The following is a 57,671-nucleotide window of genomic DNA, read 5'->3' on the forward strand; positions in this document are numbered from 1 at the left end:
GAGAGGCAGAGCTCACCCATGGTGTGGAAGAAGTAGGCACCCACCAGCCACCACATGGAGGACTTAGCGGTCGGGTCGCCGCCCATTTCGACTACGGCGCCGATCATGAACAGGAAGCCGACGGCCAGCAGCACCAGACCCAGGGCAAACTTCACCGGAGAGTTGGGCTCACGGTCGCCCATGCGCACCCAGATGGAGGCGATCACCGGGGCGAAGATGACGATGAACATGGCGTTCAGGGATTGGAACCAGGTGGTGGGGATCTCCCAGCCGCCCAGGCTACGGTCGGTGAACTCGTCGGTAAAGAGGTTCATCAGGCCGCCGGCCTGCTCGAAGCCGGCCCAGAAGATGATGGTGAACAGGCCCATCACCATGATCACCTTGATGCGATCGCGCTCTTCCTGGGTCAGGGGTGCTTTCTTGGCACTCTCTTTCTTGGCCATGTCCAGCTTGGCAGCAGGCACGGTACCAATGTCACCCAGCAGTTTCTGAGCCCAGATGGCCTGGATGATGAGGGACAGCACCATACCGATACCGGCGCACATAAAGCCGGCCTGCCAGTTGCCGTCGTAGGCCGCGACTACAGAGCCGACCACGATGCCGGAGAGGAAGGCGCCGACGTTGATGCCCATGTAGAAGATGGTGAAGGCACCGTCGCGACGATGGTCACCCTCCTGGTAAAGGTCGCCCACCATGGTGGAGATGTTGGGCTTAAACAAACCGTTACCCAGGATGAGTACACCCAGGCCGAGGTAGAAGACGGTGGTTTCCATGCCAGGGATCCAGGCGTGGGGGGTGCCCAGCAGGAACTGGCCGATGGCCATCATGGCGCCACCGATGAGGATGGCTTTACGCTGACCCAGTACGGTGTCCGCCAGCCAACCGCCGATGAGCGGTGTCAGGTAGACCAGGCCGGTGAAGGTGCCGTAAAGAGAGAGGGCGTCGGCTTGGGTCCAGCCCAGACCGTGGCCCCCTTCGGAGCTGACTTTGTCTACCAGATAGAGCACCAGGATGGCGCGCATGGCGTAGTAGCTGAAACGTTCCCACAGCTCGGTGGTGAACAGAAGGAACAACCCCTTAGGGTGTCCCAGGAAGGTACCGGCATCCGGTTTGCTTGCGCTCATGAATCTTGTTTACCTTGCGTCATTATTATGGTCCCTGACGCTCCGGATGGTCGGCGGTGCGTGAGCAAGGCAGTTGGGACTGTCGTAGTCCAGGCCAACTGCATTGCCACCGCATCCGGCTTTATGGCACGGCAGGGAAAGTTGAACCCACAACTTCTATCCCGTTGTGGATGCTGCTGTCAATTTTACAGAGCATTTACCAGATGTGAACACGTAAATCGTCCCGCTCTGCATCCTGTGTAAGCCATCTCTCACAAGGTCGTCGCAATCCTGCGCGATAGGCATTCTTTATGGTGAATTAAGGGCATTTTTTCGGACTTGGTTCCAACCTGTACCTTGCCTGATCGAACCAGCTTGGTATCATGCTGCGGTCGGTAAGGAACACTGGCTAAAAAGAGGACAAATCATCAGGTAGAGGTTTGAATGCTGGGTTGGTACTTGTTGTACTGCAGAGGAAGAAAGGAAGCGACCGCCCGAGCCCATTTCGAGCGGCAGAACATAGGCTGTTTCCTCCCTGAAGCGGAGGTCGCGTGCATCAAGCGCGGCAAGCGCACTACGGAGCTTGTCCCCCTCTTTCCCAACTACCTGTTCGTGAGATTTGACCCTCACCTCACCTCCGTGCGGTCAGTGCTGGCCACACCCGGGGTGTCCTCCTTAGTCCGAACCGATGGACAGATGCTCCCCGTTGACACCTCTTTGGTGGTCGCTCTGAGGCAACGTTTGGCCCAGTCGCGTCCCCAACTCGAGCAGCAACCCCAACCCGGCGAGCGCGTGGCCATCACTGACGGCCCCTTTGCTGATCTGGAAGCGGTGTTTGCCGAGCCCGACGGTGAAAAGCGCAGTTTGCTGCTGCTGGAACTGATGGGCCAGGTGCAGCGGATGAGCGTCGATAACCTCTCTTTCAAGCGGCTCTAAGGCCGCTTGAAGTTTGCCTGGCGTGTTGAACGCACAGCGGCAGTAAGCCGAGTCCCGCGACTTAATTTTTGCAGTGACGGGGCTTGGCGATAAGACACCCCTTGCGCTTTGGGAGCCGAACCCAAGGGCGGGAGCGTGCTTTTTCTTTGTCTTTGATATTTAAAAAAGTCAATAAATTGACGCACTTAGATGATAGTGACCGCTTACATCCGCAAGCGGCTGCGTCGTTTGCGTTGCACAACTACTCACCTGGACAGCAATGAAACAACAACTCAAACGCTGGCTCTGGCCCTTGGCCGCTGCCCTGCCCATGCTCCTGGCTGTGCCCTCACAGGCTGTGACGATCTCTCCGCAGATGATCGAGCAGTTCAAGCAATTGCCGCCTGCCGAACAGCAGCGACTGGCTCGCCAATACGGGATTGACCCCGCCATGCTACAGGGAGCGACCCAATCCGGACCGGCTTTCCAGCAGCCGGATGCGCCGGTGGTCACCCCCCGTCAAGTCGCGGTTGAAGAGCCGCAGGAAGAGATGAAGGCGGAAGACGAGGCCACGCAAGCCCGACTGAAGCCCTTCGGCTACGACCTGTTTGCCGGTGAGCCCTCCACCTATGCGCCAGTGACCGATGTCCCAGTGCCAGCCAACTACGTGTTGGGCCCGGGGGATGAGCTTCGTGTGCAGCTGTTCGGTAAGGATGCGGCCACCCATACCCTGACCGTAAACCGTAACGGTGCCATCGCATTTCCAGAACTCGGCCCCATCCAGGTGGCGGGCCTGACTTTTGGTGAAGCCAAGGCGATGCTGGCCAAGCAGGTGCAGGAGCAGATCATTGGTGTCCAGGCCAATGTCACCATGGGTGAGCTGCGTTCTATCCGCATCTTTGTGGCCGGTGACGCCTACCGTCCCGGTAGCTACACCGTCAGTGCCTTGTCTACCGTAACCCACGCCCTCTCTATGGCCGGTGGTTTGAAAGAAATTGGTTCTTTGCGGGACATCCAGGTAAAACGCAATGGTGAGCTGGTGGGCCGTTTTGATGTCTACGACTTGCTGCTGCGTGGTGATGCCTCGGGGGATGTTCGTCTGCAATCCGGTGATGTGGTGTTTGTGCCATCCCTTAAGTCCACCGTCGCGGTAGAGGGCGATGTACGTCGGCCGGCCATCTACGAGTTGACCGGCGGCGAGTCGATGTCAGAAGTTCTGGCGATGGCCGGTGGGGCCCTGCCTGGGGCTTACCCGGCGGCTTCCATTGTCGAGCGTTACAGCAAACGTCATCAGCGTACCATCGTCAATGTGGATCTCACCGCCAGTGTCGGCCAACGGATGGCAGCCAAAAATGGTGATCGCCTGGTTGTGCGCTCCACCACCAATGAACTGGATGGTGCCGTAACCCTGGTCGGGCAGGTGGCTCGTCCGGGCCACTACCAGTGGCAAGATGGCATGCGGGTCTCCAATGTACTGCGCTCCCTCTCCGCTGATTTGACCTGGAACACCGACGTTACCTATGCGCTGGTGGTGCGAGAGACCAACCTGCGTGGCGACATCGAAGTGCATGGCTTCAGCCCGGAACAGGCTATCCGAATGCCGGGTTCCCGTGAAGATCTGTTGTTGATGCCTCGCGATCGCATCGTGGTGTTCGCTGACCGAGATGAAGCGCTCGATCGCCGGGAGCTCGGCAAGGTGTTCCAAGCCCTGGCGAAGGATGAATCTTTGCTGGCCATGTCTCAAGTAAGCGAAAAGGAGCTGGAGACAGGCTTAAGCGCTCTGGCGCTTCAGGAGCAGCAAACGAACCGCTCATCCATCGCCGGTGTGGCCGTTAGCGAGGAGGTACGCAGTGATGATCAGGCTCTGCAGAATGCACGTCTTAAGTCCCGGATCCTTCTTTCTCTTTTTCAGCACGACTCCCTGATTGGGTTGTCGCCGGAGCTGACCCGTAAAGAGTTGCTGTTCCCGATTCTGGCCCAGCTGAACAACCAGGCCCGTTTCGACCAGAACGTGAAGGTGGTGGCTGTGGCCGGTGAAGTGTCTTATCCGGGGATCTACCCCCTGGTGGAGGGGGGCCACATCTCTAACCTGGTGTCCCTGGCCGGTGGCCTTAAAGAGAGCGCCTACATGATGCAGGCGGAACTCTCCCGTACCGATATTAATGATCTGTCCGGTGCCCGCATTCAACATTTGCCCATTCAGCTGAGCCAGGTGATTGGGGGTAGCCCGGATTATGACCTTGCCCTGCAAAGCCGTGACCGTTTGAACGTATTGGCGAAGCCGGATTGGCAGGATGCCCCGACGGTGGAGCTGCGAGGCGAAGTGCGTTTCCCGGGGGTGTACACCATCCAGCGTGGCGAGACCCTGTCGGATGTGATCAAGCGTGCCGGTGGGTACACCGAGTACGCCTATCCCTACGGTGGTGTCTTTACCCGTGAAGCGGTACGAAAGCAGGAGCAGCTGGAGATCCAGCGAGTTGTGACCGGCCTGCGCAAAGAGTTGGCGAACCGAACGCTTTCCGAGCAGGGCAGCTTTGCGTCCGTGGCGGATACCAACGCCATGCTGGCGCAATTGGAGCAGATAGAAGCGACTGGTCGCATGGTGGTGGATTTTGAGAAGATCCTTTCCGAAGACCCCCGCCATAACCTGATTGCCGAGCGGGGCGACCTTATCTACATCCCGCCGATGCGTCAGACCATTGCTGTGATGGGGGAAGTTCAGCACGCCACCTCTCACCGCTTTGATGAGCGTCTCAGCGTCAAGGATTACCTGAAACTGTCCGGCGGCGCCAGCCAGCGGGCGGATGAAGACCGCCTCTATGTAATTCGCGCCGATGGCTCGGTAATGATCCCACGGTCCAGCTTCTGGTTTGGTGGCAAGCAAACCCTGCAGCCTGGCGATACCATCATTATGCCGCTGGACACCAACTACAAAGACAACCTGACTTTGTGGACACAGGTGACCGGCATCATCTACAACACCGCAGTCGCCATTTCGGCTCTGAACATCATCTAAGGAAGCGAATCGGCTCCCCATGTCCTTCTTGGTACGGGGAGCCAAAGTGAGAATAACTATGTCTGAACTTCCGACAAACTATCAGCGCGACGCCAGCTTTGACTCTCGCCTGGCGGATGACGAAATTGATCTGCGCGAACTCTTCTCTGCCATCTGGGCGGGTAAGTGGGTGATTTCAGCCGTTACCGGTGTTTTTGCTATCGTCGCCGTAGCGATAGCGTTGTACCTTCCCAATATCTACAAATCCGAAGTCCTCCTGGCACCGGCAAGTTCAGAGCAATCCAGTGGTCTGGCAGGGCTGGCTGGCCAGTTTGGTGGTTTGGCGTCTCTAGCTGGAATTAACTTGGGGGGAAGCGGTATTGATAAAACCACTTTGGCTATCGAGGTAATGAAGTCACGAGAATTCATCGCCCAATTTATCGATAAACATGATCTACTGGTACCTTTAATGGCTGTCAAAAGTTGGGACAGCGAAGCCAACAAACTTGTTTTGGACTCTGACAAGTATAATTCTGACAGCAATCAGTGGACGAGAGAGCCTGTGCCACCTAGACAAGCCAAACCAAGTCCGCTCGAGGCGTTTGAAGAATTTCGTCAAATTTTAAATGTAAGCCAAGATAAGCAAACCAGCTTAGTCAAAGTATCAATTGAGCATTACTCGCCCATTGTGGCTCAGCAGTGGGTTGAATGGTTGACAATAGCCATTAATGACGAAATGAAAACACGAGACTTACGTGAGGCGCAACGCAGTATTGCTTACCTAGAACGCCAACTAGCACAAACTCGAGTTGCTGAGATGCAAACTGTATTGTATCAGCTGATTGAAGAACAAACTAAAACGATAATGTTTGCAGAAGTCCGCGATGAATATGTTTTTAAAACAGTTGACCCAGCCGTAATACCAGAATTGAGAGCGAGACCTGCAAGAGCATTAATATGTGTTCTTGGCACGGTATTAGGAGCACTGTTCGGTACGATTATTGTACTAATAAGATACTTTTATAAGAAAGAAAGCTCGGCTCGGTGAACTAAACTATGTTAAATACACTCTTGCCGCTTTTATTTGCTTTTTTTTCCAGCTATGTCTTGATAAGGCTGGGCAAACCAATTGCAATAAAAGTTGGACTAGTAGATTTACCAGGGGGAAGGAAAGAACATAGTGGCGCAATTCCACTAATTGGCGGCGTTGCTATATTTTTATCGGTAATGATCTCTGCCCTAATATTCTTTCCAATCAGTACAACATTAAGAATGTACCTGCTGTCAGCTGTACTGATGCTATTTATTGGGGTTCTAGACGACCGCTATGACTTGAAGGTTTCGTATCGTTTATTTGCACAAGCATTTGCGGCATCACTAATGATATTTGGTGCCGGTGAACACCTCAAGGACATAGGAGACATCTTTGGAGTTGGCGTAATTGAACTTGGATGGTTTGGGCCGATAATCACGCTTTTTGCGGTAATCGGTGCAATTAACGCGTTTAATATGGTCGACGGGATAGACGGGTTAGCGGGAATGTTAAGCATTATTAGCTTTGCTACGTTAGCCATACTCTTTGCTCTTAGCGGTGACACATACTTTATGTTGCCATTAATGTTCATCGCTGCCATCAGTGCCTATTTGATGTTCAATTTGGGTTGGCCTAACGGAAAGCTTAGAAAAATATTTATGGGCGATGCTGGATCAATGGTTATAGGGTTAACCGTTGTATGGTTACTCGTACTGGGCAGTCAAGGACCCAATAAATCGTTTTCTCCTGCAATTGCGTTATGGATTATCGCTATACCACTCATGGATATGGCATCGATAATGTACCGTCGTAAGAAAAAGGGTCAGAGCCCATTCAAGCCAGACCGAGATCACTTGCATCACATTTTCATGCGTATAGGATTATCACCAAGAAAAGCGTTACTCCATATAAGCATAATTTCAGCTGCGTTTGCGGCTTTAGCTATTGCATTTAGTGTAAATGACATTCCAGATATATATGTCTTTTTATCTTTCATATTTGTATTCGCCATATATTGCTTGATAATACAGAGAATTTGGAGAATCGTTACATTTATTCGCTCCAAAAGAAAGCATGGTGTGGGATAAGAGTTAAGTGGTATTGTTGTGAATGTAAAAATAATCGAAGAGCTAAACGAAGATTTTTTTTCGGCATGGCTTGAACTCCATGAAAGAGCAATCAACAAGAATTTCTTTCTAAGTCCAAAATGGATCAAGTCAGTACTAAATGCGACAGAAAATAAAACTAAACTGAAAGTAATATGCGTGCACAACAATGGTGATATAGTGTGTGCGTTGCCCTTAAAAATTGAAACTAAAACTATTCTTGGTTCTAAAGTTAAAGTTCTAGGAAGTTGCAGCGGTAGAGAGTCTGACTATAAAGGCTTACTCATAGCGAAGGGTATCGATGAAATCAAAGCTACAAAGCTTATCGCTTCAGAAATAGTAAAGATAAAAGATTTATGGGATGTTTTTGAAGTACGGGATCTCAATAGTCTAGACTCTAATATAAATAGAGTCATAGAGCTCGTTCTATCTAGTAAGTCTATACGCGGATTTAAGAATCTTGATGAGGTTGTCACCCAAAGCCAATGTGGCGAGATTTCTTTTAATAAGAAGAATCGCTGGGAAATTAGAAAAAATACAAAAAATCTCTCTGATACCGGCCCAGTTGAAATTGAACACTCTGATAAGATTACTAAAACTGAAATAAAAGATCTTCTTCTAACAAGAGCGAGAAATTACCCCGACGGCAATGACTTTGTAACTGAAGAAGCTCAAGAACATCTCTCAAATATCATTCTAGATCAAGCTAAGCAAGGCGGAGTCCTGTACTCAAAGCTAACACTTAACGGTAAGGTATTAGCGTGCCATGTGGGCTTTGTTGACAGAGAATGCTTTTACTATTATATGCCAGTATTTGATAAGTCATATGCTGAGTTTAGCCCGGGTAAAATTTTGCTGAACGACATATTTGAGTACTGCAAAAGACAAAATCTTATTACGTTTGATTTTCTAAGAGGGGGAGAGTCTTATAAATGGGGATGGTCAAAAAAAGTTAGTTACAATTACTCAGTATATCTCGTGAATGAGGATTCCAATCTAACTTCAAAGGTATATGTGGCCTTACATAAATTGAAAGAAGTTAGGAAGATATTCCATTGAGTAAGTTTGTCAAACTATTCCGAATGATTCTTGACTTCGATAGGCTTAATATCTACGAAATATATGAAGGTGAAAGGCTCGTAGATGCTAGAGAGCGCAAATTTGTCGTCAGTGAATCAACCTATAGAGTGAGCACTGACATTGGTTGTGTTCACTATGGAAGACTCAATATTAATGACAAAACATGGGTGCAGGAAATATCGTCATATATACTGGTGAGTGAAGGACTTTACATATATGATTGTCGTACACCCGAAACGCAGCGGAGAAAAGGGCATTATATTTTTGCTCTAGATAATATTGTCAATGAAAGTAAGTTTAAGAGTCTGAGAAAAGTCATTTGCAGTCTCAGCTCAAATGTTGCGTCAAAACGAGTAATTGAAAAGTGCAACTATCGCCTAATCGGACGAGTTTCTTTTATTAAATTATTTGGATTTAGAGTTTGGTTTAAAGTAGAGGACTATCACGGTGGTTTTCGAATTATATAGAGTTAAACTTGGTTACTCCTATAATGCTCTAGTCCGAATTGATAGCGTTTTAGATTTCTATCGCTCCATTCAATATGTGCCATCATCCAGCCTCCTTGGTAGAATATCTTTTGCTTTAAAGTTGTTTTATTCAATAGTCCGAAGAAATACCGAAAAAAGAAGTTTCGGCTCTCTTGTTGAACCGTTTTTGCAGGCCGGGTTTATTGCACTACCCTGGTCACAGCATCCGCAAGAAAAAGTAACATTCATCACGTTTGATAATGTTAGTGGAAAGTTTTTAAAGTATGGTAAGAGTTGTAGGGCAGTGGCTTCGCTTAAAACAGAGGTGAGCGGAGTTCAGGAATTTACTAGGGTGCTATCTGATCAGTCTGGTTGGACGGTCATTACTCCTGAATTTACTGAGGGTGAAAAAACTAGCGAAGTAGTTCTAGTTTATCCTTTAGTTAAGGCAAAGCGAAGTAAAGAATTGCCACCAATAAGTTTTCCTATACGAGATAGTTTGGCGTTCAATGAGTCAGCTTACTTCAAACATACTTACCCAATCATTCGAAAATTCTGTAGTGCAAATTATCTCGCTATAAATGATTTTGTGGAATTGGGAGTTAAGGCCTATGGGGATGAGATCGTCGGCATATGCTCAATGCATGGAGACTTGTCTAACTCTAATGTGTTAGTGAGCCCGAGTGGTTCAATCCTAATTGATTTTGAGGATTTTACCAATGAAGGCATTAACATTGAGAAAGAGTATTTTGACTTTAGATATCGGTTCGATCGCGAGAAGACATTCGAAATAGAAACGGCACTAGATTTCTTCTGTGTTTATCACTACTTGTATTTTCAATCAAAGCACGAAAGCGAGTTTACGCTGGAGAAGATAAAAATTTCTGAAGACAATATCTCTTTGAATATTTGAGTGAAACTAAGTTGGTTAAGTCATTTATAATAAATACAATATCTAGAGGGTTGGGATTTTTCTGCAAGTGGTTTGTCAATATAATTGCAGTTAAGTTGTTACTCCCTGAGGCCTTCGGTGAGTTTATTTTTCTAATGTCTGTTAGCTATGTGTTGTCAGCGTTAGTCTCCTTTGGACTGGAGCTATATTGCTTTAGTAGGAAGAAAGAGGAGGGTGATTCTGATGCTATAGTAACAGGAGCTATACTGTCGACTTTGATAGTTTCGCTTATTGCGACTTTGCCTTTGCTGTTCTTAGAGTGGAAGTTGGCAGTTCTATTTCTGTCGATTTCTGTATGTAATTTATCTGTTATTTACTCTAAGTATTTGGGGCTTTATCATTATGAGAGCTATGGTGCTATATCGGCCGCTATAGTTCTTTTAGCCAGCTATATTATCATTAGTAGCGATTTTCTAGGTGAAGTTAACCTGGGAGATATGGTTTACCTGTCCTCAATAAGCTTCGTGGTAATCTCTATACCATCTCTCTATCTTTATCTTAAGTCGTTAAGTTTAGACTGTCGGACCTCCTTTTATTCGATCGTAGATGTATACAGAGAACGACGTGACTTTGGTTTCCATGAAGTTGTGTCGGTGGCCACACAACACGTATTTGTTATATCGGCGGCGTTACTGCTTGGTGCAGTCGAAGCTGGTACATTCCGATATGGTCAGTTGTATCTAGTACCATTAATGTTGATCCCGGCGTCTCTTTCACAGATTGTTATTAGGCAAATATCAGTTAGTGAAAGTGGAAACTTGAAAAGGCACCACTACACACTGGCCGCTTGTTTCTCGTTGGGTTTGGTTGCTTTGTGCTGGATTATCTACTTAGGTTGCACTAGTTATCTTTGGCATGAATCTAATTACGATATAGAAAGTCTTTCCATCATTTTTTGGATGTACGCTTTAGTACTGTGTGTCCAAGTGGTTAATGTTTTCTGGGGGTCTGCGCTAACGGCGATTGGATTGCAGGGCAAGAGAGCGAAGGCATCTGTCTATGCCTTCATTATGACACTAATGTTGACGCCGCCTCTGCTTTTGAGTTTTGGGGTTGTTGGGGCATCGTTGGCCCTCCTTCTGCACTATGTAGTGCTATTTGCACAGAACTTAATCAACTATGAAAAGTCAAAAAGTTTGTATAGTCGGGCCTGATGGTGCGGGCAAATCTTCTATTTTGTCTGCTCTTCAGAAAAAGTTAAATGACTCTGAATGTGTCTATTTTGGCTATGGCGAGAGCCGGCGATATAATAAAAAAATCTATTCATTAATGAAAAAGGCTCGTTCACTGGGACGTTTTGGTGAAATTTCAGTACGGTTGCTTGTAAGTCTGGATGATGTGATAAAAAGCTACTCACTTAACTCAACCAATAAGGTCGTTCTTATTGATCGATTTCCATTCGACAATGTGGTCAATTGCAAGATTGATGGTCGACGAACCTATGTTTATCACAAAGCTATTTGCAAGGTGCTGTCTAAGCCATCGTTAGTTATTCTATTGTCTGGCAATGCTAAAGTTATTGCGAATAGAAAGAGTGAAATTAGCGAATCAAGAACTCATGACTTTATTTGTGAAATGGAAGAGTATCTTGTTGAGAATCGTATGGATTTCCTGAAGGTAAATACAACTTCGCTTAGCTTAGAGGAGTCTGTTTCTCAAATAATTAGTAGTATTAAATCATAATTTGCTTAAGTTAATGTTTGAGACACGAGCTATTGAGAACTGAACGAAATGATTTGCACCAATCGACTTTTGAATATATTGATAGAAAACAAGATTGAGTTTTTTATACCTCGTCCAATACCTGAAATCGTTAAGGATGGAGACATTGACATCGTTGTTTATGAGTCAAGTCAACGAAGGTTTATCCAGCTTATCGATGCCGAACTCGGTGTCAAGCAGCTGATTCGTCGTCAGCATGCATTTAGAACTTACGAGTTGATAACCAGTGATGGTATTGCTATCGATGTCAAAACCTCCATATGCTATGGACCGCGGAAGGAGATAAAGTCGAGCATTCGTCCAATAACGAAAAGTCTGGTGTCAAGTGATGGCTACATTTATGATGCCACAAATGGTGAGGTGTTTTATCTCGCTTGGTTCTTACATTTGGTTCTAGATAAAGATAACGCAGACCACTCTAGTACGGGCCACCTTCTCAATTTCAAGACTACAAAATTGGAAAGTGCCCTTGTCAAGTTTAATATATTTTCAAATTATCTATTTGATATCGACACATTGTCCTCCTCAGTAGCAAATGAAAATAGAACTAAAATAAAATCTGCTCTCTTCTTCAGAAATAGAATATTTTACAATCGAGTTTGGGTTTTCATAATGAGATCTCTGTTCTTTGTAAGAAGAAAGGTCTTAGCGTGATGATTAGATCTCTAGCGAAACGGTTATTATTCAATGCGAACCTTTTTTTTGCAAAAAAATTGGGTCTCACTGATGAATTACGCTGTAGTCAGGAACTGAGCAAAATCGATGTATCAAAGTACAGTAAAATTGTGGTGCTTGCTCCTCATCCGGATGATGAAACGATAGGGTGCGCGTCTATCCTAGAGGAATCTGTAAAGTCATCTAGAACTGTTGAAGTGGTACTTGTCACTGGCTCCGACAGCCGTCTTGACGAGACAAGGAGTGCGATATCAGAGATTTCCTCAAGAGATATTCGAATTACTTTCCTTGGGTATAAAGATGGCGAAGTCTATCGAAGTCAACACGATCTTGAAAAGTCGTTGATTGAGCTCTTTGGCAATGATATTGAGGATACATGCTTCTTTGTTCCATATATATATGACTTCCATAGTGATCACATAGGCAGTACCATAGCGTTTTTAAGAGCGTTCAGTAGTAGAACGTCTTTACTTAATGCGTATATGTACCGTACAAATCATGCAAACATTATGGAAGACTTTGATAGCTATCTAGAAGTGGACTGTGGCTTGAAAACAAAAATGTATAACCACTTTCAGTCCCAGGGTAGTTTGAACTTTGAAGCACTCAGTTCCATAAGAAGAATATACAAATCATATTCAAAAGTAAAAGAAGTTGAATTGTTCAGAAGGATTTGCGCTAAGGACAAATTTGTTGATTTAACCAAGCTTGAGTACTTTGAAGATATTGAAGGAAAAGTTTCTGACATTCATCCGATATATTTCCTGAGAAATAGCCGTAAAGCTTCAAGCGCTGTTTCCGATGCTACCGATAAAGGCTTGGGCATTAGCTATGCTAGTAGCTAAAAAGTATCAGCTCTATTTTTTACTAATCCTATCACTTATATTTTTAGACTTTGCTAATGGTGCCATTATTTATCTCGTTGGCATTGATACTAAAGTTGTCTATGTCAAGGTACTAGTTTTATTGGTTTTCGCTCTCTCAGTGCTTTGGACGCAAAAAACATTACTGTATGCGCTCTCTATTGTTGCCCTATCAGTATTTGCTTTTTTCTTTCATCAAGTCGATGGAGCTACAGTACGAATAGTAGATGATGTGTCACATTTTGTTAAGCTACTTGCACCAATTGTGTCGTTTATATTTTTTAGGCAGCTACTTTCCAATGATAACGTGCAAGCAAGGGATGTGAATAGGTTTGTTGGTTTTTTTCTTGTCGCGATTTTAGTTCTTGTGTTTTTCAACTCTATCGCAATTCTTTCCGGCATAAGTATCTATCAATATAAAGTTGGCGATGATGTTTCTGGAGGGGGTGGACTAATTTCCTCAGGCAATGAGTATGCTGCTCTTTTAGTATTTTTTTCACCTATATTGCTTGGCTGGAGTCTTCGTGCAGGAAAGTTGTACTTTTTGGTCGTGTCTATAATTTTGGCTATTGCTATGTCCGTTGGTGGAATGAAGTTCGCAATAGCTGGTTTTGCAGCAGCTTTAGTCTGGTCCTTGTATCAATATAGGAAGGAGATAGGCTATGTATACTTCAGTCTACTCACTCTAGTCATTGCAACATTTTCTTTAATGCTCTTTTCAACCGTAGAGCAATACTTCTCTTTATTTATTAGTCGATGGGCATATTTTTACGATAAATTTGACATCGTCACCTTTCTATTCAGTGGCCGTAATGTAAGGGCTGAGTATCTTTTTGATGTCATTTACTGGGATACAAGCTTCTTGAGGTTTCTCCTTGGATTTGGGTGGGGAAGCGACAGTAATATAGCTGGATTGGGTTACGGTGTTTATGAAATTGACATTTTAGATACTGCGTATTCCTATGGTTTACTGGGTGTGCTAGTTGCGATGTGGATTTGGGGCTACTTTGTAGCATTGTCTTCAAAGATTATATTGATTTCGAATCGGGGACTTTCGAAGGATATTGCTTTTGGGCTTCTCATGGTTTTTGTTGGTTCTTTTGTCACTGGACATATTTGGTATTCTGGTTTGCTAGGTATCTACCTGGGCCTGTTTATCGCGATCATGCTGGTTATTCAGTCCAAGGTTAAAGTTAAGAGTGTCGGGGTCAAATAAATGAAAATCCTTGTGGTTACAAATATGTACCCAACAAAAGAACATCCTTACTTTGGCGTTTTTGTAAAAGAACAGGTTGAGAATTACAGAAAGCTTTATCCAAATGATAATGTCGACTTGTTGCACGTTTCGACACCAAAATCGGGCGGAAGTTACTTATCCTATTTTAGTTTGCTGATAAAGCTCATTTGGCATAGAGCTGCGGGTGGGTATGATGTCGTTCATTGCCATCATGCGTTCTGTACAATCGCCGCTAAACTATGTGGTTTTAGAAATATTGTATATACCAACCACGAAGGAGAATATTTTAAGAAGGGCGCTGTCGAAAAATTTAAGCTCCTAGCGATCTCCTGGGCGGATAGAATCATATTTGTAAATAAGCTTATGAAAGAGCAAGTTAATCACTTGCATCGTGCGCCATCATATTTTATACCTTGCGGTTTAGATTATTCGAAGTTTTTGGTTACGACTCCCGCAGAGACTAGGCGCGCTTTAGTTGGTTTAAAGAACGATGACTTCATAGTCTTCTTCCCCGCTAACCCTTCTCGTAAGGAAAAAGGGTTCGAAAGATTGAATGCAGCACTAGTAAAGCTTAAGACTGAATTTTCAAACATTACTTGCGTTACTGGGGGAACTATCCCTTATGAGGAGATGGTTAATTGGTATGCTGCATCGGACTTGGTGGTTTCGTGTTCTGATTATGAATCAGATGGTATGATCTATAAAGAAAGCATTCTCACTGGGCGTTACTTCCTAACCCCAGATGTCGGCAATGCTCGATATTATTCTAACAATGGTAAATTTGGACAAATCTATTCATTATCCTCTAGCGATGATTTGTACGAAAAGTTGAGAGCGCTTATTCTTGAACCACATCATCTTGCTATAGCGGACGACATTCCACTAGTTGTTACTAATTTTGAAATCGAAACAGTTAGTCGAAAGATAAAAAGTGTATATAAAGATGCTTTGAAACTAATTAGCTGACCTTTACTTAGTCGAGTTTTACCTAATTTATATGAAAAATAAAGATGTTCATGTTGTCGGCACAGTTGGTGTGCCAGCTTGCTATGGTGGTTTTGAAAGTTTAGTAGAAAACCTGATAGAAGATAGTACTTTTAACTATACAGTATACTGCTCAGCGAAAGCGTACCCTAATAAGGCGGTTGAATACAAATCAGCTAAGCTTGTGTATTATCCCCTATCGGCAAATGGGGGGCAGAGTATTTTGTATGACATCATTTCTCTGATTGGCTCTGCACGGCGTCGTGCTGATGTTGTTCTAGTTCTTGGTGTGTCTGGTTGTTTGTTCCTACCGATCTTAAAAATTTTCTCCAATGCTCGTATTGTCACTAACATTGATGGTTTAGAGTGGAAACGAGACAAATGGAGCCCTTTTGCAAAATGGTTCTTGAAAATATCAGAGAGTTTTGCAGTTAGATTTTCCGACAAAGTGGTTTCAGACAACGTAGCCATTGCTAAATATGTCGAAGATGAATACGGTGTAACTAGTGAAGTCATTGCATATGGGGGCGATCACGCAATTGTTAAGGGAGCCGTCCTCAATGGCTCTGTAGATGGCTATGCTCTGGGTTTGTGTCGGATTGAGCCCGAGAACAATGTGCATCTTATTCTAGAAGCATTCTCCAAATCTGGCGATAAGTTAGTCTTCATAGGTAATTGGAATGCCAGCCAATATGGGCGAGAATTAAAGGGAAAATTTAGCAAATTTGCTAATATTTCCATACTCGATCCCATTTATGACATTAGTAGGCTACATGACATTCGCGCGCAATGTGGTTTGTACGTGCATGGCCACTCTGCGGGTGGCACCAACCCTTCATTAGTTGAGATGATGCACTTTGGTAAACCGATATTGTGCTTTGACTGTGCGTACAATCGAGCGACTACTGAGAATTCAGCAGAATACTTTACGGACGTCGAAACCCTAGTGAAATTAATGGCGTCATCAGATTTTTCAAGTGACTCCAATGGTATTGGTACGAAAATGAAAGATATTGCTGGTCGTCGCTATACTTGGGACGTTGTCCGCAGTCAATATCTTCAACTTTTTAAATAGAGAACATATAATGAGAAAAGGTATCGTACTTGCTGGGGGAAGTGGGACTCGTTTATATCCACTTACAAAGGTTGTTAGTAAACAGTTGATGCCCGTTTATGACAAGCCGATGATCTATTATCCTATTGCTACGCTCATGGTGGCTGGGATTAAAGATATATTGATTATCGCTACTCCAGAAGAGCTACCGCGCTTTGAAACATTACTTGGAGATGGCTCCGAGTGGGGAATGCACTTTGAATACGTTGCTCAAGCCTCTCCTGATGGCCTAGCGCAGGCATTTTTGCTGGGTGAGACCTTTATTGGAGATGACAATGTAGCATTGGTTCTCGGCGATAACCTGTTTTATGGACATGACCTGTCGGTTTCTTTGCGCCGTGCAGCTAGCAAGGAGTCAGGCGCCACCGTATTTGGCTATCATGTAGCAGACCCTAAAGCCTACGGTGTAGTTGAGTTTGACGAGAACCGCAAGGCCATCTCTATCGAAGAAAAGCCATCTGCGCCCAAATCTAATTACGCGGTTCCCGGACTTTACTTCTTTGACTATCGTGTCGTCGAGTTTGCGAAGCAGGTTAAGCCTTCTGCTCGTGGGGAACTGGAAATCACCGATGTCATTGATGCCTATCTATCTTGTAATGAACTTGAAGTCGAAGTGATGGGGCGAGGCACGGCTTGGCTGGATACCGGTACGCACGACAGTTTGCTACAAGCCGCATCCTTTATAGAAACCATTGAAAAGCGTCAGGGTTTAAAAGTGTGTTGTCCTGAAGAAGTAGCATACCGCATGGGCTATATCGATGACGTACAACTACGGAAGTTGGCGCTGCCGCTGAAAAAGAGCGGCTACGGCAAGTATCTTCTCGATGTGCTGGAAAACAAAGTTTTTTAAGATTCGAATTCTGAGAGTCATATGAAGTTTATAAAAACCCATATCGCTGACGTCGTGATCATCGAACCGAGAGTCTTTGGCGACGACCGCGGTTTTTTTATGGAAACCTTCAGAGCTGAAGAGTTTAACCAACAATGCGCTGTCCGAGAGTTTGTTCAGGAAAATCACAGCAAGTCCGCGAAAGGAGTGCTGCGTGGTTTGCACTATCAGACCGAAAACACACAGGGTAAGTTGGTTCGCGTTGTTAGCGGTGCTGTTTTTGACGTAGCTGTCGATATGCGCGAGTCTTCTTCGACATACGGCCAATGGGTTGGTGTTGAACTGTCTGCTGATAACAAACGACAACTGTGGGTGCCTGAAGGTTTTGCTCATGGCTTCTACGTGATGACCGACGAAGCCGAGTTCGTATATAAGTGCACCGATGTTTATAACCCAAATGCAGAAGTCTCCTTACGTTGGGACGATCCATCCTTGAACATCGAGTGGCCCATTCCTGCCGGGGAGGAACCTTCACTGTCAGTAAAAGACGCTGAAGGGCTTCTGTTCCAAGCTGCACCGAAATTATGAACTGGGAGTTCGCATGAAAGTTCTGGTGACAGGTGATGGTGGACAACTCGCTTACGAGCTGTCTCAAACTCAGCCTGAAGGCATTAAGCTGGTTAGCCTCTCAGCGCAGCAGTTGGACATCACTGATCGAGTGGCTGTTTTTGCTTGGTTCGAAGAGGTGCAGCCAAGCGTCGTGATCAATGCGGCTGCTTATACTGCGGTTGATCGAGCGGAAACCGACTCAGCAAAGGCGTACGCCGTGAATGAGTCTGGGGCTGAGAATCTGGCGCTCGCTTGTCGTCAATTGTCTGCCAAATTAGTGCACATCAGCACCGATTTTGTTTTTGATGGCAGCAGTACCACTCCCTATCAGCCTGACGACAAGCCCAATCCGCTGAGTGTATACGGTTCATCTAAGTTGGCGGGTGAGCAGAAGGTGTCCGAAGTTTTAGGTCAGGATGCTGTGATTGTCCGTACTGCCTGGGTGTATTCAAGCTTCGGCAACAACTTTGTTAAGAGTATGATTCGCCTGATGGCGGAGAAGGAACAACTGGGCGTCATTTATGACCAGGTGGGAACGCCAACCTGGGCAAAGGGATTGGCCGAGCTTAGCTGGCGACTGGCTGAGCTGTTGGCTAACGGCAGATTGCCGAGGACAGAGGTTTCTGAACAACAGGCGTTGATGTTGCACTGGACCGATGCTGGCGTGGCGTCCTGGTTTGATTTTGCGGTGGCGATTCAAGAACTCGCGCTTGAGAAAGGCTTACTTGATAAGGCCATTCCAGTGCGGCCAATCCCAACTTCGGAGTATCCAACACCGGCCAAACGTCCGGCTTTTAGTGTAATTGATAAGTCGCTGACCGCAGCCACCACAGGCAAAGACGCCGTCCATTGGCGTGTGCAGCTTTCCCGCATGCTCGATGAGCTGAAAGCTCAAAGTCGGTAAGCTATTCAAAGATTGAATTTATACTCATGAAAAATAAAACTCTTTTGGTCACCGGCGGTGCTGGTTTTATTGGCGCTAACTTTGTTCTTTACTGGCTTGAGCAGAATAGAGCGGACCGGGTCATTGTCTTGGATGCACTGACCTACGCTGGTAACCGCGCAAACCTGGAAGCGGTAGAAAATAACCCCAACTTTCGCTTTGTCCACGGCGATATTTGCGATACGGCATTGGTAGAAAGTTTGCTTCGCGATGAGGGCGTGAATACCTTGGTGCACTTTGCGGCCGAGTCCCACGTGGATAGGTCTATCACCGGGCCTGATGCCTTTATCGAAACCAATATCATTGGTACGTACAGCCTGCTTAAGGCCAGTAAGAAGGTCTGGATCGATGAACCTGAGGCGGTAGGGAAGGCGCCTCTGCAGCATCGATTCCATCACGTCTCTACCGACGAGGTGTACGGCACTCTAGAAAAGGATGAGGCGCCGTTTAAGGAGACGAATCAGTATCAACCAAACTCCCCTTACTCTGCGAGCAAGGCAGCGTCCGATCATCTGGTGCGTGCCTACCACCATACATATGGGTTGGAAGTCACTACCTCCAATTGTTCCAATAACTACGGGCCATTTCACTTCCCTGAGAAACTGATCCCCTTGGTTGTAACAAATATTCTGCATGACAGGTCTTTGCCCATTTACGGGGATGGACAGCAGATTCGGGATTGGCTGTATGTGGAAGACCATGCCCGAGGCATTGAGCTGGTTCTAAATCAAGGGCAGATTGGCGAAAACTACAACATCGGTGGCCACAATGAGTGGGCTAATATCGACATAGTGAAATTGGTCTGTCAGCAAATGAATGATGCCTTTGCTAACGATCCTGCACTGGCTCAAAAGTACCCTAAGGCCACCATGGTCGCTGCTGGCAAGGCAGAGCAGCTGATTACTTACGTGACTGACCGTGCTGGACATGATCGTCGATATGCTATCGATGCCACCAAAACCCAGAATGAGCTTGGCTATCAGCCTAAGGAAAGTTTTGAGACAGGTTTTGCAAAGACGTTAAAATGGTATCTCTATAATAATGAATGGTGGCGCCCTCTACTAAAAATTTAGTGCCCTATCCATTCTGATTTATGATATTTCTAAGTAGTATTGCTAACATTAATAGGTTGCAAAATAGCAATGGGTTAGCTTGCAATATTTGATAGTTAAACTATATTTTTATTGTTGGTTTTTGTATCAACTCTGGGATGAAAATTCGTTCATCCCAGGGTGAGGAGTCTATTTTTTGGATCTTTAAGGTCTACTCGAACGGATAAACGTGACATTTTTCCCTGCCGGTTATGTCAATATGGCCCAAGTCCAAAGGGTACTTTTCCAGTTGCAACGCCTGGTAGGATATGTCTGATATCACTACGTTTCGCAACCCCATTTCAAAAATTTGCTGAGTGTTAATAGTTCCCTGGAAGCATGAGTTTAAAAGAAACCTTCCGTCTTCCCTAAATGAATTATTATCTTGGATAAACTGGTTGTAAATTATCGAGTTCATAAATCGCTCTGGATTCTCACTCTGAAAATCTGTTACATGGTTTCGATAATATACATTGTTGAATGACCCAAATCTCCCACCAGAAACGTTGTTGCCTATTTGATTAAGCGCGAATGTATTGTTACTAATATTGAGGTATTCTTCTATTGAACCATGGTTGAGATCTGGAATTGAATTTTCGAAGTCTTTTGTTGATAGTCCATTGTATCCATTCGAGAGAATCAAATTTCTTCTAACTAGAATTTGTCTATTGGTATTCACTTCGTAATCAATAATCTGGATTCCGTCACCACTATTTTCGTATATTACGTTGTTTCTTATCTCAATTATTAGGTCATCATTTTCTGATGTAGGGTGAAGTCGTATTTCTATTCCATCATCTATTGATCTTGAAATGAAGTTGTGTTCTATAAGTGCACTAGTGCTTTCATCTAGATCAATCGCATCGTCATAATTGTCAAAAAAATGACTTTCAGTTACAGTTAAACTCCCTCCTTCCATATCGATCCCATCTACAGTGTGATATACCAAAACGTTGTTGATGAACAACTCGGCATCTGAAGTTATTCCATCATCTGCGTTGGTGATTGACATACTAGATAGTCTTATTGCTTCGCTATTATAGATAGAAAACGCGTAGTCATCACCCGTGCTAATTATTACACTTTCAGCACTGCTACCAGTGATGGTCAGATCTTCTTTATCACTGATGGTTACTCGGTCGCTATAGATCCCAGGCCCTATATGGATTTCATCACCTGACCGCGCCGCATCAACAGCTTGCTGGATCGTTCTGTAGTCTTCTGGCACAAGAAGCACCTGTGCTTTGTTAGGGGGGGCATCTCTCTGGTCACACCCAGCCAATGCTGCAATACTTACTAGGATTAATGTGCTCTCACGAATGTTCAAGTTGATCTCCCCTTTCAGTTAAAGTGAGGTTTTGAGTCTAACGTTAGGCTTCATCTATGGTCTTGGTCAACCAATCTTTGTTCCAGTATACGTCTTTTCGTGCTGATAGAACGTGATTCTTTATGTGTCTTAGCAGGTTCATGATATTGACATTTTACAGTGCTAAGGTTGCTTCTATCTGAGAGCAGAGGGTTTGGCCATGAGACTTTTTTCTTCAATTAGACGCTTAAACAGATTTTATGAGGCGTGCGACAAGAAGCGTAAAAGGATTCGGCGAAACGATAGGAGAAAAATGATTTCGTATTCGTGAATAGGTTTGGAGTTGGATTCCGGCAGCATGAGTCTATAGTGGTGAAACTATATAAAAATTTCAATTGACCTGCCTTGGTAAACCTGTCTATTATGAAACGTTTGTTGATACCGGATAACCGGTGTTTAATTTCTGATTTTTTAGAAGGCTATCCCTCTGCGATGCCGTGTGGGAACCTACGATTTTCATCAAAGTTCCCTACCCAATCCTCCGTTTTTTCTTAGTCGATATTTTGCACTTTAAACTAGTCAGCTAAGACATAATGAGTACTTTTCATTATGCTTCAATTAGGCTAGTTTTCTACTTTGAACCTTACTTCAGGCCATTTGTTAATAGTATGGTAATTCTAGTCACCGGCGGGGCCGGGTACATTGGCTCACATACTGCGGTAGAGTTACTCTCACAGGGGCATAAAGTCGTAGTTTTGGACGATCTTTCTAATGCGTGTGAAGAGTCTTTAAGTCGGGTAGAACGGATTTGCAATCGCAAAGTCCATTTTGTTCACGGGAATGTATGTGACCCAAATTGCCTAACTTCGCTATTTTCCCGCTTCAAGTTTGACGCTGTCATTCATTTTGCTGGTTGCAAAGCGGTAGGGGAGTCGGTCAGGAAACCCCTCGATTATTATCACAACAATGTCACTGGCTCGCTTTTTTTACTTGAAGCGATGAAAAAGTTCGATGTTAAGAAATTTGTGTTTAGCTCTTCAGCTACGATTTATGGCCAGAAAGCGCCGGTCCCATATGTTGAAACTCTGAAAACCGGGGGGGCGCTGAACCCCTATGGCTCATCAAAGTGGATGGTAGAGCAAATACTGATAGATGCCGCGAAGGCCGATTCAGAACTCTCGGTCGCAATGCTACGTTACTTTAACCCTATAGGTGCTCATCCCTCCGGCCTAATTGGCGAGGATCCACTCGGCGTCCCCAATAACCTGCTGCCTTTTATTGCTCAGGTCGCAGTAGGCAAACGAGAGGTTCTTTCTGTTTTCGGCGATGACTACGAAACACCTGACGGTACATGCATCCGTGATTACTTGCATGTTGTTGATTTAGCGGAAGGGCATGTGAAGGCTCTGAACTGGTTGATGGGTCATAAGGGGGCTGAAGCGTTTAACTTGGGTACCGGAACAGGTTTCTCTGTGTTGGATGTAGTGAAAGCCTTTGAAGCAGCGTCAGGTGTTGTCATTCCCTATCAGGTTGTTTCGCGCAGAAGCGGTGATTTGGCGGTATTTTGGGCTGACGCAACTAAGGCTAAGGCAGTTTTGGGATGGGAAGCGAAGAGAACGCTAAACGATATGATGATCGACACATGGCGTTGGCAGTCACTAAATCCGAACGGTTATGCGGACACCTAAGCGATCAGTCTTCTTTGATGTCATATAGCACAAACTGTGTTTAGGGGGGGCCTCCGATAAGGTGTTCTGCGTAGGGCTGTTGTTTTAATGTTGAGTAGTGCTTCAGCGCAGCAGGTTTAGAGTGCCAGGGACTCCTGAGCAGGAAAGGCAGGACTAGCCTTCGTTAGCGATAGTCAATAAGTAAAGGCTAGATTTTTTTGGCCGATCATAGTCGCGTTAGTGTGGAAATGATTGGAGTGCATAAAAGCCTACAGTCTGGGTAGTAGCACTGATTGACCCCTAGAGCTAATCAACATAAAAATCATTGGTTTAATGGCCAGTGCGATGGCCGACATCGGCTTGTTGCCGAAGAGTGAGATGGTCAACACCGCACTTCAACTTGTTAGGACTGGCCTGGGCATGATCGTCGTTACGTGCTGGATTGCACCAAGGCCCATCAAGAGCTCAGTTGGCAGCCCCAGATAACTTTAGACGAAGGGCTGCGAGAAACTGTGGCCTGGTACGCCAGTCAGTCATAAAACAAAAAACCACCGCATCATTGGGTGGTTTCTGCCCTTAAGGCTTGGGTCGGGTTGCGGCCCTCCTGGCCCTTCGCACCGACGGATGATGCTCTTCCCTGATCTCGGCCTTAATCCCAACTGCTGTGGGTATTGGCCAAACGCACTACTACGGGAACTAAGATCGCCGCCATCACGGCCCCTATACCGATCCACTCGTACATGGTCTGCCCTCCGTTTCTATGCTCAGCCTGTGCTGAGTGGTTTTTCTTGGTTACTGGCAAATACCGATAAAGCGCTATCAATCATCAGGTTTTGTGCGAGCCACTGGGGCCACGTCTCTAACCATAACCAAGCATTATCATCACATCAAGAGATGAGACTTATATACAATAGGCGCACAAGTCGATAGGAAATCTGAAGTTGCTCACACATGAGAGAGTAAGTCGCCAGGACGGCGTTTGGTGGCAAGGCACAGCAGGGAGTGGAGGCCCTGGTCGGGCGCTAAGAGACTCAGCTTTGCGGCCGTAAGCCATTCTTAGTGGGCAGGCCAAATTGTCGCCGGTTGTAACCTTATCGCCCAGTGAGATGAGACAATGTGCACATTCCTTGTCATGCTAGCGACATTGTCGGCATCTTATGCTGGATACTGATGCTGTAACCCATTTCAGAATTTGGTTCTGAAATCGAGAATGATGAGTGCTATGAGCTTAAAGAAAGTCGTGATCCCCGTGGCCGGTCTGGGTACCCGCATGCTGCCCGCCACCAAGGCCATCCCCAAAGAGATGCTCCCTGTCGTCGATAAGCCGCTGATCCAGTACATTGTGGCAGAATGCGTAAACGCGGGATTCAAAGAGATTATTCTGGTCACCCACGCGTCCAAGAACGCCATCGAGAACCACTTCGATACCTCTTTTGAGCTGGAAGCCACCCTGGAAAAGCGGGTCAAACGTCAGCTGCTGGACGAGGTGCAGAGCATCTGCCCGCCGGATGTGACCATCATGCACGTGCGCCAGGGCATCGCCAAAGGCCTGGGACACGCGATTCTCTGTGCCCAGCCGCTGGTGGGCGACAGCCCCTTCGCCGTAGTCCTACCGGATGTCATTCTCGACGAGGCCAGCGCGGATCAGCGCACTGAAAACATGGCGGCGATGAAGCGACGCTTTGAGCTGTCCGGTCACAGCCAGGTGATGGTGGAGCCGGTGCCTGAGGAGGAGGTCAGCAAGTACGGCATCGCCAACTGCCTGGGCCAAGAGCTTGCCCCCGGTGAGGCTGCCCCCATGAGTGAGGTGGTGGAGAAGCCGGCCCGTGACGAGGCCCCCTCCAACCTGGCAGTGGTGGGGCGTTATCTGCTCTCCGCCAATATCTGGTCGCTGCTGGCCCGCACTCCCGCCGGTGCCGGGGACGAGATCCAACTGACTGACGCCATCGCCATGCTGATGGAGGAGGAAACGGTGGAGGCCTTCCACATGACCGGCCGCTCCCACGACTGTGGCGACAAGCTGGGCTACATGAAAGCCAACGTCGAGTACGCCCTGCGTCACCCGGAGCTAGGAGAGGTGTTCAAGGCCCACCTGGCGGCCCTGCTTAAGGCCCAATCGGTTTCCGAGTGATCACTGGCTACGGCGGCGCCAGGTGATGTTGCCTGGGCCGCCGTTATTGTTTCACCCTTATCCCACTCCCTGCTACCCTCTTTCTCTCCTGGCATGCCTCAACGCCATCTTCACACCTCTCTTTTGGCTTCGTCCCACTCCTTGCCCTTCGACTCCCTGGTTTGAACGCCGGTCAGGAAACACTCCAACACAAAGCTGTACAAAGGCTGATATGAACGCCGGTTATGACAGCAATCTGTGAACCGATTCCCTAGACTGGGACTCCATCGAATGGGGCCGCAGCAGTTCGTGGCCCGTCCGATAAAAAGGAGTTCTGATGTTTAAGCTTCTCCAAACCGCCCTGGTGCTCTTTATGGTCAGCCGGGCCCCGGGCGCACTGGCCTCACCCAGCACGGGGATGGTCACCAACCTCACCAGCACCGCGTACGTCCAGGCCAACAGCCAGCGTTTCTACCGCGACCTCAAAGATCTCTACGCCATCGCCCCCAGCCGCTCCGATAAGGCCCTTCAGCCCTGGGATGACTTCGACCAACTTTACAGTCAGGCGCCCCAGGCCCAACTGGAGCTGGAGCAATTGACCCGTCAGGTGGCCCTGAGCGCCAATGCCGAGCCCCTGCTGCCGGGGATCAAAAGCCGCGAGCGGGCACAAGCCAAGCTGTATGGTGAGCTCGACGGCGATGCCAGCCGCTTGACCGACTTGGCTCGAGCCAGTCTGGTGGCCGACGAGGTGGGCGATCTGGTGGCCGCCTTTGAGCAACTTGAGCGCCAGGTGGAGATCCTGGCGGTGAAAAACCGCTTCAAAACCCCCAAGGCCAACGGCTATCGTGATCTCAACGTGCTGGTGCGCCTGCCCCAAAGCGAGATGGTGGCGGAGGTGCAGCTGCATCTGTCTGCGATCGCGGAGATCAAAAACGGCGCCGAGCATGAGATTTACGAGACACTGCAGGCGATGGAGCGTGAGGCCCAGCATCGTCCCTTAAGCGAGTTTGAACAGGCCCGGGCCGAGCGCTTGGCACTTCAGTCCAAAGACCTATACCTGGAGGCCTGGCACCGCACCCTAAGCGGCGTTCAACAAAGCGCCTGACCTGACGGCTTAAAGACAACACCCCGCCATCGGCGGGGTGTTTTGCTTTCGGGCCTTTGGGAAAACACTAGAAGTGGTTCTTCACCTCCAGACGCCACTCCCAGCGATCCACCTCCGGGTCATCGCTGATGGGGCGGGCGAAATCCAGGTGGATGACGTTGCGACTGCCGGCCCGGGAGAGATAGAAGCGCAGTCCGGCGCCCACGCTTTGCAAGGTGCCGGTGGGGTTGTCCGGATAGTCGCTGTCGCCATAGCTTCGGCCGATGTCGTAGAAAAGAGCAGCACCGAGTTCCGCCAGTTGCAGCAGATGGATGTCCGGGTAGTAGCGGGCCTCGGCGGTGGCCAGCCAGTGACGCTGGCCGTGCTGGTACTGCAGCGGATAGCCGCGCATGCCGGTGTCACCGCCGAGGGTGATGGGCTCGTCCACGTACTGGTTATCCCCGCCAACCAGGTCGAGCTTGGCGTAAAGGCGCACGGGATCGGTGAGCCGGTAGAACAGCTCCTGGCGCCACTGGCCGAGAAACTGGATGTCGCTGTCTTCACGCTCCTCGGCCTGCAGCTCGAAATGGGTGAGCCAGAGCCAGTGGGGATGCGGCTCGGCACCAAAGCTCAGGTGGGCGTCCGCGAGCCAGCCGTTAACCTTGGCGTCCCAACCGAGGCGCAGGGCGCTGTCCAGCCCCAGGTTGATGTCTTCGAAACCGTTAATCAGGAAGATGTTGGTCCGCTCGGTAAAGTGGTCCTGATGGAAGCTGGCGCGAAACCACAGCGGCAAACGGTCCCGGCTTTCCGGCAGCACCGAGGTGTCCTCCACCTGGGTGAACCGGTTCTTGTTTCGGTCGATCCCCACCTGGTAACGCCAGACTCGCTCGTTTACCTCACCGGCGGACCAGCCATACCACGCCCGGTACTGGAGTATGGCCCGTTCAAACCGGTTCACCTCGCCGCTGGCCTGGCGGATGCTTTCCTCCCGTTTCTCATCGTTAAACCCCACGCCCCAGGCCCGCCGGGTGTCCTTGGCCACAAAGGGGCGGGTCAGGGCGAAGGCCGCCTTGCGCCCATCGTCGGTGTCCGCCAGGGTCAGATCCAGCTTGAGGTTTTGTTTGAGAAACAGGGGGGTGTGCAGGTCCAGCAGGTAGCCGGTGCGCTCGTAGTTGCTGAAGTAGAGCAGCTTGGCGTCGATTCCCAGCCCCAGGAAGTTGCTGTCCTTGATCCCCAAAGAGCCGGAGTTCTCGCCCCCTTCACGGGAGAAACTGATGGTGGGCAGCAGCGACCAGGTGTCCCAGGTCTCCACCTCGATCACCCGCTCCTCCCCGGGTCGTTGCCGCTCGCTCACCTTGGCGTCCCGCAGGTAGGGCAGGGCGCGAAGGTGGCGCTCAAGCTCATAGAGATCGTCCACGTCCTCTTCACAGGGGGTAAAGCCCACCACTTCGTTCTCCAAAGTGACGGGACGGGTGGTGATGTGCAGGTTGTTGGCCAGCCGGTGCACCCAGGTGAAGCCGGGCAGAGCCGGGTCGAAGACGTTGTGGCTGATGAACTCGTAGTTGGGGTCGGCGCCGCAGGTCTCAATCAGCGGCTCCGCTTGCCCGGGGGGGCAGCAGAGCAGCAGCGCCAATGCGGTGAATCGATAAACCCTCAAGGCTTTCCCCCAAAATCGGCGGTGATGCCCGCCAGAGCCCGCCCGGTTCTCCTTATTATTCCGGTAAGCATAGGAAAGCTTTAGCGAAAGGCCCAGAGGCCAAAACGCCAGGCAAAAAAAAGCCCGCCATCAACCGGACGTTGAGGCGGGCCAATCAGTGACGTCAATTACGCCAAGCAAGCAAAAAAAACACCGTACGGCGGGAAGGAGAGGCTGTCATCCTTGCCGGAGGCATCACGGAGTCCGTGACCCGTCTGTACGGAAAGAGCAAAAGGACCGAGTTGCTCGAAAAGGTTGTCCACCTGGGCCGGTTCGGAGCCCAGGTTAAAGCCGCACAGCAGGGTTTGTCCCTGATGCTCGCGGGTAAACAGCAGCACCGGCTCCGGTGCGTCGAGGAAACGGATGCCTCCCTCCTGCAGGGCCGGCTGGGTTTTGCGCCAGCCCATAAAGCGGCGGAAGCTGTTCAGCACCGAGTCGGCCTGAGTTTCCTGCTCCGCCACCGCCAGGGCACGATGGGCCTCGGGGATGGGCAGCCAGGGGGTAACGTCAGAGAAGCCGGCGTACTCGCCGTCCTGCTGCCAGGGCATCGGGGTACGACAACCGTCGCGGCCTTTGAAGTTGGGCCAGAAGGCGATGCCGTAAGGGTCTTGCAGCTGCTCGAAGGGGATCTCCGCCTCCGGCAGGCCCAGCTCCTCCCCCTGGTAGAGACAGACACTACCTCGCAACGAGCAAACCAGGGCGGTCAGCATCTTGCACTGGGCGTCGTTGGCTTCGCCCCGGCCCCAGCGGGTGGCCACCCGCACCACGTCGTGGTTGCTGATGGACCAGCAGGGCCAGCCCTCGGACACCCGGTGCTCCAGGGTTTCGACGGTCTCGCGGATGTAGCCGGCGCTGTAATCGTCGGTCAGCAGCTCGAAGCTGTACCCCATGTGCAGCCGCCCCTCCTGGGTGTACTCCGCCATGGTGGCCAGGGAGTCTTCCGAGGAGATCTCCCCCAGCGCCGCGGTGCCCGGGTAGCGGTCCATCAGGGCGCGCAGCCGCTCGAGAAACGCCAGGTTCTCCGGCTGGGTGTTGTTGTAGTAGTGGTACTGGAAGGCGTAGGGGTTGTCCTCGGAAAACCCACGGCCCTGGCGCTCGGCCGGCGGCTTGGCCGGGTTGTCCCGCAACTGGGCGTCGTGGAAGCAGAAGTTGATGGCGTCCAGGCGCAGGCCATCCACCCCTTTGGCCAGCCAGAACTCCACGTTGTCCAGCACCGCCTGCTGCACATCGGGGTTGTGGAAGTTGAGATCCGGCTGGCTGGTCAGGAAATTGTGCAGGTAGTACTGCTGTCGACGCGGCTCCCACTGCCAGGCGCCTCCGCCGAAGATGGAAAGCCAGTTGTTGGGCGGGGTGCCGTCTTCGTTGGCGTCGGCCCAGACGTACCAGTCCGCCTTGGGGTTGTCGCGGTCCTGACGGCTGGCCTTAAACCAGTCGTGTTCGGCAGAGGTGTGGCTGAGCACCTGGTCGATCATCACCTTAAGGCCCAGTTCGTGGGCCCGGGCCAGCAGGCGGTCGAAGTCCTCCAGGTTGCCGAACAGCGGGTCAACATCGCGGTAGTCGCTGATGTCGTAACCGAAATCGTCCATGGGGGATTTGAAAAAGGGGGAGATCCAGATCCCGTCCACCCCCAGGCTGGCGATGTGGTCCAGCTTGGCAATGATCCCCGGCAGATCCCCCACGCCATCGCCGTTGCTGTCGGCGAAGCTGCGTGGGTAGACCTGGTAGATCACGGCGCCTCGCCACCAGTTGCTCTCGTTCATTGCCATTCCTTTCTCTGCCTCTGGCCGGAGGGCGGGCGAGACTGCGTGCCCCTGGGTCGCCCCGGCTTTTTTCGTACTTATCGTTATGGAGGCATACGTTAAAGGCTTGTTGTAAAGGAGTCATCCTGCATACGTATGCATAACAAAAATCACCAGCCAGGGCGCAGAGAACGGAGGTAAAACAAGGCGTTAGCGACTTATACCGGGCGCCTGCCCTGTTCAGGCGCTCACACCAAAAGTTTCAGAGGCCAAATTGAGTGCCGTGATGCCCCGCCAACGGGCTTTAGTCACGGCCAACGACACCCTTAGTGGAGCCTGCGACCGGCGGCCACCCTGGTAGGAGTCACGAAACCCCGAGCCCGGCCAGAACACCGGGGGCAAGTCAAGCGGGTCTGCGGCAAAAATGCGCACAAAACGATAACAAGCTTTGCCCTGTTTTGGCGCAAAGCGGGTGGGGGAGGGCGAGAGGCAATTGGGGCTTTGCCTTGGCGAACAGCATCGGGATAATGGCTCGGCAGCGCCCGTGGCAAGGGGATTTACCTGCCCCGCTTTGGGGCAACGGGGGTGTCAGTTTGATGACTGAAAATCCATGAATACGTATGCATAAGATTGTTTGCCAAATAACAGGGTGATTACCATCTGCCAACAACAAGTCATAGCTGGGTTGGCCAAGGCGATAACGCCCGAAGCAGTAACAGAGCGGTGTCGCTAGCGACAAGCCAAGGACGATTATAAAAACCTCAAGAGGGAGAGAACATGTCACCGTTTAAGCCGAGTGTGCTGACGCTGGCTCTGGTTGCCGCGGGTTTCAATGCGGTCGCTTACGCTGCGGAAGATGACGCCACCGTGGCGACACAGGATGAAGCCCAATCTGTCGAAGTGATCGAGGTGCGCGGCATTCGCCGAAGCCTCGCCGCTGCCCAGGCCGAGAAGATGGACAACACCTCCATCGTCGAAGCCATCTCCGCCGAAGACATCGGTAAACTGCCGGACAACAGCATCGCCGAGTCCCTGGCTCGCCTGCCCGGCCTGACCACCCAGCGTCTGAACGGCCGCGCCAACGTGGTCTCCATCCGCGGTCTGGCCCCCGACTTCACCACCGCCACCCTGAACGGGCGCGAGCAGGTGACCGTCAACGAAAACCGGGGGGTTGAGTTCGACCAGTACCCCTCCGAGCTCATCAACTCCGCCGTGGTCTACAAGACTCCGGACGCCACCGTCATGGCCCAGGCCATCGGCGGTACCGTGGATCTGCAAACCGTCCGCCCCCTGGCCCACGGTGAGCGCACCGTAGTGGTCAACGGTCGTTACGAAGAGAACGACATGGACCAGCTGAACCCGGATGTGGACAACAACGGCTACCGGGTGAGCCTCTCCTACATCGACCAGTTCCTGGACGACACCGTGGGTGTGGCCATCGGCCTCTCCTCCATGTCCAGCCCCAGCCAGTTCGAGCGCAGCCACATCTGGGGTTACCCGGAATACAACGGCGACCTGGTGATGGGCGGCTATAAGCCCTACGTCCAGTCCTCCGAGCTGGAGCGGGACGGCATCATGGCGGTGTTCGAGTTTGCCCCCAACGATCGCCTGCACTCTGTGGTCGATGTCTTCTACACCGACTTCAAAGACAACTACAGCCTGCGCGGCGCCGAGATCCCCCTGCAGTGGAGTGCTGCTCAGCTGGATCCGGCCAGCATCGTGGTTGAAGACGGCCTCATCACCGAAGGCAGCTTCAGCGGCGTCAAGCCGGTGCTGCGTAACGACTACGAAGATCGCGACGCCGATCTGACCGCCGTGGGCTGGAATATCAGCTACGTGCTCAGCGATCTCTGGAGCGCCGAGGCGGACCTGTCCTACTCCAAGGCCAACAGCAACACCTTCTCCCTGGAAAGCTACTCCGGCATCGGCCGTGGCTACGACGAGGGCCTGCAGGACACCTTCGGGTTCCGCATGACCAACGAAGGCGCGATCTTCAGCAACAACACCAACTACGCCGATCCGGCGCTGGTGCAACTGGGTAACCCCCAGGGCTGGGGCTTTGCCAACGGCATCCAGGACGGGTTCATCAACGACATCGATCTGGAAGATGAGCTCTCCGCCTTCCGCCTGAGTGCCGCGCGCATCATCGAGTCCGGCCCCATCTCCCAGGTGGAGTTCGGGGTGAACTACACCAACCGCGAGAAGAACAAGGCCTACAACGCCGCCTACCTGCAGCTGAAAAACGACGCCGCCACCACGGTGCCGAGCCAGTACCTGCTGCCCTCGGTCAACCTGGACTTCATCGGCATCGGCAACCTGCTGAGCTACGACTCCCGCGCCCTGTACAACAGCGGCGACTTCTACAACGAGTTCGACGCCCTGGCCCTGGACGCCTGGCGCCAGACCAAGTCCTGGGACGTGGAAGAGGAGGTGATGACCACCTACGTCAAGGCGGACATCATGACCGAACTGGGCAGCATGCCCCTGCGCGGTAACGTTGGCCTGCAAGGCGTCTACACCGACCAAAGCTCCGACGGCTTCGGCACCTTCGTCGAAGAGGGCGAGATCAAGGTGGTGCCCCTGAGCGGCGGCAGCGACTACTGGGAGCTGCTCCCCAGCCTCAACCTGAGCCTGGAAGTGGCCGACAGCCAGTACGTGCGTCTGGGCATCGCCCGTACCCTGGCCCGTGCCCGGATGGACCAGATGAACGCCAGCCTGGAGATCTCCTACAACCCGGAGAACGCCGGTGAAACCGACATCGAGAACTCCCCCTGGGGCGGCAGCGGCGGCAACCCGGAGCTGGAGCCCTGGATGGCCTGGCAGTACGACCTGAGCTACGAGAACTACTTCTCCGACACCAGCTACTTTGCCGCGGCGGTCTACTACAAAGATCTGGAGAACTACATCTTCCAGCAGCAGACCATCGGCGACTTCACCGGCATTCCGGTGGCGGGCCCCGAGCCGGAGCTGCGTGAAGGTTACGTGAGCATCTGGCAGAACGGCCAAGGCGGCTACATCTGGGGCGGCGAGCTGACCCTCTCCGTCACCGGTGACCTGCTGCACGACGCCCTCTCCGGCTTCGGCGCCTCCGTCAACTACTCCTACACCGACAGCGAAGTGAAGGAGACCTCCGACAGCGAGCCGCTGGAACTGCCGGGCCTGTCCGAAGACGTGATCAACTCCAGCGTCTACTACGAAGACTACGGCTTCCAGTTCCGGGTCAGCGCCCGCTACCGCTCCGAGTTCCTGGGCGAAGTCAGCGGCCTGAGCCTGGCCCGTGACAAGCGCTTTGTGGACAGCGAGACCATCGTTGATGCCCAGATCGGTTACGACTTCTCCCACTCCGGCATCGCCGCACTGGAAGGTCTGACTCTGCTGGTCCAGGGCCTCAACCTGACCGACGAGCCCTTCAAGACCTACGAGAACGGCGACAAGCGCCTGGTGCGTGACTTCCAGAGCTACGGTCGCACCATCCTGGTGGGGGGCAGCTACACCTTCTAAGGGTTAGCCCTGCCGCTAAAAGGCCCCTGTCAATCGCGTGTTGCAGGGGCCTTTTTGTCCTTGGCTCAAGCCGTTGTCTCAGCGGTGTGAGCCAAGGACAAAACACTCGGGCCCGAGTCGACGCTGGTGGGCCCTGACCCGGTCCGATATGCTCGGGCCAACCCGTTGTGCCCCGGCGCTCACCCGCCGGATGAGAAGAACTTCCCAGAAGGAGTCGGCATGAAGCAGCAACAGGTGGTGATCCTCGGCGGTGGCAGTGCAGGCTGGATGACCGCCGCCATGCTCAGTAAAACCCTCGGTCCCGCCCTGGACTTGACCCTGGTGGAGTCGGAGGCGATCGGCACGGTCGGGGTGGGGGAGGCGTCGATTCCGCCCCTGGCCCTGTTCAACCAGGCCCTGGGCATCGACGAGCAGGCCTTTATGGCCGCCACTCAGGGCAGCTTCAAGCTGGGGATCCGCTTTGAGGGCTGGGGTCAGCCGGGTGAGCGCTACCTGCACGCCTTCGGCCCCATCGGCAAAGATCTGGGGCTCACCCCCTTCTACCACTACTGGCTCAGGAGCCAGTCGCAAAGCGGCCAGCCCCTCGACCCCACCACGCTGTGGCGCTACTCCCTCAACAGCCAGGCCGCCGAGGCCAATAAGTTTGCCCGCCTGGACCGGGTGCCCGGCACACCGCTGGGGGGCCTGGTGCACGCCTACCACTTCGACGCCAGCCTCTACGCCCAGTACCTGCGCCGCTACAGCGAGCAGCGTGGAGTGCGCCGGGTGGAGGGTAAGGTGGAGCGGGTCCATCTGCACCCGGTCAGCGGCGACATTCAGGCGCTTCAGCTGGCGGATGGCCGACGCATCGAGGGCCAGCTGTTTATCGACTGCTCCGGCCTGGGGGCCCGCCTCATCGACGGGGCCCTCAACACCGGTTTCGACGACTGGTCCCACTGGCTGCCCTGCGATCGCGCCTGGGCGGTGCCCACACAGAACACCGGCCCGCTGCGCCCCTACACCCGTGCCATCGCCCACGAGGCCGGCTGGCAGTGGCAGATCCCCCTGCAGCACCGCAGCGGCAATGGCCTGGTGTTCGCCAGTCGCTACCTGGAGGAGGACGCCGCCAAGGCCCTGCTGCTTGAGAACCTGGAGGGCACCCCTTTGGCCGAGCCGCGGCTCATTCGTTTCCGGGTGGGGCGTCGGCGCCAGCAGTGGCAGCGCAACTGCATCGCCATCGGCCTATCCAGTGGCTTCCTCGAGCCCCTGGAGTCCACCAGCATCCACCTCATTCAAAGCGCCATTATGCGCCTGGTGAAGCTCTTTCCCGCTCAGGGTGGCGACGCCCAGGCCCTGCGTGACGAGTTCAACCGCCAGTCCCAGGTGGAGTTTGAGCAGATCCGCGATTTCATCATCCTCCATTACCACCTCAACCGCCGTGGCGACGCGCCCCTGTGGCAGCATTGCCGCACCATGGCCCTGCCGGACAGCCTGGCCCACAAGCTGGCGCTGTTTCAGCAAAGCGGCCGCCTGGTGCGCCAGCAGGAGGAGCTCTTTACCGAGACCGCCTGGCAGCAGGTGATGCTGGGCCAGGGCTGGCTGCCCGAGAGCCACAGCCCGCTAGCACAGAATCTCTCCGAAGCGCAGCTGGAGGAGTTTCTCGCGAACTACCGCACCCTGGTGGATCACGCGGTGACTCAACTGCCCACCCACGGGGACTACCTGGCCCAGTATTGCCCGGCTTCAAAGAGCAACACCGAGGTGCCGGCATGACGGCCCGGCGTCCCAAGATGTTACTGTCGGTGCTGTTGGCATCAATGGGGCTCAGTGCCGGCGCCTTGGCCCAGTCCCCGCAAAGCGAACTGAAGCTGCACGTCCCCTCACCGGATTGGCGCGACCAGATCATCTACTTCGTGCTGACCGACCGCTTTAACGACGGTGACCCGGACAACAACGATCAGGGGGCCGGGGAGTACGACCCCAGCGACCACCGGCGCTACAGCGGCGGCGATCTGGCGGGCATCACCCAGCGGCTGGATTACATCCAGGCCCTGGGCGCCACCGCGTTGTGGCTCACCCCCCCGGTGGCCAACCAGTGGTGGTACCCCAGGGGCCAATACGGCGGCTACCACGGCTATTGGGCCAGGGATTTCACCCGGGTGGACCCTCACTACGGGACTTTGGCTCAGTACCAGGCCCTTTCCGACCAACTGCACCGCAGGGGCATGTACCTCATCCAGGACATCGTCGCCAACCACACGGGCAACTTTTTCGGCTACGAGGGGCCCTACGACATTGAGGACACCGCCAAGCACTTCGTCCATTTCGCCGACGACCACCCGGGCAACCGTTTTCCCAGCCAGGCGCCCTTTGATCGCACGGATCGCCTGAACCCGGAGCACGCCGCGGCGGACATCTACCACTGGACGCCCCCCATCAGCGACTACGGCGATCCGGTGCAGGAGTTCACATATCAGCTGGCCAACCTGGCGGATCTCAATACCGGCCACCCCGAGGTGCGCGCCGCGCTCAAAGCCAGCTACCGCTACTGGATAGAGACCGTGGGGGTGGACGCCTTCCGGGTGGACACCGTCAAGTACGTGGAGCACGACTTTTGGCACGACTTCTTCCACGCCCCGGACGGGATCCAGGCCGCGGCCCGGGCCAGCGGGCGGGACCACTTCCTGGCCTTCGGTGAGGTGTTCGACGGCTCCGCCCCCATGGACAACGCCGGCGAGCGCAAACTGGCCCGTTTCCTCGGCAGTGCCGAGCGGCCTGAGCTCAACTCGGTGATCGGCTTCCCGCTCTATTTCGAGCTCGACCGGGTGCTGGCCCAGGGCGCTCCCACGGCCCAGCTGGCCTACCGGCTGGAGCAGCAGATGGCGATCTACCCCGATCCCTACGTCATCCCCAACTTCGTCAACAACCACGACACCCCACGCTTCCTGGCCTCCGGCTCCGAAGCGGCGTTCCGCCAGGCGATGGCGGTGCTGTTTACCGTGCCCGGGATCCCGGTGATCTACCAGGGAGACGAGCAGGCCCTGAAGCACACCCGTCAGGCGATGTTTGCCGGCGGGTACGGCTCCGATGTCGATCAATTCGACACTAATTCGCCGATGTTTTCGTTCATTCGGGACCTGGCGGCTCTGCGCACCACGAACAAGGCGCTGACCCGCGGCACTTTGACCGTACTGGCGGCCAACGAGGCCGGCCCCGGGGTCCTGGCTTTCGAACGGGCCCATCAAGGCGAGCGTCTGCTGGTGCTGCTGAACAGCGCCGACCGGCCGCAGCTGGTGGCCAATCTGCCGCTGGCCGCCGGCCAATGGCAGCCGCTGCTGGATGAGTCCGGTGCCGTGGGGGCGGGGGCGAACGCCCTGATGAGTCCGGGACAGCTGACCACCACACTGCCGGCTCGGGCGGTGCGGGTTTACCGGTTGCAGGGCAGCACCGATGCGTCCGCCACCGCGGCGGGGTTGCTGACACCGCCGGTACTGACCACGGCGCTGTCGGGCCAGACCTTGACCCAGGACACCGAGCTTTCCGGCCGGTTCGAGCATCCGGACAGCCCCCTCTACCTGGTGATCGACGGCGATGTGGCCCGCGCCGAGCCCATCGCCGTGGCCGAGGATGGCCAATGGCGCCACACCCTTCAAGTGCGGGATCTGGGCCTGTCGACCCATCGACTGACCCTGTACGCCCCCACGCTGGCCCTGGCCAGCGATCCCATCCCCTACCAGAGCCACGTCAGGGAACCCCAGTGGCGCACCCAGATGTCGGCCCCGGCGGGCGATGAGCGCTACGCCCGGCCAACCCATGCTCTCAGTGGCGGCCAGCGAGACTTGCTGGGGGCCGAGGTGGAGGCCGGCGGTGCCAATTTGACCCTGACATTGCGCCTGGCTGAGATCACCGACAGCTGGCAGCCGATCAACGGCTTCGATAACGTCAGCTTCGGCCTGTTCTTTGACCTCTCCGCCCAGTGGCCTGAACGCCCGGCGATTCGGGCGTTGCCGGAGCTTAACGCCACCATGCCCGAGGGGGCACGTTGGCACCTGGGCCACCGTTTGTTTGGCTGGGGCAATGGTTTGTTCACCGCCGAAGGCGCCTGCGCGCAGCGCACCGGCGTCCAGGTGGGGCCGGTGCCCCGCATCGAGGTGGATAAGGCCGCCGGCACCCTTACCTCGCACTACCAGGGCGCTCCTTTGGGGGTGTCCCACTGGCGCGGCGCGCGCCTCTACATCACCACCTGGGATCGCACCGGGGAGGGGGCGTTGCGTCCCCTTGAACCGGTGGCCGGTCCCTGGGCCTTTGGCGGTGGCAGCGCCGAGAGCCCGCGAATCATGGATGCACTGTGGCTGACCTTGCCCCAGTGAGGCTTCAGATAACTCAATAACAACATAAGAGAGACCCGATGACCCGATTCCCACTGAGTCCCCTGACCACCGCCATGGCCCTGGCCGCCAGCCTGGGCCTGGCCGCCTGCAGCCCCGCCGACAGCGCCAAGCCGGCGGCCAAAGCCGAGGTGGCCCCCAAGCCGAGCGAGGCCGCCAGTGCCGAGGCGAACAAGGCGGTGGTGTACCAGATGTTCACCCGCCTGTTTGGCAACACCCAAACCGCCAACCAGCCCTGGGGCACCAAGGAGCAGAACGGCGTTGGCAAGTTCAGCGACATCAACGACGCGGCGCTTGAGGGGATCAAGGAGCTGGGGGTCAGCCACGTGTGGTACACCGGGGTGCTGCACCACGCTCTGGTGGGGGATTACACCCAGTACGGGATCAGCAACGACGATCCGGACGTGATCAAGGGGCGGGCCGGCTCCCCCTACGCGGTGAAGGATTACTACAGCGTCAACCCGGACCTGGCGGAGGATCCGGCCAACCGCATGGCGGAGTTCCAGGCCCTGGTGGAGCGCAGCCATCGCCACGGCCTTAAGGTGATCATCGACATCGTCCCCAATCACATCGCCCGCGGCTACGAGTCCCTGGGCAAGCCCGAAGGGGTCGAGGACTTTGGGGCCCAAGACGACACCAGCGTCGAGTACGCCCGGGACAACAACTTCTACTACGTGGTGGGCCAGCCCTTTAAGGTGCCCCAGTGGCTCGAGGGCTATCAGCCACTGGGCGGTGAAGCCCACCCGCTGGCGGACGGCGAGTACGCCGAGAACCCCGCCAAGTGGACCGGCAACGGGGCCCGGGACGCCCAGCCCCACTTCCACGACTGGTATGAAACGGTGAAGGTCAACTACGGGGTGCGTCCTGACGGCAGTCATGACTTTCCCGAGCTGCCGGCGGAGTACGCCGAGATGGACGTGAGCGCCCACTACCAGTTCTGGCAGGGCAAGGACGTGCCGGACTCCTGGGAGAAGTTCCGGGACATCGTGCTGTTCTGGACCGAGTTCGGCATCGACGGCTTCCGCTACGACATGGCGGAGATGGTGCCGGTGGCCTTCTGGAGCTACCTCAATAGCCACATCAAGCACGCCAATCCCGAGGCCTTCCTGCTGGCGGAGGTCTACCAGCCCCACCTCTACCGCGACTACCTGCACCTGGGCAAGATGGACTACCTCTACGACAAGGTGGAGCTGTATGACACGCTCAAGGCGATCATCCAGGGCAAGGCGGTGACCGACGCCATCGTCCCCATCCAGGAGGGCATGGCGGATATCGAGCACCACATGCTGCACTTCCTGGAGAACCACGATGAGCAGCGCATCGCCAGTCCGGACTTTGCCGGCAAGGCGGAGCACGCCCTGCCCGCCATGGTGGTTTCCGCCACCCTGAGCACCTCCCCCACCATGCTCTACTTTGGCCAGGACGTCGGCGAGCCTGGAGCGGGGGACGCCGGCTTCGGCAAGGCCACCCGCACCACCATCTTCGACTACTGGGGCGTGCCCGCTCACCAGCGCTGGATGAACGGCGGCGCCTTCGACGGCGGGGCCCTGACCGAACACGAGAAGCGGCTGCGTCAGTACTACGTGACCCTGATGCAGTTCACCGCCAACAGCCCCGCGCTGATGGGTGAGTACGTGCCGATCCACCGGGCCAACGCCAACGCCGAGGGCTACCACGATCGCCTGTTCAGCTACCTGCGCTGGAGCGACGAACAGAAGCTGCTGATCGTCGCCAACTTCGATGCCCAAACCGGCGCCGATACCGAGCTCACCCTGCCGGCGGAGCAGATCGCCGCCTGGGATCTTGCGGACGGGGAGTACCGCCTGCTGGACCGCCTGGGGGGCAATGCCCGGTTGACCCTTACCGTGGAGAACGGCGTGGGTGTCGTGGCCATGGGGCTGGCGCCGCTGCAATCGCGCATTCTGGAACTGGTTCGCTGAACCGAAAGGGAGCACAACGACAATGAGAATTTCCCGATATTTCGCCCTGGCCGGGCTGCTGGCCCCGGTGCTGGGCACCCTGCTGTCGCCGAGCGCCCTGGCCGCTGAGTTGGTCAGCCACCACTTCGACGGCGACGCCCTGGTGCTGGTGACCGACGAGGGCTCGGTGACCCTGAGTGGATACGGCGAGGGGGCCCTGGCGGTCCACTACCAGGCCGAAGGGGTTAAGCAGTTGCCTTCTTATGGTCTTGATGAGCATACCGCGCTGGTCAAGGGCGAACTGAGCCGAGACGAGGGGCAGTGGACCTATGCCCTGCCGGAGCTGTCCGCGGTGATCACCCCATCGCCGTTTCACCTGAGCTTTGTCCACGACGGCGAGGTGGTGCTGGCGGAGGAGAGTGGCCTCTTTGTGCACGACAACGTGCGCGGTTTTCGGTTTGCCCTGGAGGAGTCTGAGAAGCTGGTGGGCGGCGGTCAGCGGGTGCTGGGCATGGATCGGCGCGGCCATCGCCTGCCGCTCTACAACAAGGCCTCCTACGGCTACACCACCCACGCCGAGCAGATGTACTACGGCCTGCCGGCGGTGCTCTCCTCCAACAAGTACGCTCTGGTGTTCGACAACGCCGCCAGCGGCTGGATGGACCTGGGCAAGACCGAGTCGGACGTGTTGCAGTTCGAAGCCGTGGGCGGGCGCACCGCCTACCTGGTGGCCGCCGGCAGCGACTACCCCCAGGTGATTGAAAACCTCACCGCGGCCACCGGGCGCCAGCCCCTGCCGCCGCGCTGGGCCCTGGGCAACTTCGCCTCCCGCTTCGGTTACCACACCGAGCAGGAGGCCCGGGAAACCGTGGCCAAGTTCATCGACCAGGACTTCCCCCTGGACGCCATCGTGCTGGACCTCTACTGGTTCGGCCCCAACGTGCAGGGCCACATGGGCAACCTGGCCTGGGACTTTGAGGCCTTCCCGACGCCTAAGAAGATGATCGCCGACTTCCAGGAGCTGGGGGTCAACACCATCCTCATCACCGAGCCCTTTATCCTCACCACCTCCAAGCGCTGGGAGGAGGCGGTGGAGGCGAAGGCCCTGGCTAATGACTTTGCCGGCAAACCCAAGACCTTTGATTTCTACTTCGGCAACACCGGATTGGTGGACGTCTTCGCCGAGCCCGGCCAGAACTGGTTCTGGGAGATCTACCGGGGGCTGATGGAGCAGGGCGTCACCGGCTGGTGGGGGGATCTGGGGGAGCCCGAGGTGCACCCCCACGATACCGTGCACGCGGTGGGCACCGCCGATGAAATTCACAACGCCTACGGCCACCAGTGGGCGCGCATGGTTTACGAGGGGCTGCGCCAGGCCCAGCCGGAACGCCGGCCGATGATCATGATGCGCTCCGGCTTTGTCGGCTCCCAGCGCTACGGCATGATCCCCTGGACCGGTGACGTCAGCCGCAGCTGGGGGGGCCTGCAGCCCCAGGTGGAGCTGTCGCTGCAGATGGGCCTGTTGGGGCTGGGGTACACCCACTCCGACCTCGGCGGTTTCGCCGGTGGGGAAACCTTCGATGCCGAGATGTACACCCGCTGGCTGCAATACGGGGTGTTCCAGCCGGTCTACCGGCCCCACGCCCAGGAGAACATCGCCCCGGAGCCGGTGTTCCACGATGCCGTCACCCAGGAGATCGTGCGGGAGTGGATCAAGCTGCGCTACCGGATGTTGCCCTACAACTACACCCTGGCCTACCAGAACAGCGCTACCGGTTTGCCGCTGATGCGACCGATGATGTTCGAAGACGAGGGCAGCGCCAGCGCCTTCGACAACAAGGACGCCTACCTGTGGGGCGACGCCTTCCTGGTGGCTCCGGTGGTTCAGCCCGATGTGACGGCGGTCAGCGTGGCCCTGCCACAGGGCGTGTGGTTCGACTACTTCCATGGCACGCGACACACGGGCGGACAGAGCGTCTCGGTGCCAGTGACGCTGGAGACCCTGCCAGTGCTGGTTCGGGCCGGCAGCTTCGTGCCCATGGTGGCCGCCACCCAGTCCACCCGGGACTACTCCAGTGCGGCGCTGGAGCTGCACTACTACCACGATGCCAGCGTGGCCGAGGGCCGTGGTGAGATGTTCGAGGACGACGGGGTAGACCCGGACAGCCTGGCCAGCGGCCGATATCAGCTGCTGAGCTTCCACTCCGGCTTCGACGGTCAGGCGCTGAGCCTTACCCTGGATCAGCAAGGCGCCTACCCGGGTCAGCCGACCCAGCGCCAGGTGAGCCTCCAGGTGCACCACTGGCCCAGCAAGCCGAATTCGGTGACCGTGGAGGGCCAGCCGGTGGCCTTTGAGTGGTCAGAGGGGACGCTGCGAGTCTCCCTGGCGTGGGGGGAAGGGCAGCGGCGCATTGATATCCGCTGAGGCAAAAAAGCCGCCCCTCGGGGCGGCTTTTGCTTTGTTGCGAAACACCTTAGGGATCAGAAGGTAAAGGTGGCCCCCAGGGTGTACATCCAGGTTTCATCGAGAATGTCGAAGTACTCCACTTCGCCGCGGATGGCGAAGGAGCCCAGCTCAAACTCCAGGCCGACGCCGGCGGCCAGTTCGAAGCCATCGTCGCTGTCAGATTGACCGTCAAACGTGCCATCCGCATCCCAGTAGATCCCACCGAGCTTACCGAAGCCACGGATGGGCCCTAAGGGGATCCCACCGACCACGAACACGTCCAGGCCGTAGGGGTCGATTTCGGTTCGGCTGGTGCTGGGGGACCCCAGATCCACGTAACCGCCCTCGATGGCCAACACCGGGCCGAACTGGTAGCCGGCAAAGATCTTCCAGGCGAAATCGCTCTCGTCGAACTCCGGGAAGTCAATCGCGTCGTTCCCTTTTTGCTGCACCGTGGCTCCACCCAGGGAGGCACCGATGTAGAAGCCTTCGTCTTTGGCCAGCGCAGGCGCACTGCACAGAGCCAGGATGGCGCTGAGCGCCAGGGTATTGCGTGCATTCATCATCATTTACTCCTCATCCTGCTCTTCCATTGCCGCTCCGGGCCCCAATGGCCCGGGATGACAGCGAGCGCCCCTCGACGCTCTGGTCGATTCGGGGCGATCTGAGCCTAGTTCAGCACCGGGGAAGGGCAAGTTTTGCCGGGTATGCAGGGAGTCAGGCGAGGGCAAGGGGGCGTGACAGTGGCCCCAAAGGGGCGCGGGCTTTCAGCACCTTGTCGAGGAGGAGGGCACTGGATCCCCGTGGGACGGGATTTTGTAACCGGGGTTTGCCCGGCTCAGTCGACGTTGTAGACGAAGATGAGGCTGGCGCCCTTGAGCGCCGAGCCGTAGTTGAGCAGCAGGCCCACCCCGACGTCGTCCAGCAGCGGCACCTTGCCCTTGGTGTTGAGCAGCCATTCGGCGCTGAATTCGTAGTAGTAGTGGGTGTCGAAGGGGCGCACGGTGTCGCCGCGGATGTCGATGCGGTTGAGGGTCAGCCGGTAGTCTTGATCCGGCAGAAACAGCGGGAAGGGGCGGCGCATAGAAACGCCGTTAAGCCAGCGCCAGGACTCGGGGTCGGCGTTGACGATGGGGCCGGGCTCGTTAAAGCTGCGTCCGACGGTGTAGGCCAGGGCGGAGTGGTACTGCCAGTAGGACCGGCCCCGTCCAAAGCGGTAGTCGACCCGCAGCTCCGGCTGCACCAGCCAGGCGTTGACCGCGATGTTGGTCAGGTTGTTGTCCAGAAAGGGCTGCAGCTGGCGGCTCACCGAGTTGCGAAAGCGAAAATCATTTTCGTAGCGCATCACGAAGGCCCCCAGACCAAACTGGGCCCGCCAGCGCTCGCCGAGGGGCACCCGAAAGGTGGGCTGCAAAAAGAGGCTGTAGATGCGGTCGTCGTTGATGTCGACGGTGGGATCTTCCAGAGGAAACAGCGACAGCTCCTGCTTGCTGTGCACGTAGCTGAGCCGCGCCTTGAGCCCCAGCTGGCCCGCCTCGAAATCCGCCAGCACCCAGCTCCAGGGCAGGGTGTAGACCTCCAGATCGTTGCGCAGCTGCACGGACTCGGCGTCGCCGAACTCCGGGTTGTCGATGGGCAGGAACTCGTTGGGATCGAAGTTGACGAACCCCAGGCTCAGGGCCTCGGTGTTGGTCAGCAGCGCCGTGGTACTGAACACCTCGTTGAGCTGCTGGCGCACGGCTGCCTCCAGGCCCGGAAGAGGCTCGGCTCGCACCGGCGGTGGGGCGAACAGGGGGCCCAGCAATGGGGCAAGGGCCATCAGCCGGGCTGCGAGCTGTCGCATTGGATCGTCCTGTTTTTGTTCATTCCCCTACTATAGCGCGAAGCCTGCCGGCGCCCAGGGGGTCGGGAGGAGGGTCGACGAGCCTGCACCATGGCGGGGCAGTCCCGGCATGAATACGTATGCAAAACGTTGTTGCCACGGCGCCCCACTGATTACCATCGCTGAACAAGCCCGTAACATTGTGGGCGGCGCGTTGGCCAGACCGACGCGTGGCCGTACGAACTTGTCTCGTTTTTGGCTAGGATAAGCCCGACAGGTGAGCCCACTATAACAACAATGAGGAACCTGGGATGGTGAAGGAAAAACCCGATCTGAGCTTCTGGCAGATCTGGAACATGTGTTTCGGCTTTTTGGGGATCCAGTTCGGATTCGCCCTGCAAAACGCCAACGTCAGCCGCATCTTTCAAACCCTGGGCGCGGAGATGGACACCATCCCGCTGCTCTGGATCGCCGGTCCGGTGACCGGGCTGATTGTCCAGCCCATCGTCGGTCACTTCAGTGACAAGACCTGGACCCGCCTGGGGCGCCGTCGCCCCTATTTCCTCTACGGGGCCCTGGTCACCAGTCTGGCGCTCATCGCCATGCCCAACTCCAGCGTGCTCTGGTTCGCCGCCGGCATGCTGTGGATCATGGACGCCGCCATCAACGTCTCCATGGAACCCTTCCGCGCCTTTGTCGGCGACAACCTGCCCAAGCGCCAGCAGCCCAAGGGCTACGCCATGCAGAGCTTCTTTATCGGCATCGGTGCCGTGGTGGCCTCCATGCTGCCCTGGATCCTGGCCCAATGGGGGGTGAGCAACGAAGCGCCGGCGGGGCAAATTCCGGATACCGTCAAATACGCCTTCTATTTCGGTGCCGTAGTGCTCTTCTTGGCCGTAGGCTGGACGGTGCTGCGCAGCCGGGAGTACAGCCCGGAGCAGCTGGCGGCCTTCGAAGCGGAGTCCGGCGGCGTGCGCGAGCCCGCCGAGCCCCGTACCGCCACGGCCTACCGTCGCGGTGCCCTGGCCTGGCTGGCCCCCGGTCTGCTGGCCACGGTGGCGATCTACGCCCTGGGCCTCGACAAGCAGCTCTACATCCTCTCCATCGCCATCACCCTGTTTGGCCTGGCCCAGTTCCTGGTGGGCGCCCGTCGCCAGGCCGGTAAGAACGACGGCGGGTTTGTCACCGTGATGGACGATCTCTTTGCCATGCCTACGGCGATGAAGCAGCTGGCGGTGGTGCAGTTCTTCTCCTGGTTCGCCCTCTTTGCCATGTGGATCTACACCACGGCGGCGGTGACCTCGGTGCACTTCGGCTCCAGCGATCCCAGCTCCGCTGCCTACAACGAGGGCGCCAACTGGGTGGGCGTGCTCTTTGCCGCCTACAACGGCTTCTCCGCCCTGGCCGCGCTGGTGATCCCGGTGATGGTCAAGCGCTTCGGCCTGCGCCTGGCCCACCTGTTTAACCTGGGCCTGGGGGCTGCCGGTCTGGCCTCCTTCCTGGTGATCCAGGATCCCAAGCTGTTGCTGCTCTCCATGGTGGGGGTGGGCTTCGCCTGGGCCTCCATCCTGTCGCTGCCCTACGCCATGCTGGCCGGTTGCCTGCCGGCGGCCAAGATGGGGGTCTACATGGGGATCTTCAACTTCTTTATCGTCATCCCCCAGCTGCTGGCCGCCAGCGTACTGGGCCTGATGCTGCGCCTGGGCTTTGACAACCAGCCCATCTACGCCCTGGCCATCGGCGCCGTCAGCCTGGTGTTGTCCGGCCTGGCGGCCCTGCGGGTGCGCCAGAACGGCGCCGCCCTGGCCCAAAGCCCCTCCGCCTCTTAAACGTTCAAGGACGGAACGATGCGACTGACTCCCATCGCGGCCCTGGTGGCCGCTTCCACCCTGGCCGGCTGTGGCGGCCAGGGCAGCCCCCAGGCCGACTATTTCGGCACCGAGCACCCCTTTGCCAGCGAAGCGATCTACTTCGTGATGACCGACCGTTTCGTCGACGGCGATCCGAGCAACAACTTCCCCGAGGACAGTGGCTGGGATCGGCCCCTGGTGTGGGACAACGGCGATGTGGCCAACGTGGGTTTCCAGGGCGGCGACTTCAAGGGGATCCTGGATCACGCCGACTACATCACCGAGATGGGCTTTACCTCGGTGTGGCTGACCCCCATTGTCGAGAACCCCGCCGAGGCCTTTACCGGCGGTACCCCCATCACCCGGGAAGGCTTCGCCATGGACCGGGGCAAAGCGGCCTACCACGGTTACTGGGGGGTGAACTTCTATCGGCTGGACAAGCACTGGCCCTCCGAGGGGCTGGATTTTGCCGCCTTCACCCAGCGGATGTCCGACAAGGGGCTTAAGACGGTGCTGGATGTGGTGATCAACCACGGTTCCCCGGCCTACAGCATGCCCGAACCCCAACCGCTGTTTGGCCAGCTCTATGACGGCGAGGGCCAGCTGGTGGCCGATCACCAGAACCTGCCGCCGGAGGCGCTGCGCCCCGAACAGGAGCCCCTGCACCGCTTTTTCAATACCACCCCGGACTTGGCCCAGCTGGCGGACATGAACGTCGAGCGGCCCGAGGTGATGGATTACTTCGTCGATGCCTACTTGCAGTGGCTGGGGCAGGGCGCCGCGGCCTTTCGCATCGACACCGTCAAACACGTGCCCAAGGCGGCCTGGGGGGAGTTCAGTCGTCGGATCCGCGCCGAGTACCCGGGGCTGTTCATGTTCGGCGAGGTCTACTCCTTCGATGCCGAGGAGATCGGTCAGTACACCCAGCCGGAGAACGGCGGCATGAGCGTGCTGGATTTCCCCATGAAGGCGGCCCTGGCCAACCTGTTTGAGCAGGGGGGCAGCTACAAAAGCCTGGAGCCGGTGCTCTACCTGGAGGACGGCCCCTACGCCAACCCCTATGAGCTGACCACCTTCTACGACAACCACGACATGCCGCGGATGAACGCCAGCGACGAGGGCTTTATTGATGCCCACAACTGGTTGTTCACCGCCCGGGGCATTCCGGTGATCTACTACGGCTCCGAGATGGGCTTCGAGCGGGGCAAGGCGGAGCACGCCGGCAACCGCAACTACTTCGGGGTCGACAACATCGACGCGGCCCGCAGCCACCGCATCCGCGCGGAGCTCAGCCAAATTGCCCAGGTTCGTCAGGCCTCGGTGGCCCTGCAACGGGGGCTGCAGCTGAACCTCGAGTTCACCGAGCATACCGCCAGCTTCTACCGCCTCTACCAGCGGGGCGACGCCGCCCAGAGCGCGCTGGTGCTGCTCAACAAAGGGGACACCCCGGCCACCATGACGGCATCAGAGCATCTGCAGGCCGGCCAGTGGCGCGAAGCCCTGACCGGGGAGATCCGTGAGCTCTCTGAGGGGGATCAGCTGACCAGCCTGGTGCCGGCCCACGGTGTGCGGGTGTACCTGCGCGACGGCGCGCTGGAGGGCGAGGCTCTGCTGGCGGAACTGGACCGCCTGATGGCGGCCCGACAGGGCCGTTAAGGGGTCTCGGGGCTGGGCTCGCCGCAGCTGCGGCGGGCGATCAGGCTGGTGGGAATGGTCAAGGAAACCAGCTCTTCACCGCGGATCAGCCGGATGAGGCTGTCCACCAGCATCTCGCCGGCCAGCTTGGTGTCCTGGCGCACCGTGGTCAGTGGCGGCGAGGCGAAGCGGGCCACCGGAATGTCGTCGAAGCCCACCACGGCCACGTCATCCGGCACCGACAGACCCCGCTCCTTGAGCGCCTGCATGGCGCCGATGGCGATGAGATCGCTGGCGGCAAAGAGGGCGTCGAAGGGCACCTTCCTGTCCAGCAGCTCGGCAACGGCGTCGTAGCCGGCCTGCTCGGTGGTGATGGCGTCCTGCTGCAGGGCGGGCTCGATGCTTAGCCCGGCGTCCATCAGGGCCTTCACATAGCCCTGGTAGCGGGCAAAGAACTCCGGGTAGTGGTTGGAGGCGTTGCCGATAAAGGCGATGCGGCGATGACCCAGGGCGATCAGGTGCTCGGTGGCAGCCAGGCCCCCCTGGCGGTTGTCGCAACCGATGGAGATCCCGCTGCCGGCCTCCGACAGGGGCCCCCAGCGCACGTAGCGGGTGCCCTGGGCATCCAGCTGCTGCAGCTTGGGCTGGTAATCCACGTCATCGCCATAGCCCAGCAGGATGATGCCGTCCGCCTTGTGGCTGTCCTCGTAGTCGGCGTGCCAGTCGTCGGACAGCTGCTGAAAGGAGACCAGCAGATCGTACCCTTGGCGGGCACAGGCCCGGGTGATGGAGCCGAGCATCGACAGGAAAAAGGGGTTGATCAGCGAGTCGTCGGTGGTGGGGTCCTCGAACAGCAGCAGCGCCAGGGTGGCGCTTTGCTGTGAGCGCAGGCTGCTGGCGTGCTTATCCACCTTGTAGTTGAGCTCGCGGGCGATTTGCTGCACCTTGGCAATGGTCTCGGCCTTGACCAAGGGACTGTTGCGAAGGGCGCGGGACACGGTGGACTGAGACACCCCGGCCAGGTGAGCGATGTCAAAGGAGGTCGCTTTGCCTTTCATGAACGTATTTGGTCTTCCATTTTGGGGAACCCACACTCGGGCCAATATACCCGAAGCGGCTGGGGGAGGAAATTGCCCAGCCAAGATGGCGGCATAAACGGAAAATAATGATGGAACAGAACAACAAGCACACCATAGTGGCGGACATTGGCGGCACCAACGCCCGCTTTGCCCTGGCCCAGCGTCAGGCCGATGGCATTCATGTTTCCCACGTCGAGCGCTTTCCCAGCGCCGACTACCCCTCGCTGGAGACCGTGGTGCGTCGCTACATGGACAGCCTGCCAGAGGGGATCGAATTTGACGGCGCCTGCCTGGCGGTGGCCGGTCCGGTGGGGGGCGACTCCGTGGTGGTCACCAATCTGGGCTGGTACGCCAACATCGCCGAGCTGCAAGCCCACCTGGGGCTGCCCAAGCTTCGGGTGATCAACGATTTTGTGGCTTACGCCTACAGCATTCCGCTGCTGCCCTCGGACCAGATGCAGACCGTCAAACCCGGCGAGGCCCTGGCGGGTGCGCCCAGGGTGGTGCTAGGGCCGGGCACCGGTTTCGGCGTGGCCTCACTGGTGCCCAGCGCACGGGGCTGGCACGCCATCCCCTGTGAAGGGGGCCACATCAGCCTGGCAGCCACCAACGAGCGCCAGGCGGCCCTGGTGGAGATCCTGCGCCGCCGCTTTGCCCACGTGTCGGTGGAGACGGTGCTGTGCGGTCGTGGCATGGTGAATCTTTACCAGGCGATGGGCCAGCTGCTCAATTTGGAGGCGCCGCTGGGTACCCCGGCGGAGATCACCGGTGCGGTCCAAAGCGGTCAGGACCCCCTGGCTCGGGAAACCCTCTCGGAGTTCTGCCGTTGGCTCGGCAGCGTCACCGCCGACATGGTGCTGGCCCAGGGCGCCCGGGGCGGGGCCTACCTGGGGGGCGGGATCCTGCCGCGCATCGCCGAGTTTTTGCAGCACAGCGATTTCACCCAGGCGTTCGGACACAAGGGGATCATGACCGGCTACCTGGAACCGGTGCCGGTTTCCCTGGCGCTGAAGAGCGATACCGCGTTGATGGGGGCCGCCGCCTGGTTCTATGACCACGGCTAACCCCTGTCGACTCAATTGGTTGCAAAGTGTTCACCGCTGCGGATAATGGGAACGGGCCGGAATGAAGCCGGCCTGCTCTTACAGGATGAAGAGCGGTGAAAACAAGGAATCGAGTATGAACCGGCCATTTCGTTGGCGAGACTCCGTCACTCGCCTGGATGTCGTGATGGGATTGGGCATGGTCAGCGTGCTGCTGATGATGCTGGGTGAGCGCAGCCAGGGGGCCTACCAAGGGGCCGCCCCTCAACAATCTCTCTATCACGCTTGCGTCAATCGGGCACCCAACCCCCTGATGGGGGAGAGCGGTGTCGGCGCCCCCCGCTGTAATCAAAGCTTCCCCTACGCCACCGAAGTGGCGTTTAACAGCGACTGTCCCTCCCCCTCTTCGGTGTGGGGCCGGGGCAACCTGGCCTACGAGGCCAGCCGCTTCCCCTGGCGCCCTCATGCCGGCGTTGTGCCCTTCTGCCCGCCAGCCCAGGGATAAGGCGTCCGGCTTCCCAAATCCCAATCTGTCAGAGCGAGGCCGCCCTTACCGGGGCGGCCTCGCTTGTTTTTCAGGCAGCAAGCTGAAATAAAAGCTAAAGATGTAGTAACGAGCGTGACATTGCGGGCGATGCGCTTCGAGCGTTAAGGACTTTTATATTCCCATTGGGAATAATTGGCGGCGTTCTTATAAGCAATAATGTGCCTCATCATTCTGTACCCCTGGGTACGACTTCATCAGATCGAGGAACAGGGATGATTGACACCCAAGGCATGACCCACCTACAGCGACTGGAAGCGGAGAGCATCCACATCTTCCGGGAAGTGGCCGCCGAGTTTGATAACCCGGTGATGCTCTACTCCGTGGGCAAAGACTCCTCCGTATTGCTGCACCTGGCGCGAAAAGCGTTCTACCCGGGCAAGATCCCCTTCCCGCTGCTTCACGTCGACACCGATTGGAAGTTCAAGGAGATGATCGCCTTTCGCGACCGCATCGCCAATGAGTACGACCTGGACCTGCGGGTGCACAAAAACCCCCGGGGACTGGAGATGGGGATCAACCCCTTTGTCCATGGCAGCGCCAAGCACACCGACATCATGAAAACCGAGTCCCTCAAGCAGGCGCTGGACCACTACCAGTTTGATGCCGCTTTCGGGGGCGCCCGTCGGGACGAGGAGAAATCCCGGGCCAAGGAGCGGGTCTACTCGTTTCGCGATCAGCACCACCGCTGGGACCCGAAAAACCAGCGCCCGGAGCTGTGGCAGCTGTACAACGGCAAGGTGAACCCGGGTGAGAGCATCCGGGTCTTTCCCCTGTCCAACTGGACCGAGCTCGACATCTGGCAATACATCTACCTGGAGAACATCGAGATTGTCCCGCTCTATCTTTCGGCCCCGCGGCCGGTGGTGGAGCGCGATGGCGCCCTCATTATGGTGGACGATGAGCGCATGCCCCTGGCCGAGGGTGAGGTGCCCGAGCAGCGAATGGTGCGCTTTCGCACCCTGGGCTGCTACCCCCTGACCGGGGCGGTGGAGTCTGAGGCCACCACCTTGCCGGAGGTGATCCAGGAGATGCTGCTGACCAAGACCTCTGAGCGGCAGGGCCGGGTGATCGATCACGACAGCGCCGGTTCGATGGAAAAGAAAAAGGCGGAAGGGTACTTCTGACCCTGCTCGAGCAAGGAGATGTTATGAGCCACAAATCACAACTGATTGAGCAGGATATCCTGGCCTATCTGAAACAGCACGAGAACAAGGAGCTGCTGCGCTTTATCACCTGCGGCAGCGTGGACGACGGCAAAAGCACCCTGATCGGGCGTCTGCTGCACGACTCCAAGATGATCTTCGAGGATCAGCTGGCGGCCATCGAGTCCGACAGCAAACGGGTGGGCACGACCGGTGAGCAGGTGGACTTGGCCCTGCTGGTGGACGGCCTGCAATCGGAGCGGGAGCAGGGGATCACCATCGATGTGGCCTATCGCTACTTCTCCACCGACAAGCGCAAGTTCATCATCGCCGACACCCCCGGGCACGAGCAGTACACCCGCAATATGGCCACCGGGGCGTCCACCGCCGATCTGGCGATCATCCTTATCGACGCCCGTCACGGGGTCCAGGAGCAGACCCGCCGGCACAGCTACCTGGTGTCGCTGCTGGGGATCCGCCAAGTGGTGGTGGCCATCAACAAGATGGACCTGCTGGGTTTTGACCGCGCGCGATTCGAGACGATCCGTGAGGAGTACGCCGCCCTGGCCGACTCTCTGGGCTTGACCCAGGTGCACTACGTGCCGCTTTCCGCTTTGGAGGGGGACAACGTGGTGAGCGTCAGCGAACGCACCCCCTGGTACACAGGCCCGGCGCTGATGACGCTGCTGGAGCAGCTGCCCATCGAGCACAGCGACCAGCTGGAGGCCCTGCGCTTCCCGGTACAGTACGTCAGCCGTCCCCACCTGGATTTTCGCGGTTACGCCGGCACCGTCGCCGCCGGCACTGTGAAGGTTGGGGACGAGGTGGTGGCCATGCCCTCCGGACGGCGCAGCACCGTGAAGACCATCACCACCTTCGACGGCGATCTGCCCCAGGCCGGAGTGGGCCAGGCGGTGACCCTGACCCTCAATGACGAGATCGATCTCAGCCGCGGCGAGATGCTGGTCTCCCCCGACCAAACGCCCCATCACAGCTCACGGCTGTCGGCGCAGCTGGTGTGGATGGCTCAGCAGCCGCTGGTGCCGGGCCAGGAGTACAGCATCAAGCTGGGCACCAAATCCACCTTCGGCCGGGTCGACGGGGTGAGCGAGCGGGTCGACATCAACACCCTGGAGCGGGTCGAGGCCGACACCCTGACCCTCAACGAAATTGGCACCGTGGCCCTGAGCCTCAATGAGCCGGTGCTGTTTGACCGTTACGAGCAGAATCGGCACACCGGGGCCTTTATCATCATCGACCGGCTGACCAACGTCACCGTGGGTGCCGGGATGATCACCGGCCCCCTGGACGCCACCCTGGCCTGGGCCAGCCAGGCCCGATACAGCGAGTTTGAGCTCGAACTCAATGCCCTGGTGCGCAAGCACTTCCCCCACTGGGGAGCGCGGGACATCAGCCAGGACGGCCCCCAGTGAGCCTGACCCTGGCACAATGGAGCGTGGTGGGCCTGGCCCTGTGCCTGGTGAGCGCTCTGGTGCTCACCCGGGTCCGGCCGGTGATGCTGTTCGCCGGGTTGGGCCTGGCCACCGTGGTACTGGGGCTCATCGAGCCGCCGCGTCTTTTGATGCTGGCGGCCAACCCGGCGGTGATCACCCTGCTGTTGCTGCTTTTGGTCTCCTCGGCGTTAGAGAAAACCGGCCTGCTGGCGCTGGTGGGTCGTTATCTCTTTCGCCCCAAGTACACCACCACCCTGGCCCGCATGGGCGCGGGCACACTGCTCAGTTCGGCGTTTCTGAATAACACCGCCGTGGTGGCGGCCATGGCGGGGGTGGTCAGTCGGCAACCGGACCATCAGCCCTCCCGCTTGCTGCTGCCGCTCTCCTACGCGGCGATCCTCGGCGGCACCCTGACGCTCATCGGCACCTCCACCCACCTGGTGGTCAACTCCGTGCTGATGGAGCAGGGGCAGCCGGGCCTGGCGCTGTTCGATTTCCTGCCGGTGGGGATCGTCGCCGCCGGTGCCGGCTTGCTGCTGCTGGTGCTGCTGTCCCAAACCTTGCCCCGGCATGAGCGGGCCCCGGAGCTGGAGAGCCCCTACTTTATCGACGCCGAGGTGCAGCCGGACAGCCCCCTGGTGGGCCGCAGCGTTCAACAGAACGGCCTGCGCTCGCTCAAGGGGCTCTACCTGGCGGAGATCGTGCGCCAGGGGCAGCTGCTGACCCCGGTGGCTCCGGATACCCTGATCCAGGCCGAAGACAAGCTGGTGTTCTGCGGAGAGGTCAGCCAGGTGGGGGAGCTGGAACGCTTCAAAGGCCTCAGCCTCTTTGCCGGCAGCAACGGCTTGCTGGGCCAGAATCTGGTGGAGGTTCTGTTAAGCCCCACCTCCAACATCGTCGGCAAAACCCTTAAGGAAAGCGACTTTCGGGCCCGGTTTGACGCCGCAGTGGTGGCCCTGCGACGCCGGGGCGAGCGGCTGTCCGGCAAGCTGGGCACCATCCCGCTGCAGGGTGGGGACATCCTGGTGCTGGCGGTGGGGGATCGCTTCGTCAAACGGCGCAGCCTGACCCGGCACTTTTACCAGATCGGCGGCACCGAGCTGAGCCGGCCACTGCCGCGCTGGCAGGAGGCCCTGGCGGTGGGCGGTTTTGTGCTGGCCCTGCTGGCCAACCTGCTGCTGGCGGTGCCCCTCTATGTCAGCCTGGCGGTGCTCCTGATGGCGCTTCTGGGGTGCGGGGTGCTCTCCAGCAACGACGTGCGCCAGCGCTTCCCCTTTGAGCTGTGGGTCATCATCACCGGTGCCCTGGCGTTGGCGGAGGCCTTCAGCCAAAGCGGCCTGGCTGGCGCTCTGGCGACGACGCTGCAGCAGCAGCTCAGCGGCGGCGGGGTGATGATGGCCTTTGTCGGTGTCTATCTGGCGGCGCTGCTGACCACCGAGCTGATGACCAACAACGCGGCCGCGGCCTTGGTGCTGCCCCTGGCCCTCAGCCTGGCCGAGGCCTTTGGCGCCAGCGCCATGCCCTTTATCATGGCGGTGGCCTACGGCGCCAGCGCCAGCTTTATCAGCCCTTTCAGCTACCAGACCCACATGATGGTGATGAATCTGGGAGACTATAAAAAACGGGACTACGCGCGACTGGGGGTGCCCCTGTCGCTGCTCTACAGTGCCCTGGTGCTCTGGCTGACGCCCATCATCTTCCCGTTCTGAGCTTTGGCAAGGAATCCGCAATGACGCAAAACATCACCTGGCACGCCCATCAACTCTCGACGGACCAGCGCGCGCAGCTCAAGGGACACCAGGGCGCGGTGATCTGGTTTACCGGCTTCTCTGGCTCCGGCAAGTCCACCATCGCCAACGCCCTGGAGCAGAAGCTCCACGCCCTGGGGGTGCACAGCTACTTGCTGGACGGTGACAACGTCCGTCACGGCCTGAATCAAGACCTGGGCTTTTCCGATGCCGACCGGGTGGAGAACATCCGCCGCGTGGCTGAGGTCTCGGCGCTGTTCGCCGACGCGGGCCTGATGGTGCTGACCGCCTTTATCTCCCCGTTTCAGACCGAGCGCGCCCTGGTGCGCGACAAGCTGCCGGCGGGCCGCTTTGTCGAGGTGTTTGTGGATACGCCCCTGGCGGAGTGCGAACGACGGGATCCCAAGGGGCTCTATCAGCGCGCCCGGGCCGGGGAGATCACCCAGTTCACCGGCATCGATTCGGCCTACGAGCCGCCGTCGGCACCGGAGGTGCACCTGGATGCAGGCAATATGAGCCCACAAGAGTGCGCCGATAAGATCATCCAGGTCCTGCAGTCGAAGGGGCTGCTCACCCCATGAGCCACTTCGATGTGTTCAACGGCGATGCCGATGGGATCTTCGCCCTGGTGCAGCTGCGCCGGGAAACGCCAAAAGCCGCCACCCTTATCTCCGGCCCCAAACGGGAGATTGCTTTGCTCGCCCGGGTCTCGGCGGGGCAGGGGGACTCGGTCACCGTGCTGGACATCTCCCTGGATCGCAATCGCGGCGAGCTGCAGCGGCTGCTGAACCAGGGCGCCCAGGTGCACTACGTCGACCACCACTACGCCGGGACCATCCCCGCCGGCGTGGTGGCGGACATCGACACCGACAGTCGGGTGTGCACCAGTTTGCTGGTGGATAAACAGTTGGAGGGCCGGCAACGCCTCTGGGCCCTGGCCGGGGCCTACGGAGACAACCTGATTGAGGTGGCGGACGCCCTGGCCATCCAGTCCGGGCTGAATCAGGAACAGCGCCGGGGGCTGCTGCACCTGGGCACCCTGGTCAACTACAACGGCTACGGGCGGACCCTGGCGGACTTGCACTTCTCCCCAATCGAGCTGTACCGGGCGATACAGGCCTACGCCAGTCCCTTTGCCCTGTTGGCGGACGCCAACTCGCCGGTGGCGACCCTGGCTAAGGCGCTGGAGGCGGACCTGGCCCGTGCCAAGCAACTGACGCCCCTGGTGTCGACGCCGAATTGCCTGGTGGTTCGGCTGCCGGATGAGGCCTGGGTGCACCGAGTCAATGGTGTGCTGGCCAACCGGCTGGCCAATGAAGGGCCGCAGCGGGCGGTGGCGCTGGTCAGCGAGCTGCCCGAGGGGGCACTTCGCATCTCCCTGCGGGCCCCCCTGGCCCGCCCCCAGGGCGCCGATGCCCTGTGCCGGCAGTTCGAGGGGGGAGGGGGCCGAGCGCGGGCGGCGGGGATCAACGCCCTGCCCGAGGCTCAGTTGCCGCGGTTTATCGAGCGGATGCAACGGGCCTTTGGCCGCTGAAGCCCAACCCGCATTTTTGAGGACTCGGCTTGCCTCTTGACCTCAAGCTGGCAAAATAGAGCGCAAATTGGCCCAACGGGCCGAGAACTCGATTTTCCCCAACTTGAATTTGGGGGCCTCTGGCCCCGGTAAGTCTGCCGTTATGTCACGAAAATACTTTGGTACCGACGGGGTGCGCGGCCTGGTCGGTCAATACCCTATTACCCCTGAATTTGCCCTGAAGCTGGGCTACGCTGCCGGTCAGGTGATGGCCGCCGAGGGCACCCGCGAGGTGATCATCGGCAAGGACACCCGCATCTCCGGTTACCTGCTGGAGTCTGCCATGGAAGCGGGCTTTATCGCTGCCGGGGTCAACGTGGCCCTGACCGGCCCGCTGCCCACCCCCGCGGTGGCTTACCTGGCCCAGACCTTCCGGGCGGACGCCGGAGTAGTGATCAGCGCCTCCCACAACCCCTACCACGACAACGGCATCAAGTTCTTCTCCACCACCGGCACCAAACTGACCGACGCCAACGAGCTGGCCATCGAGGCGGCGCTGGACGCGCCCATGGGCTGCGTGGACTCCGCCAAGCTGGGCAAGGTGCGCCGCATCAACGACGCCGCCGGTCGCTACATCGAGTTCTGCAAGAGCACCTTCGAGCAGGGCAGCAGCCTGGCGGGGATGCACATCGTCCTTGATTGCGCCCACGGCGCCACCTACCACATCGCGCCGGCGGTGTTCCGCGAACTGGGAGCCACCATCACGGTGATCGGCGCCGAGCCCAATGGCCTGAACATCAACGACCGCTGCGGCGCCACCCACCTGGATGCCCTGGTGGAGAAGGTTAAGGAGACCGGTGCCGAGATGGGGATCGCTTTCGATGGCGATGGCGACCGGGTGATGATGGTGGATCATAACGGCCAGGTGGTGGATGGGGATGAGATCCTCTACATCATCGCCAAGCACTGGCACGCCACCGGTCGCATGACCGGCGGTGTGGTGGGCACCCAGATGGCCAACCTGGGGCTGGAGCTGGCCCTCAAGGCGCTGAATATCCCCTTCGTCCGCTCCAAGGTGGGCGACCGCTACGTGGTGGAGATGCTCAAGGAGAAGGGCTGGTCACTGGGGGGCGAAAACTCCGGTCACATCCTGAGCCTGGTGCACCACACCACCGGTGACGGCATCATCGCCGCACTGCAGGTGCTCAATGCCCTCAAGGCGCTGGATCAGAACCTGAGCCAGGCCCTGTCCGGCATGACCAAGCTGCCCCAGGTGCTGGTTAACGTTCGCTTCAGTGGCGAGGGCGCACCGCTGGAGGCCGAAGAGGTCAAGGCAGCGGTGACGGCTGTGGAAGCGCAGATGGGGGACAAGGGTCGGGTACTGCTGCGCAAGTCCGGCACCGAGCCGCTGATCCGCGTCATGGTGGAGGGGGACGCCAGTTTGGACGTCTCCGCCCTGGCCCACCGCATCGCCGATGCGGTCAAAGCGGTGGACGCCCAGCCGGCGTGACCGAGCGAACCGAAAAAGGCCCGCATGATGCGGGCCTTTTTGCTGCCCGGGCTTACGCGTACAATGTTCAATATTCGAAAAATTCTGCTTTGAAGCGGATTTGACCATGACTGCACCGATTTTGCCGCCCCTGCGCCTTGGCGTGGATCTTGGCGGCACCAAAACCGAGCTGGTGGCCTTGGACCCGACAGGCCAGGTTCGCTGGCAGCGCCGCACGCCCACCCCGTCCGGGGACTATCACGCCATCCTGACCACCATTGCCGAGCTGGTGAGCCAGTGCGAGCGCGCACTGGGCCAGGGGGGCACCCTGGGGGTGGGGATCCCCGGAGCCCTCAAGGGGGGGCGGGTCAAGGGGGCGGCCACCCTGGGCCTGGAGGGACAGGCCTTTGAACAGGATCTGGCCGCTCGACTGGGCCGGGCGGTGAAGGTGGCCAACGACGCCAACTGCTTTGCCGTCTCCGAGGCCACCGATGGGGCTGGACAGGGGCATCGCACCGTCTTTGGCGTGGTGTTGGGTACCGGCTGTGGTGCCGGGCTGGTGGTGGATGGCGCGCTGCACAGCGGCCCCAATGGCCTGGCCGGCGAGTGGGGGCACCTCCCCCTGCCCTGGATGACCGAACTGGAGTTTCCCGGTCCGCGCTGCTTCTGCGGTCAACGAGGCTGCATCGAAACCTTTGTCTCCGGCCGAGGACTGAGCCGGCAATACGCCGAGCACACGGGCCAATCCCTGGGGGCCCAAGGGATCCTGGAGCGGGTCGCCGCCGGGGAGGGGGCC

At 56.6% G+C, this 57,671-nt stretch carries 41 protein-coding genes and 1 pseudogene (2 of these 42 running past the window's edge); 35 read left to right on the plus strand and 7 right to left on the minus strand.

Going from position 1 to position 57,671, the window contains the following annotated elements; translation table 11 throughout:
- Positions 1–1,124, minus strand: the 5' portion of a protein-coding gene (locus KUV81_RS01375; protein ID WP_222542049.1) for a peptide MFS transporter. Its footprint begins 346 nt before the window's first position; only the first 1,124 of its 1,470 coding nucleotides appear in the window; it begins with the start codon at positions 1,122–1,124; its stop codon lies off the left edge, out of view.
- 423 nt (positions 1,125–1,547) lie between these two features.
- Between KUV81_RS01375 and rfaH the strand changes: the two genes are divergently transcribed.
- From rfaH to rfbB, 15 genes are all read left to right on the plus strand, one after another.
- Positions 1,548–2,039: a transcription/translation regulatory transformer protein RfaH gene (rfaH, locus tag KUV81_RS01380; protein ID WP_222542050.1), complete on the plus strand. Its 492-nt coding sequence runs from the start codon at positions 1,548–1,550 to the stop codon at positions 2,037–2,039.
- Between the two features lie 259 nt (positions 2,040–2,298).
- Positions 2,299–5,034: an SLBB domain-containing protein gene (locus KUV81_RS01385; protein ID WP_222542051.1), complete on the plus strand. Its 2,736-nt coding sequence runs from the start codon at positions 2,299–2,301 to the stop codon at positions 5,032–5,034.
- Between the two features lie 58 nt (positions 5,035–5,092).
- Positions 5,093–6,061: a Wzz/FepE/Etk N-terminal domain-containing protein gene (locus tag KUV81_RS01390; RefSeq protein ID WP_222542052.1), complete on the plus strand. Its 969-nt coding sequence runs from the start codon at positions 5,093–5,095 to the stop codon at positions 6,059–6,061.
- Positions 6,062–6,069: 8 nt separating this feature from the next.
- The gene (wecA, locus tag KUV81_RS01395; RefSeq protein WP_222542053.1) at positions 6,070–7,134 is read left to right on the plus strand and encodes a UDP-N-acetylglucosamine--undecaprenyl-phosphate N-acetylglucosaminephosphotransferase; all 1,065 of its coding nucleotides are present in this window, start codon (positions 6,070–6,072) and stop codon (positions 7,132–7,134) included.
- 18 nt (positions 7,135–7,152) lie between these two features.
- Positions 7,153–8,211, plus strand: coding sequence for a GNAT family N-acetyltransferase (locus KUV81_RS01400; RefSeq protein ID WP_222542054.1), 1,059 nt, complete (start codon positions 7,153–7,155; stop codon positions 8,209–8,211).
- 468 nt (positions 8,212–8,679) lie between these two features.
- The gene (locus KUV81_RS01405) at positions 8,680–9,612 is read left to right on the plus strand and encodes a hypothetical protein (protein ID WP_222542055.1); all 933 of its coding nucleotides are present in this window, start codon (positions 8,680–8,682) and stop codon (positions 9,610–9,612) included.
- Positions 9,613–10,770: 1,158 nt separating this feature from the next.
- Positions 10,771–11,334 carry an ATP-binding protein gene (locus tag KUV81_RS01415; protein ID WP_222542057.1) on the plus strand — a complete coding sequence of 188 codons (564 nt, stop codon included), beginning with the start codon at positions 10,771–10,773 and terminating at the stop codon, positions 11,332–11,334.
- Between the two features lie 692 nt (positions 11,335–12,026).
- Positions 12,027–12,893, plus strand: a complete 867-nt coding sequence (locus KUV81_RS01420) for a PIG-L deacetylase family protein (protein WP_222542058.1) — start codon at positions 12,027–12,029, stop codon at positions 12,891–12,893.
- Positions 12,880–14,127, plus strand: coding sequence for an O-antigen ligase family protein (locus KUV81_RS01425; RefSeq protein WP_222542059.1), 1,248 nt, complete (start codon positions 12,880–12,882; stop codon positions 14,125–14,127). Before KUV81_RS01420 ends, KUV81_RS01425 begins: the two co-directional genes overlap by 14 nt.
- A complete protein-coding gene (locus KUV81_RS01430) occupies positions 14,128–15,114 on the plus strand; it encodes a glycosyltransferase family 4 protein (RefSeq protein ID WP_222542060.1) in 987 nt (328 codons plus the stop codon).
- A 31-nt stretch (positions 15,115–15,145) separates the two neighbouring features.
- Positions 15,146–16,207, plus strand: coding sequence for a DUF1972 domain-containing protein (locus tag KUV81_RS01435; protein ID WP_222542061.1), 1,062 nt, complete (start codon positions 15,146–15,148; stop codon positions 16,205–16,207).
- Between the two features lie 10 nt (positions 16,208–16,217).
- Positions 16,218–17,096 carry a glucose-1-phosphate thymidylyltransferase RfbA gene (rfbA, locus tag KUV81_RS01440; protein ID WP_222542062.1) on the plus strand — a complete coding sequence of 293 codons (879 nt, stop codon included), beginning with the start codon at positions 16,218–16,220 and terminating at the stop codon, positions 17,094–17,096.
- Positions 17,097–17,117: 21 nt separating this feature from the next.
- Positions 17,118–17,663 (plus strand): dTDP-4-dehydrorhamnose 3,5-epimerase, encoded by a 546-nt coding sequence (gene rfbC / locus KUV81_RS01445; RefSeq protein WP_222542063.1) that lies wholly within the window; start codon positions 17,118–17,120, stop codon positions 17,661–17,663.
- 13 nt (positions 17,664–17,676) lie between these two features.
- Positions 17,677–18,588: a dTDP-4-dehydrorhamnose reductase gene (gene rfbD, locus KUV81_RS01450; RefSeq protein ID WP_222542064.1), complete on the plus strand. Its 912-nt coding sequence runs from the start codon at positions 17,677–17,679 to the stop codon at positions 18,586–18,588.
- 26 nt (positions 18,589–18,614) lie between these two features.
- On the plus strand, positions 18,615–19,700 hold the full coding sequence (gene rfbB / locus KUV81_RS01455; RefSeq protein WP_222542065.1) for a dTDP-glucose 4,6-dehydratase: 1,086 nt from the start codon (positions 18,615–18,617) through the stop codon (positions 19,698–19,700).
- A 190-nt stretch (positions 19,701–19,890) separates the two neighbouring features.
- Here rfbB and KUV81_RS01460 read toward each other — a convergent pair whose 3' ends face one another.
- The gene (locus KUV81_RS01460) at positions 19,891–21,045 is read right to left on the minus strand and encodes a right-handed parallel beta-helix repeat-containing protein (protein WP_222542066.1); all 1,155 of its coding nucleotides are present in this window, start codon (positions 21,043–21,045) and stop codon (positions 19,891–19,893) included.
- A 647-nt stretch (positions 21,046–21,692) separates the two neighbouring features.
- Between KUV81_RS01460 and galE the strand changes: the two genes are divergently transcribed.
- The 4 genes and pseudogenes from galE to KUV81_RS01480 all read left to right on the plus strand — a co-directional run bounded on the left by galE (position 21,693) and on the right by KUV81_RS01480 (position 25,906).
- Positions 21,693–22,712 (plus strand): UDP-glucose 4-epimerase GalE, encoded by a 1,020-nt coding sequence (galE, locus tag KUV81_RS01465; RefSeq protein WP_222543325.1) that lies wholly within the window; start codon positions 21,693–21,695, stop codon positions 22,710–22,712.
- 404 nt (positions 22,713–23,116) lie between these two features.
- Positions 23,117–23,230 (plus strand): annotated as a pseudogene (locus tag KUV81_RS01470) (dTDP-glucose 4,6-dehydratase); the annotation flags it as partial.
- Positions 23,231–23,913: 683 nt separating this feature from the next.
- The gene (gene galU, locus KUV81_RS01475) at positions 23,914–24,822 is read left to right on the plus strand and encodes a UTP--glucose-1-phosphate uridylyltransferase GalU (RefSeq protein ID WP_222542068.1); all 909 of its coding nucleotides are present in this window, start codon (positions 23,914–23,916) and stop codon (positions 24,820–24,822) included.
- 316 nt (positions 24,823–25,138) lie between these two features.
- Positions 25,139–25,906 carry a RelA/SpoT domain-containing protein gene (locus KUV81_RS01480; RefSeq protein ID WP_222542069.1) on the plus strand — a complete coding sequence of 256 codons (768 nt, stop codon included), beginning with the start codon at positions 25,139–25,141 and terminating at the stop codon, positions 25,904–25,906.
- Positions 25,907–25,973: 67 nt separating this feature from the next.
- On the opposite strand, the gene KUV81_RS01485 is transcribed toward KUV81_RS01480, so the two are convergent.
- A complete protein-coding gene (locus KUV81_RS01485; RefSeq protein WP_222542070.1) occupies positions 25,974–27,542 on the minus strand; it encodes a hypothetical protein in 1,569 nt (522 codons plus the stop codon).
- Positions 27,543–27,709: 167 nt separating this feature from the next.
- On the minus strand, positions 27,710–29,341 hold the full coding sequence (locus KUV81_RS01490; RefSeq protein ID WP_222542071.1) for an alpha-glucosidase family protein: 1,632 nt from the start codon (positions 29,339–29,341) through the stop codon (positions 27,710–27,712).
- A gap of 756 nt (positions 29,342–30,097) precedes the next feature.
- On the opposite strand from KUV81_RS01490, the gene KUV81_RS01495 reads away from it, so the two are divergent.
- The 5 genes from KUV81_RS01495 (at position 30,098) to KUV81_RS01515 (ending at position 41,532) form a co-directional block, all read left to right on the plus strand.
- Positions 30,098–32,821: a TonB-dependent receptor gene (locus tag KUV81_RS01495; protein WP_222542072.1), complete on the plus strand. Its 2,724-nt coding sequence runs from the start codon at positions 30,098–30,100 to the stop codon at positions 32,819–32,821.
- Between the two features lie 219 nt (positions 32,822–33,040).
- Entirely contained in the window at positions 33,041–34,573 is a 1,533-nt protein-coding gene (locus KUV81_RS01500) for a tryptophan halogenase family protein (protein ID WP_222542073.1), read from the plus strand.
- A complete protein-coding gene (locus KUV81_RS01505; RefSeq protein WP_222542074.1) occupies positions 34,570–37,170 on the plus strand; it encodes an alpha-amylase family glycosyl hydrolase in 2,601 nt (866 codons plus the stop codon). The genes KUV81_RS01500 and KUV81_RS01505 overlap by 4 nt, the downstream gene beginning before the upstream one ends.
- 38 nt (positions 37,171–37,208) lie before the next feature.
- Positions 37,209–39,128: an alpha-amylase family glycosyl hydrolase gene (locus tag KUV81_RS01510; protein WP_222542075.1), complete on the plus strand. Its 1,920-nt coding sequence runs from the start codon at positions 37,209–37,211 to the stop codon at positions 39,126–39,128.
- A 22-nt stretch (positions 39,129–39,150) separates the two neighbouring features.
- On the plus strand, positions 39,151–41,532 hold the full coding sequence (locus KUV81_RS01515; protein WP_222542076.1) for a TIM-barrel domain-containing protein: 2,382 nt from the start codon (positions 39,151–39,153) through the stop codon (positions 41,530–41,532).
- Positions 41,533–41,588: 56 nt separating this feature from the next.
- On the opposite strand, the gene KUV81_RS01520 is transcribed toward KUV81_RS01515, so the two are convergent.
- Both KUV81_RS01520 and KUV81_RS01525 read right to left on the minus strand, forming a co-directional pair.
- On the minus strand, positions 41,589–42,119 hold the full coding sequence (locus KUV81_RS01520; RefSeq protein ID WP_222542077.1) for a porin family protein: 531 nt from the start codon (positions 42,117–42,119) through the stop codon (positions 41,589–41,591).
- A 272-nt stretch (positions 42,120–42,391) separates the two neighbouring features.
- Positions 42,392–43,396 (minus strand): Solitary outer membrane autotransporter beta-barrel domain, encoded by a 1,005-nt coding sequence (locus KUV81_RS01525; RefSeq protein ID WP_222542078.1) that lies wholly within the window; start codon positions 43,394–43,396, stop codon positions 42,392–42,394.
- Between the two features lie 290 nt (positions 43,397–43,686).
- On the opposite strand from KUV81_RS01525, the gene KUV81_RS01530 reads away from it, so the two are divergent.
- Together KUV81_RS01530 and KUV81_RS01535 are read left to right on the plus strand one after the other, a co-directional pair.
- Positions 43,687–45,204: an MFS transporter gene (locus tag KUV81_RS01530; RefSeq protein ID WP_222542079.1), complete on the plus strand. Its 1,518-nt coding sequence runs from the start codon at positions 43,687–43,689 to the stop codon at positions 45,202–45,204.
- An 18-nt stretch (positions 45,205–45,222) separates the two neighbouring features.
- Positions 45,223–46,881, plus strand: a complete 1,659-nt coding sequence (locus KUV81_RS01535; RefSeq protein WP_222542080.1) for an alpha-amylase family glycosyl hydrolase — start codon at positions 45,223–45,225, stop codon at positions 46,879–46,881.
- Here the strand turns inward: KUV81_RS01535 and KUV81_RS01540 are convergent.
- Entirely contained in the window at positions 46,878–47,918 is a 1,041-nt protein-coding gene (locus KUV81_RS01540) for a LacI family DNA-binding transcriptional regulator (protein WP_222542081.1), read from the minus strand. The two genes, KUV81_RS01535 and KUV81_RS01540, sit on opposite strands and share 4 nt — an antisense overlap.
- A 110-nt stretch (positions 47,919–48,028) precedes the next feature.
- Here KUV81_RS01540 and glk point away from each other — a divergent pair, with 110 nt between their 5' ends.
- The 9 genes from glk to KUV81_RS01585 all read left to right on the plus strand — a co-directional run.
- Positions 48,029–49,003, plus strand: coding sequence for a glucokinase (glk, locus tag KUV81_RS01545; RefSeq protein ID WP_222542082.1), 975 nt, complete (start codon positions 48,029–48,031; stop codon positions 49,001–49,003).
- A 115-nt stretch (positions 49,004–49,118) separates the two neighbouring features.
- Positions 49,119–49,487 carry a hypothetical protein gene (locus KUV81_RS01550; RefSeq protein WP_222542083.1) on the plus strand — a complete coding sequence of 123 codons (369 nt, stop codon included), beginning with the start codon at positions 49,119–49,121 and terminating at the stop codon, positions 49,485–49,487.
- A gap of 221 nt (positions 49,488–49,708) precedes the next feature.
- On the plus strand, positions 49,709–50,653 hold the full coding sequence (gene cysD / locus KUV81_RS01555; protein ID WP_261389248.1) for a sulfate adenylyltransferase subunit CysD: 945 nt from the start codon (positions 49,709–49,711) through the stop codon (positions 50,651–50,653).
- Between the two features lie 23 nt (positions 50,654–50,676).
- Positions 50,677–52,104: a sulfate adenylyltransferase subunit CysN gene (gene cysN, locus KUV81_RS01560; RefSeq protein WP_222542085.1), complete on the plus strand. Its 1,428-nt coding sequence runs from the start codon at positions 50,677–50,679 to the stop codon at positions 52,102–52,104.
- Positions 52,101–53,834 (plus strand): SLC13 family permease, encoded by a 1,734-nt coding sequence (locus KUV81_RS01565; protein ID WP_222542086.1) that lies wholly within the window; start codon positions 52,101–52,103, stop codon positions 53,832–53,834. Before cysN ends, KUV81_RS01565 begins: the two co-directional genes overlap by 4 nt.
- Before the next feature lie 20 nt (positions 53,835–53,854).
- On the plus strand, positions 53,855–54,454 hold the full coding sequence (cysC, locus tag KUV81_RS01570; RefSeq protein WP_222542087.1) for an adenylyl-sulfate kinase: 600 nt from the start codon (positions 53,855–53,857) through the stop codon (positions 54,452–54,454).
- Positions 54,451–55,407 carry a DHH family phosphoesterase gene (locus KUV81_RS01575; RefSeq protein WP_222542088.1) on the plus strand — a complete coding sequence of 319 codons (957 nt, stop codon included), beginning with the start codon at positions 54,451–54,453 and terminating at the stop codon, positions 55,405–55,407. The genes cysC and KUV81_RS01575 overlap by 4 nt, the downstream gene beginning before the upstream one ends.
- Positions 55,408–55,549: 142 nt before the next feature.
- Positions 55,550–56,896: a phosphoglucosamine mutase gene (gene glmM, locus KUV81_RS01580; protein ID WP_222542089.1), complete on the plus strand. Its 1,347-nt coding sequence runs from the start codon at positions 55,550–55,552 to the stop codon at positions 56,894–56,896.
- A 106-nt stretch (positions 56,897–57,002) separates the two neighbouring features.
- On the plus strand, positions 57,003–57,671 hold the 5' portion of the coding sequence (locus KUV81_RS01585; RefSeq protein ID WP_222542090.1) for an ROK family protein. It continues 246 nt past the right edge of the window; the window shows 669 of its 915 coding nt (coding positions 1–669); its start codon is at positions 57,003–57,005; the stop codon falls past the right edge of the window.

This window comes from Ferrimonas balearica, assembly GCF_019802085.1.
Taxonomy (GTDB): domain Bacteria; phylum Pseudomonadota; class Gammaproteobacteria; order Enterobacterales; family Shewanellaceae; genus Ferrimonas; species Ferrimonas balearica_B.

Coding starts and splice junctions, on each gene's coding strand:
- KUV81_RS01500 (WP_222542073.1), top strand. CDS start 33,041: ATGAAGCAGCAACAGGTGGTGATCCTCGGCGGTGGCAGTGCAGGCTGG.
- KUV81_RS01525 (WP_222542078.1), bottom strand. CDS start 43,396: ATGCGACAGCTCGCAGCCCGGCTGATGGCCCTTGCCCCATTGCTGGGC.
- KUV81_RS01520 (WP_222542077.1), bottom strand. CDS start 42,119: ATGATGAATGCACGCAATACCCTGGCGCTCAGCGCCATCCTGGCTCTG.
- rfbB (WP_222542065.1), top strand. CDS start 18,615: ATGAAAAATAAAACTCTTTTGGTCACCGGCGGTGCTGGTTTTATTGGC.
- KUV81_RS01385 (WP_222542051.1), top strand. CDS start 2,299: ATGAAACAACAACTCAAACGCTGGCTCTGGCCCTTGGCCGCTGCCCTG.
- galE (WP_222543325.1), top strand. CDS start 21,693: ATGGTAATTCTAGTCACCGGCGGGGCCGGGTACATTGGCTCACATACT.
- cysN (WP_222542085.1), top strand. CDS start 50,677: ATGAGCCACAAATCACAACTGATTGAGCAGGATATCCTGGCCTATCTG.
- rfbD (WP_222542064.1), top strand. CDS start 17,677: ATGAAAGTTCTGGTGACAGGTGATGGTGGACAACTCGCTTACGAGCTG.
- KUV81_RS01420 (WP_222542058.1), top strand. CDS start 12,027: ATGATTAGATCTCTAGCGAAACGGTTATTATTCAATGCGAACCTTTTT.
- KUV81_RS01435 (WP_222542061.1), top strand. CDS start 15,146: ATGAAAAATAAAGATGTTCATGTTGTCGGCACAGTTGGTGTGCCAGCT.
- rfbA (WP_222542062.1), top strand. CDS start 16,218: ATGAGAAAAGGTATCGTACTTGCTGGGGGAAGTGGGACTCGTTTATAT.
- KUV81_RS01505 (WP_222542074.1), top strand. CDS start 34,570: ATGACGGCCCGGCGTCCCAAGATGTTACTGTCGGTGCTGTTGGCATCA.
- KUV81_RS01425 (WP_222542059.1), top strand. CDS start 12,880: ATGCTAGTAGCTAAAAAGTATCAGCTCTATTTTTTACTAATCCTATCA.
- KUV81_RS01540 (WP_222542081.1), bottom strand. CDS start 47,918: ATGAAAGGCAAAGCGACCTCCTTTGACATCGCTCACCTGGCCGGGGTG.
- glmM (WP_222542089.1), top strand. CDS start 55,550: ATGTCACGAAAATACTTTGGTACCGACGGGGTGCGCGGCCTGGTCGGT.
- glk (WP_222542082.1), top strand. CDS start 48,029: ATGGAACAGAACAACAAGCACACCATAGTGGCGGACATTGGCGGCACC.
- cysC (WP_222542087.1), top strand. CDS start 53,855: ATGACGCAAAACATCACCTGGCACGCCCATCAACTCTCGACGGACCAG.
- KUV81_RS01535 (WP_222542080.1), top strand. CDS start 45,223: ATGCGACTGACTCCCATCGCGGCCCTGGTGGCCGCTTCCACCCTGGCC.
- KUV81_RS01530 (WP_222542079.1), top strand. CDS start 43,687: ATGGTGAAGGAAAAACCCGATCTGAGCTTCTGGCAGATCTGGAACATG.
- KUV81_RS01430 (WP_222542060.1), top strand. CDS start 14,128: ATGAAAATCCTTGTGGTTACAAATATGTACCCAACAAAAGAACATCCT.
- rfaH (WP_222542050.1), top strand. CDS start 1,548: ATGCTGGGTTGGTACTTGTTGTACTGCAGAGGAAGAAAGGAAGCGACC.
- KUV81_RS01480 (WP_222542069.1), top strand. CDS start 25,139: ATGTTTAAGCTTCTCCAAACCGCCCTGGTGCTCTTTATGGTCAGCCGG.
- KUV81_RS01510 (WP_222542075.1), top strand. CDS start 37,209: ATGACCCGATTCCCACTGAGTCCCCTGACCACCGCCATGGCCCTGGCC.
- KUV81_RS01390 (WP_222542052.1), top strand. CDS start 5,093: ATGTCTGAACTTCCGACAAACTATCAGCGCGACGCCAGCTTTGACTCT.
- KUV81_RS01495 (WP_222542072.1), top strand. CDS start 30,098: ATGTCACCGTTTAAGCCGAGTGTGCTGACGCTGGCTCTGGTTGCCGCG.
- wecA (WP_222542053.1), top strand. CDS start 6,070: ATGTTAAATACACTCTTGCCGCTTTTATTTGCTTTTTTTTCCAGCTAT.
- KUV81_RS01515 (WP_222542076.1), top strand. CDS start 39,151: ATGAGAATTTCCCGATATTTCGCCCTGGCCGGGCTGCTGGCCCCGGTG.
- KUV81_RS01575 (WP_222542088.1), top strand. CDS start 54,451: ATGAGCCACTTCGATGTGTTCAACGGCGATGCCGATGGGATCTTCGCC.
- rfbC (WP_222542063.1), top strand. CDS start 17,118: ATGAAGTTTATAAAAACCCATATCGCTGACGTCGTGATCATCGAACCG.
- KUV81_RS01550 (WP_222542083.1), top strand. CDS start 49,119: ATGAACCGGCCATTTCGTTGGCGAGACTCCGTCACTCGCCTGGATGTC.
- KUV81_RS01490 (WP_222542071.1), bottom strand. CDS start 29,341: ATGAACGAGAGCAACTGGTGGCGAGGCGCCGTGATCTACCAGGTCTAC.
- galU (WP_222542068.1), top strand. CDS start 23,914: ATGAGCTTAAAGAAAGTCGTGATCCCCGTGGCCGGTCTGGGTACCCGC.
- KUV81_RS01415 (WP_222542057.1), top strand. CDS start 10,771: ATGAAAAGTCAAAAAGTTTGTATAGTCGGGCCTGATGGTGCGGGCAAA.